This is a genomic window from Gilliamella sp. Bif1-4 (genome assembly GCF_001690535.1).
In the GTDB taxonomy this organism is placed as follows: domain Bacteria; phylum Pseudomonadota; class Gammaproteobacteria; order Enterobacterales; family Orbaceae; genus Gilliamella; species Gilliamella bombi.
This window is the reverse complement of the sequence record NZ_LZHC01000062.1, coordinates 230,686-288,356: the sequence shown is the minus strand read 5'-3', so window position 1 is coordinate 288,356 and position 57,671 is coordinate 230,686. Positions and strand designations below refer to the sequence as shown.

At 35.3% G+C, this 57,671-nt stretch carries 54 protein-coding genes, 2 tRNA genes, 1 pseudogene and 1 CRISPR repeat array (2 of these 58 only partly in view); of the genes and pseudogenes, 40 read left to right on the top strand and 17 right to left on the bottom strand.

From position 1 onward, the window contains the following. Together A9G25_RS10940 and mfd are read right to left on the bottom strand one after the other, a co-directional pair. Positions 1-279, bottom strand: the start of a protein-coding gene (locus tag A9G25_RS10940) for a DUF945 family protein (protein WP_065626942.1). 1,257 nt of this gene lie to the left of the window's left edge; 279 of the gene's 1,536 nt are visible here — the first part of the coding sequence; its start codon is at positions 277-279; its stop codon lies beyond the left edge, outside the window. A gap of 36 nt (positions 280-315) precedes the next feature. Beyond that, positions 316-3,774: a transcription-repair coupling factor gene (gene mfd / locus A9G25_RS10935; protein WP_065626941.1), complete on the bottom strand. Its 3,459-nt coding sequence runs from the start codon at positions 3,772-3,774 to the stop codon at positions 316-318. 158 nt (positions 3,775-3,932) lie between these two features. On the opposite strand from mfd, the gene lolC reads away from it, so the two are divergent. The 3 genes from lolC to lolE are packed head-to-tail and all read left to right on the top strand — an operon-like array spanning position 3,933 to position 7,083. After that, complete coding sequence (gene lolC, locus A9G25_RS10930) at positions 3,933-5,135, top strand: lipoprotein-releasing ABC transporter permease subunit LolC (RefSeq protein ID WP_065626966.1); 1,203 nt, start codon at positions 3,933-3,935, stop codon at positions 5,133-5,135. Continuing rightward, positions 5,128-5,832 (top strand): lipoprotein-releasing ABC transporter ATP-binding protein LolD, encoded by a 705-nt coding sequence (gene lolD / locus A9G25_RS10925; RefSeq protein ID WP_065626940.1) that lies wholly within the window; start codon positions 5,128-5,130, stop codon positions 5,830-5,832. The genes lolC and lolD overlap by 8 nt, the downstream gene beginning before the upstream one ends. 12 nt (positions 5,833-5,844) lie before the next feature. Further along, positions 5,845-7,083 (top strand): lipoprotein-releasing ABC transporter permease subunit LolE, encoded by a 1,239-nt coding sequence (gene lolE / locus A9G25_RS10920; protein WP_065626939.1) that lies wholly within the window; start codon positions 5,845-5,847, stop codon positions 7,081-7,083. 54 nt (positions 7,084-7,137) lie between these two features. Here lolE and A9G25_RS10915 read toward each other — a convergent pair whose 3' ends face one another. Both A9G25_RS10915 and A9G25_RS10910 read right to left on the bottom strand, forming a co-directional pair. Continuing rightward, positions 7,138-7,869 carry a rhomboid family intramembrane serine protease gene (locus A9G25_RS10915; RefSeq protein ID WP_065626938.1) on the bottom strand — a complete coding sequence of 244 codons (732 nt, stop codon included), beginning with the start codon at positions 7,867-7,869 and terminating at the stop codon, positions 7,138-7,140. A 43-nt stretch (positions 7,870-7,912) separates the two neighbouring features. Next, complete coding sequence (locus tag A9G25_RS10910) at positions 7,913-8,407, bottom strand: GNAT family N-acetyltransferase (protein WP_065626937.1); 495 nt, start codon at positions 8,405-8,407, stop codon at positions 7,913-7,915. 320 nt (positions 8,408-8,727) lie between these two features. Next, positions 8,728-8,996: a CRISPR direct-repeat array (repeat unit 29 nt; unit sequence TGTTTACCGCCGTGTAGGCGGTTTAGAAA). Positions 8,997-9,608: 612 nt separating this feature from the next. Between A9G25_RS10910 and A9G25_RS10905 the strand changes: the two genes are divergently transcribed. Together A9G25_RS10905 and A9G25_RS10895 are read left to right on the top strand one after the other, a co-directional pair. Beyond that, positions 9,609-10,583 carry a hypothetical protein gene (locus tag A9G25_RS10905; protein WP_141675088.1) on the top strand — a complete coding sequence of 325 codons (975 nt, stop codon included), beginning with the start codon at positions 9,609-9,611 and terminating at the stop codon, positions 10,581-10,583. A gap of 333 nt (positions 10,584-10,916) precedes the next feature. Beyond that, positions 10,917-11,845 (top strand): annotated as a pseudogene (locus tag A9G25_RS10895) (IS3 family transposase). 59 nt (positions 11,846-11,904) lie between these two features. On the opposite strand, the gene A9G25_RS10890 reads toward A9G25_RS10895, so the two are convergent. Then, positions 11,905-12,828 carry a LysR family transcriptional regulator gene (locus A9G25_RS10890; RefSeq protein ID WP_065626935.1) on the bottom strand — a complete coding sequence of 308 codons (924 nt, stop codon included), beginning with the start codon at positions 12,826-12,828 and terminating at the stop codon, positions 11,905-11,907. A 323-nt stretch (positions 12,829-13,151) separates the two neighbouring features. Between A9G25_RS10890 and A9G25_RS10885 the strand changes: the two genes are divergently transcribed. The 4 genes from A9G25_RS10885 (at position 13,152) to A9G25_RS10870 (ending at position 17,872) form a co-directional block, all read left to right on the top strand. Continuing rightward, on the top strand, positions 13,152-14,369 hold the full coding sequence (locus A9G25_RS10885; RefSeq protein ID WP_176701121.1) for an MFS transporter: 1,218 nt from the start codon (positions 13,152-13,154) through the stop codon (positions 14,367-14,369). A gap of 74 nt (positions 14,370-14,443) precedes the next feature. Beyond that, positions 14,444-15,235 carry a Vgb family protein gene (locus A9G25_RS10880; RefSeq protein WP_065626933.1) on the top strand — a complete coding sequence of 264 codons (792 nt, stop codon included), beginning with the start codon at positions 14,444-14,446 and terminating at the stop codon, positions 15,233-15,235. 326 nt (positions 15,236-15,561) lie between these two features. After that, positions 15,562-15,960: a hypothetical protein gene (locus A9G25_RS10875; protein ID WP_065626932.1), complete on the top strand. Its 399-nt coding sequence runs from the start codon at positions 15,562-15,564 to the stop codon at positions 15,958-15,960. 463 nt (positions 15,961-16,423) lie between these two features. Further along, complete coding sequence (locus A9G25_RS10870) at positions 16,424-17,872, top strand: hypothetical protein (protein WP_141675087.1); 1,449 nt, start codon at positions 16,424-16,426, stop codon at positions 17,870-17,872. 171 nt (positions 17,873-18,043) lie between these two features. Here the strand turns inward: A9G25_RS10870 and purM are convergent, their stop codons facing one another. The 6 genes from purM to rsmE form a co-directional block, all read right to left on the bottom strand. After that, positions 18,044-19,081, bottom strand: coding sequence for a phosphoribosylformylglycinamidine cyclo-ligase (gene purM, locus A9G25_RS10865; protein ID WP_065626930.1), 1,038 nt, complete (start codon positions 19,079-19,081; stop codon positions 18,044-18,046). 97 nt (positions 19,082-19,178) lie between these two features. After that, positions 19,179-19,589 (bottom strand): Holliday junction resolvase RuvX, encoded by a 411-nt coding sequence (ruvX, locus tag A9G25_RS10860; RefSeq protein ID WP_034910963.1) that lies wholly within the window; start codon positions 19,587-19,589, stop codon positions 19,179-19,181. Between the two features lie 3 nt (positions 19,590-19,592). Then, the gene (locus tag A9G25_RS10855) at positions 19,593-20,150 is read right to left on the bottom strand and encodes a YqgE/AlgH family protein (protein WP_065626929.1); all 558 of its coding nucleotides are present in this window, start codon (positions 20,148-20,150) and stop codon (positions 19,593-19,595) included. Between the two features lie 21 nt (positions 20,151-20,171). Then, positions 20,172-20,624 (bottom strand): GNAT family N-acetyltransferase, encoded by a 453-nt coding sequence (locus tag A9G25_RS10850; protein ID WP_065626928.1) that lies wholly within the window; start codon positions 20,622-20,624, stop codon positions 20,172-20,174. Positions 20,625-20,627: 3 nt separating this feature from the next. After that, positions 20,628-21,584: a glutathione synthase gene (gene gshB, locus A9G25_RS10845; protein ID WP_065626927.1), complete on the bottom strand. Its 957-nt coding sequence runs from the start codon at positions 21,582-21,584 to the stop codon at positions 20,628-20,630. Between the two features lie 182 nt (positions 21,585-21,766). Next, a complete protein-coding gene (gene rsmE, locus A9G25_RS10840; protein ID WP_065626926.1) occupies positions 21,767-22,492 on the bottom strand; it encodes a 16S rRNA (uracil(1498)-N(3))-methyltransferase in 726 nt (241 codons plus the stop codon). A gap of 97 nt (positions 22,493-22,589) precedes the next feature. On the opposite strand from rsmE, the gene folB reads away from it, so the two are divergent. From folB to A9G25_RS10820, 4 genes are all read left to right on the top strand, one after another. After that, complete coding sequence (gene folB / locus A9G25_RS10835) at positions 22,590-22,961, top strand: dihydroneopterin aldolase (protein ID WP_065626925.1); 372 nt, start codon at positions 22,590-22,592, stop codon at positions 22,959-22,961. After that, on the top strand, positions 22,939-23,994 hold the full coding sequence (locus tag A9G25_RS10830) for an MBL fold metallo-hydrolase (protein WP_218057611.1): 1,056 nt from the start codon (positions 22,939-22,941) through the stop codon (positions 23,992-23,994). Before folB ends, A9G25_RS10830 begins: the two co-directional genes overlap by 23 nt. 62 nt (positions 23,995-24,056) lie before the next feature. Next, positions 24,057-24,263: a hypothetical protein gene (locus tag A9G25_RS10825; RefSeq protein ID WP_065590490.1), complete on the top strand. Its 207-nt coding sequence runs from the start codon at positions 24,057-24,059 to the stop codon at positions 24,261-24,263. Between the two features lies 1 nt (position 24,264). Further along, positions 24,265-24,693, top strand: coding sequence for an EamA family transporter (locus tag A9G25_RS10820; protein WP_065626924.1), 429 nt, complete (start codon positions 24,265-24,267; stop codon positions 24,691-24,693). Between the two features lie 88 nt (positions 24,694-24,781). Here A9G25_RS10820 and moeA read toward each other — a convergent pair whose 3' ends face one another. From moeA to rsmI, 3 genes are all read right to left on the bottom strand, one after another. Further along, the gene (moeA, locus tag A9G25_RS10815; protein ID WP_065626923.1) at positions 24,782-26,008 is read right to left on the bottom strand and encodes a molybdopterin molybdotransferase MoeA; all 1,227 of its coding nucleotides are present in this window, start codon (positions 26,006-26,008) and stop codon (positions 24,782-24,784) included. Between the two features lie 165 nt (positions 26,009-26,173). After that, on the bottom strand, positions 26,174-27,265 hold the full coding sequence (ychF, locus tag A9G25_RS10810; protein ID WP_065626922.1) for a redox-regulated ATPase YchF: 1,092 nt from the start codon (positions 27,263-27,265) through the stop codon (positions 26,174-26,176). A gap of 205 nt (positions 27,266-27,470) precedes the next feature. Beyond that, a complete protein-coding gene (rsmI, locus tag A9G25_RS10805; RefSeq protein ID WP_065626921.1) occupies positions 27,471-28,298 on the bottom strand; it encodes a 16S rRNA (cytidine(1402)-2'-O)-methyltransferase in 828 nt (275 codons plus the stop codon). 419 nt (positions 28,299-28,717) lie between these two features. Here rsmI and nlpD point away from each other — a divergent pair, with 419 nt between their 5' ends. The 8 genes from nlpD to A9G25_RS13230 all read left to right on the top strand — a co-directional run bounded on the left by nlpD (position 28,718) and on the right by A9G25_RS13230 (position 36,105). Next, positions 28,718-29,788 carry a murein hydrolase activator NlpD gene (gene nlpD, locus A9G25_RS10800; RefSeq protein ID WP_065626920.1) on the top strand — a complete coding sequence of 357 codons (1,071 nt, stop codon included), beginning with the start codon at positions 28,718-28,720 and terminating at the stop codon, positions 29,786-29,788. Positions 29,789-29,906: 118 nt separating this feature from the next. Next, positions 29,907-30,659 carry a 2,3-diphosphoglycerate-dependent phosphoglycerate mutase gene (gene gpmA, locus A9G25_RS10795; RefSeq protein ID WP_034910929.1) on the top strand — a complete coding sequence of 251 codons (753 nt, stop codon included), beginning with the start codon at positions 29,907-29,909 and terminating at the stop codon, positions 30,657-30,659. Positions 30,660-30,772: 113 nt separating this feature from the next. Continuing rightward, the gene (locus A9G25_RS10790; RefSeq protein WP_065626919.1) at positions 30,773-31,351 is read left to right on the top strand and encodes a thymidine kinase; all 579 of its coding nucleotides are present in this window, start codon (positions 30,773-30,775) and stop codon (positions 31,349-31,351) included. Between the two features lie 180 nt (positions 31,352-31,531). After that, positions 31,532-32,740, top strand: a complete 1,209-nt coding sequence (locus A9G25_RS10785) for an aldose 1-epimerase family protein (protein WP_065626918.1) — start codon at positions 31,532-31,534, stop codon at positions 32,738-32,740. A 237-nt stretch (positions 32,741-32,977) separates the two neighbouring features. Beyond that, positions 32,978-33,571, top strand: coding sequence for a UbiX family flavin prenyltransferase (locus tag A9G25_RS10780; protein WP_034910921.1), 594 nt, complete (start codon positions 32,978-32,980; stop codon positions 33,569-33,571). An 18-nt stretch (positions 33,572-33,589) separates the two neighbouring features. Continuing rightward, on the top strand, positions 33,590-34,027 hold the full coding sequence (locus A9G25_RS10775; protein WP_065626917.1) for a hypothetical protein: 438 nt from the start codon (positions 33,590-33,592) through the stop codon (positions 34,025-34,027). A gap of 481 nt (positions 34,028-34,508) precedes the next feature. Continuing rightward, complete coding sequence (locus A9G25_RS10770) at positions 34,509-35,558, top strand: hypothetical protein (protein WP_065626916.1); 1,050 nt, start codon at positions 34,509-34,511, stop codon at positions 35,556-35,558. A gap of 421 nt (positions 35,559-35,979) precedes the next feature. Further along, positions 35,980-36,105 carry a hypothetical protein gene (locus A9G25_RS13230; RefSeq protein WP_255307114.1) on the top strand — a complete coding sequence of 42 codons (126 nt, stop codon included), beginning with the start codon at positions 35,980-35,982 and terminating at the stop codon, positions 36,103-36,105. A 114-nt stretch (positions 36,106-36,219) separates the two neighbouring features. Here the strand turns inward: A9G25_RS13230 and fabB are convergent, their stop codons facing one another. Continuing rightward, complete coding sequence (fabB, locus tag A9G25_RS10765) at positions 36,220-37,431, bottom strand: beta-ketoacyl-ACP synthase I (protein WP_034910913.1); 1,212 nt, start codon at positions 37,429-37,431, stop codon at positions 36,220-36,222. Positions 37,432-37,693: 262 nt separating this feature from the next. Here fabB and A9G25_RS10760 point away from each other — a divergent pair, with 262 nt between their 5' ends. Both A9G25_RS10760 and A9G25_RS10755 read left to right on the top strand, forming a co-directional pair. Further along, entirely contained in the window at positions 37,694-38,959 is a 1,266-nt protein-coding gene (locus tag A9G25_RS10760; RefSeq protein ID WP_065626915.1) for a putative DNA modification/repair radical SAM protein, read from the top strand. Positions 38,960-38,961: 2 nt separating this feature from the next. After that, entirely contained in the window at positions 38,962-39,777 is an 816-nt protein-coding gene (locus tag A9G25_RS10755) for a TIGR03915 family putative DNA repair protein (protein WP_065626914.1), read from the top strand. Positions 39,778-39,893: 116 nt separating this feature from the next. On the opposite strand, the gene A9G25_RS10750 is transcribed toward A9G25_RS10755, so the two are convergent. Next, entirely contained in the window at positions 39,894-40,652 is a 759-nt protein-coding gene (locus A9G25_RS10750; RefSeq protein WP_065626913.1) for an MlaA family lipoprotein, read from the bottom strand. Positions 40,653-40,778: 126 nt separating this feature from the next. On the opposite strand from A9G25_RS10750, the gene A9G25_RS10745 reads away from it, so the two are divergent. The 17 genes from A9G25_RS10745 to trhP all read left to right on the top strand — a co-directional run bounded on the left by A9G25_RS10745 (position 40,779) and on the right by trhP (position 56,877). Then, positions 40,779-40,850: transfer RNA gene (locus A9G25_RS10745), tRNA-Arg, on the top strand. 242 nt (positions 40,851-41,092) lie between these two features. Then, positions 41,093-41,626: a tyrosine-type recombinase/integrase gene (locus A9G25_RS10740; protein ID WP_141675086.1), complete on the top strand. Its 534-nt coding sequence runs from the start codon at positions 41,093-41,095 to the stop codon at positions 41,624-41,626. 230 nt (positions 41,627-41,856) lie between these two features. Beyond that, on the top strand, positions 41,857-42,819 hold the full coding sequence (gene dusA / locus A9G25_RS10735; RefSeq protein WP_065626911.1) for a tRNA dihydrouridine(20/20a) synthase DusA: 963 nt from the start codon (positions 41,857-41,859) through the stop codon (positions 42,817-42,819). A gap of 104 nt (positions 42,820-42,923) precedes the next feature. Then, the gene (gene rep, locus A9G25_RS10730) at positions 42,924-44,939 is read left to right on the top strand and encodes a DNA helicase Rep (protein WP_065626910.1); all 2,016 of its coding nucleotides are present in this window, start codon (positions 42,924-42,926) and stop codon (positions 44,937-44,939) included. A 498-nt stretch (positions 44,940-45,437) separates the two neighbouring features. Continuing rightward, positions 45,438-45,644, top strand: coding sequence for a hypothetical protein (locus A9G25_RS10725; RefSeq protein ID WP_065626909.1), 207 nt, complete (start codon positions 45,438-45,440; stop codon positions 45,642-45,644). Positions 45,645-45,838: 194 nt separating this feature from the next. Continuing rightward, complete coding sequence (locus A9G25_RS10720) at positions 45,839-46,309, top strand: YhcH/YjgK/YiaL family protein (RefSeq protein WP_065626908.1); 471 nt, start codon at positions 45,839-45,841, stop codon at positions 46,307-46,309. Positions 46,310-46,334: 25 nt separating this feature from the next. After that, a complete protein-coding gene (locus A9G25_RS10715; protein WP_065626907.1) occupies positions 46,335-47,270 on the top strand; it encodes a sugar kinase in 936 nt (311 codons plus the stop codon). 232 nt (positions 47,271-47,502) lie between these two features. Then, a complete protein-coding gene (gene uvrA / locus A9G25_RS10710) occupies positions 47,503-50,343 on the top strand; it encodes an excinuclease ABC subunit UvrA (protein ID WP_141675092.1) in 2,841 nt (946 codons plus the stop codon). Between the two features lie 182 nt (positions 50,344-50,525). Beyond that, a complete protein-coding gene (gene plsY, locus A9G25_RS10705; protein ID WP_065626905.1) occupies positions 50,526-51,128 on the top strand; it encodes a glycerol-3-phosphate 1-O-acyltransferase PlsY in 603 nt (200 codons plus the stop codon). 210 nt (positions 51,129-51,338) lie between these two features. Beyond that, positions 51,339-51,944 carry a recombination mediator RecR gene (recR, locus tag A9G25_RS10700; RefSeq protein ID WP_065560888.1) on the top strand — a complete coding sequence of 202 codons (606 nt, stop codon included), beginning with the start codon at positions 51,339-51,341 and terminating at the stop codon, positions 51,942-51,944. 66 nt (positions 51,945-52,010) lie between these two features. Further along, positions 52,011-52,829: a pyridoxal phosphatase gene (locus tag A9G25_RS10695; protein WP_065626904.1), complete on the top strand. Its 819-nt coding sequence runs from the start codon at positions 52,011-52,013 to the stop codon at positions 52,827-52,829. A 22-nt stretch (positions 52,830-52,851) separates the two neighbouring features. Further along, entirely contained in the window at positions 52,852-53,559 is a 708-nt protein-coding gene (gene truC / locus A9G25_RS10690; protein WP_065626903.1) for a tRNA pseudouridine(65) synthase TruC, read from the top strand. A 147-nt stretch (positions 53,560-53,706) separates the two neighbouring features. Then, a complete protein-coding gene (locus A9G25_RS10685) occupies positions 53,707-54,123 on the top strand; it encodes a DUF4878 domain-containing protein (RefSeq protein ID WP_065607199.1) in 417 nt (138 codons plus the stop codon). Positions 54,124-54,207: 84 nt separating this feature from the next. Continuing rightward, a complete protein-coding gene (locus A9G25_RS10680; protein WP_065626902.1) occupies positions 54,208-54,822 on the top strand; it encodes a YiiX/YebB-like N1pC/P60 family cysteine hydrolase in 615 nt (204 codons plus the stop codon). Positions 54,823-55,013: 191 nt separating this feature from the next. Next, positions 55,014-55,087 (top strand) — tRNA-Cys (locus A9G25_RS10675). An 80-nt stretch (positions 55,088-55,167) separates the two neighbouring features. Next, the gene (locus A9G25_RS10670) at positions 55,168-55,359 is read left to right on the top strand and encodes a thermostable hemolysin delta-VPH (protein ID WP_065626901.1); all 192 of its coding nucleotides are present in this window, start codon (positions 55,168-55,170) and stop codon (positions 55,357-55,359) included. A 174-nt stretch (positions 55,360-55,533) separates the two neighbouring features. Further along, entirely contained in the window at positions 55,534-56,877 is a 1,344-nt protein-coding gene (gene trhP / locus A9G25_RS10665; protein WP_065626900.1) for a prephenate-dependent tRNA uridine(34) hydroxylase TrhP, read from the top strand. Positions 56,878-56,938: 61 nt separating this feature from the next. Here trhP and proA read toward each other — a convergent pair whose 3' ends face one another. After that, a protein-coding gene (gene proA, locus A9G25_RS10660; RefSeq protein ID WP_065626899.1) for a glutamate-5-semialdehyde dehydrogenase crosses the window boundary here: on the bottom strand, positions 56,939-57,671 show its 3' portion. Its footprint extends 521 nt past the window's final position; only the last 733 of its 1,254 coding nucleotides appear in the window; its start codon lies off the right edge, out of view — the gene reads right to left on this strand; the stop codon is at positions 56,939-56,941.

The window sequence follows — 57,671 nt, the reverse complement described above, 5'->3', positions numbered from 1 at the left end:
GTCATCAAATAAGGTTTTTGGATAATTACCTTGAATAGTCGATTCACGTGGTGATACGGCCACTGTTAAATGTACTTTTGTTGAAAAAACACCCTTGTCATAATGGTTTTTAGTAACAGAAAATGTAAAAAGATCTTGGGACAGGTTAACTTTGTTTATGATTAGTGCTAATTGGTCATCAATATGATCTTCAATCATATTACCGCTGTACCATGATGTACCTGCATAAGCCATACCTAATACAGCAATTATTCCTATAGTAAGTGTGCTTTTTTTCATTGTGGCTCTCTTAGTCGTTTATTGTAATTTTAGTTATCATTCTTGATGACTTGCAAAATCAGACAACAAATTTTTAATATATTCAATGCGATCGATTCGTTGCAATTCTGATTTTTGTAATTTTAATCGATTTGAACTTTCTAAGCGATAATTTTTTGGTTCTTTTTGAATTATTTCAATTAAGTAATCGACTGACACCTTATTATTACTACCAAATTCAATATAACCGCCTTTTTCACCAAACTCGATCTTAGTAATGCCTAATTGGATTGCGTGATAACGGATTTTTGTGGTTTCTAGTAAAAAAAGCACTGCATCGGGCAATTTACCAAAACGATCTCGCATTTCAACTTGAATATCGGTGAGTTCGATAAGATCGGTGATACTCGCAATACGTTTATATAGTGATAAACGTGTATTAACATCGGGAATAAAATCATCAGGAATAAGTGTTGGTAAGCGTAACTCAATTTCTGTTTGTTGATTATTGAGTAATGATTCAAGTGTTGGCTCTTTACCTTCTTTTAGTGATTTGACGGCCTCATCAAGTAGCTCAATATAAAGGTTAAAGCCAATCGTCTCTATTTGACCGCTTTGATCGCTGCCTAATAACTCACCAGCACCTCGAATTTCAAGATCGTGTGTGGCTAGAGCAAAACCTGCTCCTAAATCTTCAAGTGAGGCAATTGCTTCTAGGCGTTTTTTGGCATCTTTAGTGAGTAATTTAGGATGTGGGGTTAATAGATAAGCGTAAGCCTGATGATAAGAACGTCCAACTCGTCCTCTGAGCTGATGTAACTGGGCTAAACCAAATTTATCGGCACGATCAATGATAATGGTATTGGCATTAGGAATGTCGATACCAGTTTCAACAATGGTTGTACAAACAAGTATGTTAAAACGTTGATGATGAAAGTCATTCATTACGCGCTCTAAGTCGCGTTCATGCATTTGCCCATGACCAATGGTAATTCGAGCTTCGGGCACCAGTTCCGCCAGCTTTTCGCTTACTTTTTCGATATCAGAAATATCATTGTGTAAATAATAAATCTGACCACCACGTAAAATTTCACGCAAAATAGCTTCTCTAATCACGAGATCATCATATTCTCGAACAAAGGTTTTCACTGCTAATCGGCGAGCTGGAGGGGTGGCAATAATAGAAAGATCGCGCATACCACTCATCGCCATGTTTAGGGTTCTTGGAATTGGCGTTGCGGTTAGTGTTAAAATATCAATGTTTGCTCGCATTGCTTTAATTCGTTCTTTTTGACGGACACCAAAACGATGTTCTTCATCAACAATCAACAAGCCTAAATCTTTCCATTTGATATCTTCTTGTAACAATTTATGTGTGCCAATTACAATATCAATTTTGCCTTCACCAAGAGCTTCTATAATACTTTTTTGTTGTTTGGCGGTTTTGAATCGAGACAGGCTTTCTATGCGAATTGGCCAGTTTGCAAAGCGATTACAAAAGCTTTCGTAATGTTGTTCTGCAAGCAAAGTTGTAGGAACTAAAACTGCTGTTTGTTTATGATTAATAACGGCTAAAAAAGCAGCGCGGATCGCTACTTCTGTTTTACCAAATCCAACATCACCACAGACTAATCTATCCATGGCATAAGGAGAGCACATATCGCCAATTACTGCCCCAATGGCATTTTGTTGATCATCAGTTTCTTGATAAGGAAACCCTTGGCAAAATAGTTCATACTGCTCTCGGTCTTGTTTAAATTCAAACCCAGGTTTACTTTCACGTTCAGCGTAAATATCGAGTAATTCAGCTGCAACATCTCGTACTTTTTCGGCCGCTTTTTGCCGTGCTTTGCTCCAAGCATCAGTACCTAATTTATTGAGTGGTGCGTTTTCTTCATCGCCACCAGAATAACGGCTAATTAGATTTAATGATGAAACAGGAACATAAAGCTTGGTGTCATTGGCATATAATAGAATAAGATATTCAGCCGTAATCCCCCCTGTTTCTAATGTGGTAAGTCCTGCATATCGACCAACGCCATGTTCTAAATGGACAACGGGTTTACCGGGTGTTAGCTCAGCTAAACTACGAATAAGTGAATCAGTATTGATAGCTTGTTTATTTTCTTTTTTGCGACGAACTACTCGCCGTCCTAATAGCTCATTTTCAGTAATAAAGGCAAAATTATCTTGCTGATTGATAAAGCCTTGTTCACTAGATCCAACAATTAAATAAAATCGGCTATCACTGTTTTTTCGTTCATCAAGTAAATCGATAGTAGTGGGATGAATACGAATTCGTCCAAGAATTTCTTGTAAAGCCTCTTTGCGTCCTTCTGATTCAACCGAAAAGATGATTGTTCCTGTAAAATTTTCAACAAATTTTTGAAATTGCAAATAAGGATCTTTTTGTTGGATCTCAATAGCAATATTAGGTAATACTACATAAGGCAAATTAACGTTTTTATTTGATTCTGTCGTTATTGCATGCGATAAAACCATTCTTGGGTAGTTTTTGAAATTGGCAAAAATCTCGTCAGTTTTAGACCAAATAACATTTGGTGCAAGTAATGGTCGCATAGGATCGACTTTACGGCTTTCATAACGTTGGGTAATATCTTGCCAATATTTGTTAGCATATTGCTCAATATTAACTGTATTGATAATTAAGCTATTTGCTAAAAAATAAGAAAATAGAGGTGTTAATGGTTCGTTAAAAAACAGTGCTTGCCAATATTCAATACCGGTTGGCAAAATATTTTTACTAACTTGTTGATAGATGCTTTCTGAGTCTAATCTAACCTCAAATTGTTCTCGCCATTGACTACGAAACAACTCAATAGCTGTTTTATCAAAAGGAAACTCATGGGCTGGTAGCAATTGTATTTCAGCAATTTCATCAAAGGTACGTTGAGTTTCGACATCAAAAGTACGGATGCTGTCGATTTCATCATCAAAGAAATCGATGCGATAAGGCTTATCACTGCCCATGGGGTAGATATCAAAAAGCGCTCCACGAGTAGCATATTCGCCATGCTCCATAACTTGGCTGACTGAACGATAGCCAGCATTTTCAAGTTGAAGACGTAAATGTTCTCGGCTAATTTGTAAGCCTTTTTTCATCATAAAAACATGTCCACCCAAATAACTTTGTGGGCAGACTTTTTGCATTAAGGTATTAATGGGTAAAATTAACGCCCCTTTGGTTAAATGTCCAAGATGATAAAGGCAAGATAAGCGTTCTGATACGATATCTTGATGAGGAGAAAAGCTGTCATAAGGCAATGTTTCCCAATCTGGAAAGATAATAGAAGGGAAGGAGGTAAACTGCTTTAGTTCTTCATGAATGCGCGAGGTTTGTTGCATATCATCAGTGACAATCACAACTATACCTTCATGTGCATCTATAGCTTGAGCGCAAAATTGTGATAAGGAAGAGCCAACTAGCTGCCCAATTTGCTTTACTTCACCTGATTTTTGAGGGATTAAGTTTGAAATATTAACTGTTTTAGACATGATAAGTTCGTTGATGTCGCTGAAAATTTATTGTCAGATTATAACGTAAGTATGAGGTTGTTTTCTATAACTGTTTAATCCTGTATGATAAGCACCTTGCATTTAACTAGCAAAACTTTGTAAAAAAGTTTCAGGTAATATATACGTTTATGTCAAAAATATTTCGTCCATTAGTATTTTTTATTGGTTTGCGCTATGTATACGGGCAAAAAACGGATGGGTTTGGTCGCTTTGTGTCATGGTTGTCGATGATTGGGATTATGTTAGGTTCAATTGGCCTAATTGTGGTCTTATCAGTCATGAACGGGCTTGAAGATCAGATGCAAAGTAGTATTTTAAAGTTTTTACCTCAAGCTCAGATCACAACACCTCAAGGTAGGATAGATCCTAAGGTCATTACTCGTGAGCAATTTAATCAGATTCAAGGTGTTAATCGTATTAGTCCTTTAGTGTCGAGTGATGTGGTTTTGCAAAGTGAGCAAAGTATCACTGTAAGCACACTAATGGGCATTAACCCAGAAGATGATGATCCTATTAATGATTATATCTATAGTGGATCGCTCTTAGATCTTCAAGCAGGGCAGTACAATGTTATCATAGGGCAAACGTTAGCCAATCAATTAGGTGTAACCGTTGGCGATAAAATACGTTTAATGGTAACAGATGCAAGTCAAATTACCCCAGTTGGGCGTATACCTTCCCAGCGTTTATTTAATATTGTAGGACTGTTTACGGTTAACCACGATATCAATCAAACGCTTATTTATGTCAATCAATCTGACGCTAAAAACTTATTACGTTATCCTCCTAATATGATTAGCAGTTGGCGTCTATTTTTAGATAAACCACTGGATATTGCCTCGATAACCAACACCCCATTACCTGAAGGATTAGTCTTTAAAGATTGGCGAGCTAAACGAGGTGAATTATTTCAAGCCATTAAAATGGAAAAAAATGTCATGGGATTACTCATTAGCCTGATTGTGATTGTTGCGGCTTTTAACATTATTACTTCATTAAGCTTGCTGGTTATGGAAAAGCAAGGCGAAGTCGCTATTTTAAAAACACAAGGTCTGTCTCGCTTTAAAATTATGTTAATTTTTATTATTCAAGGTGCAAGTTCAGGAATAATTGGCACGTTATTAGGTAGCGCCTTAGGACTGCTACTTGCTATTAACTTAAACGAAATCATGCAATTGTTAGGTTTATCTTTAGCAGGTATTTTGCTACCTTCATTGGTTGAACCATCGCAAATTATTTTAATTATTATTGGATTGCTTATGTTATCGCTAATTTCAACTCTTTATCCTGCATATCGTGCAGCCAATATTCAACCTGCCGAGGCTTTACGTTATGAATAATTCACAAATATTACTAAGTGCCAAAAATCTTTATAAAACTTATAACGAAGGCAAAATGGTGACCGAGGTTTTAAAAAATGTTTCGTTTGATATTTATTCACAATCATTACTCGCCATTATAGGTAGTTCAGGATCAGGTAAAAGCACTTTACTGCATTTGCTTGGTGGCTTAGATAATCCCACATCTGGCGAAATAATTTTTAAATCACATCAGTTAAATCAATTATCTGAACAAGAAAAGGCACGTCTACGCAATCAAGAAATTGGCTTTGTTTACCAATTTCACCACCTATTGCCTGACTTTACAGCACTTGAAAATGTAGCAATGCCACTATTAATTGGCGGAGTTTTACCCAACGAAGCTAAAAAACGGGCTATGGCAATGCTAGAGTCGGTTAATTTAGTCAAACGAGCAAATCATCGTCCTTCCGAGCTGTCTGGCGGAGAACGCCAACGAGTGGCAATAGGGCGTGCATTAATTAATAACCCCGCTTTAGTAATGGCTGATGAGCCAACAGGTAACCTTGATAAATCAACAGCCGATTCTATTTTTGAGCTACTGATTAAATTAAATCGTGAACACGGAACTGCGTTTTTGGTTGTTACACATGATCTTGAGCTTGCCAATAAACTTGATAAGCAATGGGTGATGAGAGATGGTCAACTTTCTGATAGCGCACCATCAGATAACAATTAATGGATAATTAATATGAATTTATCTTTAATTACCGCCATAAAATTTCGAAAAGGGCGTCGCAAAAGTGGTATGGTGTCGTTAATTTCGATTATCTCAACACTCAGCATTGCTATTGGTATTGCGGCATTAATTATTGGCTTAAGTGCCATGAATGGCTTTGAGCGTGAATTACACAATCGAGTGTTATCGGTAGTGCCACATGGACAATTCTATCCAGAGTACGGCAATTTAGATAATTGGCAACACGTTCAACAAGAACTTAAAAACAATAATAATATTGTATCAGCCTTGCCATTTGTTAATTTTACTGGATTAATTGAAAACGGTAGCAAACTTGGTGCTGTGCAAGTACAAGGTCTTGACCCTGAACAAGAAATGCAATTCAGTTCACTACCGAATTATGTACTGAATAATAAATGGCAAGATTTTAAGCCCGATAGCCAACAAATTATTATTGGAGCAGGGCTTGCTAAAAATTTATCAATGAGTGAAGGAGGATGGGTTTCTTTATTAATTCCTGTTTCGAGCAGTCCAAATCAACTCAAACCACCTAAAAGAGTCCGTTTGCAAGTAGTGGGGATTTTAGAATTAAGTGGCAGCTTGAGTAATAACATGGCCTTAATTCCGTTGACCGATGCACAGAAATTACTAAATATGGGCGATAGCGTTACAGGCGTTATGGTAAATGTAAAAGACGTTTATCAATCCAATAACCTTATTGGTCAAGCAGCATTAGGGCTTGACGAAGATCTGTTATTTAATAGCTGGGAACAGACGTTTGGCTTTATGTATCGTGATATTCAAATGATTAGGCAAATCATGTATCTGGCCATGATTGTGGTCATTGGCGTGGCTTGTTTTAATATTGTATCCACTTTAGTCATTGCCGTAAAAGATAAACAGCGTGATATTGCCATATTAAAGACCCTAGGCGCAACTAATCGTTTAATCAAACATATTTTTATATGGTATGGAGTGATTTCAGGGTTAATTGGCAGTCTAATTGGAGTTATTTTAGGCGTAATACTGTCATGGCAACTTTCTAACATCATGGGCTTTATTGAGTCATTAATGGGGCATAAAATCTTAAATAGCAATATCTATTTTATCGATTTTTTACCATCCGAAATTCATCTGTTTGATGTGGTGATAGTGTTTATAACCGCCATGTTACTTAGCTTAATTGCTAGCTATTATCCAGCTAAACGTGCTTGTAAGATTGAGCCTGCACGGATTTTAAATAGCTTTTAAATAGCTTTTGTATAAATAAGGCGCTGTTTAATGATAATCAGCGCCTTTTTATTATTAATAATAGACATAATAACCACTAGGCAAAGCATAGTGCATATATTGCACATAGATCCCCAATGCAGTCACAATAAATACAAAACTAATAATAAGCAGACTTAGCTTACTTGGGTATTTGAATGTTTTAATACATAACGAAACAGCGCCACCAAGCACAAAACCAGCGCAAGCACCACCGATATGCGCCATATTATCGATAGATGGCAATAACCCTAGCCCAGCAGTTAATACTAAACTCACCAGCATTGCTTTGACTGGCATTTCTTGTATATTGGTTTTAAACACCAAACAATAAGCCAACAATGCGGTAATAATACCCAAAATAGCACCCGAGGCACCACAGCTAATCACATTTTGATTGATGGTGGCAATATCACTTGATAAGCTTCCTACTAGCCCTGAAAAAAAGTAAATGCCAACAAAAGCAAGGCAAGGAATGCGCTGTTCTAAAATAGGACCAATGCTCCATAATGCCAGCATATTCATAGCTAAATGAGTAAAACTGATATGCATAAATAAATTAGTAAACATGCGCCAATATTGGCCAGAAAAAGTTAACTCCGCAACATCGGCACCCCAATCAATCAAAAAATGATTTTCATATAATGGCGAAAACCCACGGCTATCAACAAGCCGAAATGCAAAAAAACACAGAATATTGATTACTACTAGCGTTGTTGTGATTTTAGATTGACTGGCGTAATATTTAATATCATTAAAAGTGCTCATTAAAAATCCTTTTGAATAGGTAAATTTTATTGATAGAGTCCAGTTAATCAAACCGTTTACCCAATATCACTAAATCACGCTGAACATTATCTAATTCAGCAATTTTGGGAAGAAGCCCCCATTGTTGATACTGCATTTTTTTAAATAAATTAACACTAGGTAAGTTATGTCGAAACACATAGCTAAAAATTGCCTCAATTCCTGCTTGTTTAGCAAATTGTTCGATTTTATCCACCATAAATTGACCAATTTTTTTACCACGAAAATCTTGATGAAGATATAAGCTAATCTCAACGGTTTTATAAAAAGCGGGGCGACCATAAAACGAAGATAAACTAATCCAACCACAAGGTCTATCTTGATATTTAATTAACCAAAGTGGACGATTTTTAGGGTTATGCTGGTAAAACCATTCCAATCGACTTTCAACAGAAACAGGTACTGTATCGGCAGTAACTTGGCGACCAGCAATTGTTGAATTATAAACATCAACAATAAATGGTAAATCTTCTAATGTAGCATCGTGGTAAGTAATCATGTTTTTTTGCTTTAAGTGGTTTAAAGTGAAATTATTGTAATTTTATTATTGTTTATTGGCAATAAAGCATATTTTTTATAGTGAGAAAAATAATGTATAGTAATATTTCACAGTTAAAATAAAATCAACTCACTAGATGTATTTTTTGAAAATACATTTTAAAAATTGCCTCAAAATATAAAATCTAGCTAACCCTTTTTTTTAGCAATAAATTAAAATCAATAAAAACAAAAGGTTAATAATGTCTTGTAAAAAATGGTTTTTGACAGAAAAAATCCTGTTTGCCTTTTGCTAAATGGAATTATAGTATATTGGCTTTTAGTTTACCGCCGTGTAGGCGGTTTAGAAATTCTTTAAAATATAAAACGGAAATTTATTTTTGTTTACCGCCGTGTAGGCGGTTTAGAAATCTGCAAAACTTGTCTGATCAATTTGATCACTGTTTACCGCCGTGTAGGCGGTTTAGAAAGTGTTGGATTTAGTATGAGTAGAAATTCTATTGTTTACCGCCGTGTAGGCGGTTTAGAAAATTGCAAAAACTGCCAGTTAAAAGTAAGTTCAGTTTACCGCCGTGTAGGCGGTTTAGAAATGCGTTACGTTATAGTCGTTATTTTGACGAAAGTTTACCGCCGTGTAGGCGGTCTTTTGTATAAAAAATAGAAATTTCTGTATAACTGGTTGATTTTAATAAAAATAAAAATTAAATAAAATCAATGCTCTATGTGAACGATTTTATGGGCGTAATACATCTCATAACATGGTAAGGATTATATGTTCATTGGTTGTTAGGTACTCACTAATTCCTTGGTTTAGAAATTATCACCAATATTCATTATTTCCACAAAAGTTAAGACTTACAAAAACTAACACCGTATTCTAATTAAAAAATTGCATAAAAAACTAGCCAAGTTTTTTTAAAATGGCTATACTTTAACCTCTTTAAAGAAATAGTTTATTAAACAATCAAATAAATATAAAAATCAAAATAAATCATTAATTTACTTGACAGGTGAACCGTAATGCATTATCATTTTAGACACCAGACACCAGACACCAGCACTGGCAAACCTATGTCTTAAATTTATCAGATAAACACACTAGTTGGATTTTTAACCCCGCCACGTTTATATCTTCAAAGTTATTTTTCAAATTATTATCAAAATTATTCCGAAAATTTCTGTTAGTATTGGTATTGTTATTATTGTCTTCTTTATGGAGTTTACAGGCATTACCCGTTAAAAATGGTCGAAGGATTAATCGTAGTGATGCCGTAATACTACCATCGTCACAATGGGGTGAGGTTATGTATGCAATACCTCGTGATCTTGAAAATGGGCTTCCCATCCCCGGTATATGGGATTCTGATTATGGATTCTTAATCCAATCTACCAATCCGGAATCATATGCGCTTAATTTTCCAACTACGGGCGCAAATGGGTTATATTTTTATTTAGCCATAAGAGGAGATGCCGATGAATTGACATGGGAACCTGTTACACATGAAGGCATCAGCGCTACAATGAGCTATGCTTATGCTGGAGAAAATAATTTTACTCATGAAAGATGTAAAATATATGTTTGTGTTAAGGTTCGGTTAACAGGCCCTGAAGCAGTATCTCAATGGCGGAATCCATATCCAAATCGAATTGCTAAGCCAAGATTACCGCAGACCTTTGAGATAATAGGTAGAGATAGAGAGGGGAACGAGGTAATTAAATATGGATTTGTCTTGCAGAAGTGGTTTGCGTTCCGTGCTGATTATAGATTCCATCACCCGGAAGGAGAGAAGACCTTTCAAATACAAGAATCTTGGTGTTCTAGTTTGGGGTATCGTATGGCAAATATCAACGAAGTGACCAACGCAGTCTGTATTGATCGGGCTAATGGTGGGGCGTCTTATAACGGATGCCCAGGCGATGTAGTTAGCGCTATACCATCTTCACTATGGTGGGTAAGAGATAGGAGGATTAATAGGCACGATCGTCGAATAGGTGCTGGACTCCTTACTGAGTGGGGATACTTGGCTTATTATGATGCTTCGATTCCCCCAGACTGGTATTGGGCAAGAGGCCCAGCGGAGAACAGCGTCTATGCGTACCATGTGAGCTTGGCTGGTGGGCAGATCCGTATAATTTGGAAAGGCAACGATAGAGGGGCTATGTGTGTCACTCCTTAATTCTTAGTTGTGGTCAATTTTATGTTATAAATAAAGCTCAAGTAATCCAAAAATAAAGCTTTAGTGCAAGACTACCCACTATATAGTTTGTACCTTTGTGATTAAGTAAGCATCAATAAGCCTCTACGCAACTTGACCGACGACGCCAATTTTGTGGTTGGCGTCTTAATAAGCAGAATAATAAAAATCCAATTTATCTTTTAAGAGGGGCTTTTAAGTTGCTATTTGTAAAGCCCTATCTTGAGGATGGTTGTAACTATCCCCTAAAATAGTACAGCAAAAAAGTAGAAAATTCTCTATGATAAAAGTAAAAGGGGATTTGATTATGAAAAAATGACTGAACATCAAATCGTAGCTATTTTAAAAGAAGCTGAAGCAGGTATTCCTGTCAAGGAACTGTGCCGTAAATATGGCATGGGCAATTCAACTTTCTATAAATGGCGAGAAAAATACGGCGGAATGGAAACTTCGATATCAAACGTTTATCATTCTGTTACTATTGCTATGAGTTGTGCCATTGTTCGCTTAAGCCGTTGTGCTTACGATTATCAACCTAAGTTACAGGATGATTCGGTGATTGTTTCGGTGTTGAATGCTATCACAGACCGGCATTTACGCTGGGGCTTTCCTAAATGCTTTAATCGTATCAGAAAGCTCGGCTATCAATGGAACCATAAGCGTGTTTATCGGGTGTATTGTGAATTAAAGCTTAATCTCAGAGTAAAACGAAAAAACGCATTCCTCCACGATGCCCAAAAAAGCTATTGGTGCCTAATAAACAAGGTGAATGTTGGTCAATGGATTTTATGAGTGACAGTAGCCGTAATCAACGTCGCTTTAGGACATTCAATGTCATCGATGACTTTAATCGTGAGGCGTTAGGTATTGATATTGCAGTCAACTTACCAGCAGGAAGGATTACCCGTTACTTAGATAAACTGGCCGAATATCATGGATATCTATTAAAAATACGAGTCGATAATGGGCCAGAATTTACAGGAAAAACCTTTATAAACTGGGCTAAATCACATGATATAGTCATTGATTATATCCAGCCCGGTAGCCCTTATCAAAATGGCTATATTGAACGATTTAATCGTACCTATCGTACTGAAGTACTCGATTTATATCTTTTTAACAACTTAGCACAAGCAAGGAGAATAACCGAAGAATGGTTAACGATTTATAACACCGAAAGACCGCATGAGGCATTAAATAACATGGCACCGCTTGAATATAAAACATTAAAACAGGCAGCTTAATTTTCTACGTAAGTTGTGTACTAAGTTTGGGGTATTTACATATTCAAAAATAATTGCCTTTATGTCTCAGGGCGATTTATCCATTGTTGAAAATAATTGATAATGGCCTCGTGTGTTGAAGTTTTCTTGAGATCTTTGCGCCAGATCAGGTAGATATTAATCATTAATTTGCTATCTTGGCTTTTAATTAATTTTTTATATACCACGCCATTGACTTTAGCTTGTGCCATTGATTTTGGTAAAAGCATCATACCTTTACCTAACGATACTTCAAGTAACATGGACAAATTGTCGGGCAATTCAGCACGGCGACTAAGCGGAAAGTTTAGTCTTTTAAATACCTGCTCACATTGGTCATAAAAAAATGGGTTTAATTGTTGTTTGAACCAAAATAAGGATAAATCAGAGACATCATTGAGATCCACTGTTTCATTCTTGCTGCTTGGATGATTGGCTGGTAAAACTAAGATCATCGGTTCTTGGTAGATTAAGCACGAATTTTCATTTATATTTCGTGTTTTATAATCTGACACGAGTGCAAAATTGATGTTGCCTTTATGTAGTTCAAGTAGTAGTTCTTTTGAAGTGTAGTTAAGCTGGTAAATTTCTGTTTCGTTACTAAATTCTGAAAAAAATTTTTTAAAATAAGGAATAAAGTCAAAGCTCAACGTTTTGGTTGTACCAATAGTGATTTTTTCGATATTAATTAATTTCGTTGTTTTTGTTATTGAACAAAGGTTATTTAATAATTGGGTGACTTCTGATTTAAGTGATTCCCCTTTTTTTGTCAAAACGATGTTGTGCGAGTTTCGTAAAAATAGAGTTGTTTGTAGTTTTTCTTCTAAATTTTTGATTTGCATTGAAAGCGGGGGTTGGCTAATTCCTAGTTTTTCGGCAGCCCCTCGAAAACTTAGCTCTTCACAAACAGCAACAAAATATTGTAGCTGTTTAACGGTTGGTAGTCTTTTGCTATACATGTCCATAAATTTCACTAGTTCCTAACTATTGGTATTACACATTTTTTAATCATCAAATATTTATTATGGTCGATTTTTTTGTTTTTTGCATTGGTTAATGTTATTGGCGATATAAATTTTATATTACAAAATAAGTATTTCTATATTACTTGTTTTGGGGTTAGGCTTTTTATCGCAAAAGTGACAACGCCAATATTATTAATCCTAAGAATAACCAAGTCATGGCTTTACAGGCATTGGGGATATTGGTATTCGGTCATAGTTACAAAAGACGTGGAGATAGGTTTATCTGCGGTAAATTAGGGATTGAGTTTATGGAATTAAATAATATGTCTATACAAAAATCAGAATATATAAAGCCAAGTCTTATTCTTTCTGCTTTGCTTATTATGCTTTTAGTTGGTTCGGTTTATATAAGCCAACTTATTTTTCAAGAAATTTCACAAAGTTTTGATATCGATATTTTAGATGCACGGAGTGTTTTTAGTTTATCTTGTTTTTTTTATGCTATTTCATTTTTTATTTATGGTCCTTTATCCGATAAGGTATCAACAAAATTATTAGTATTGGTAGGATGTATAGGTACTGTTGTTTGCCTGGCTATATCGGTGGTGGTTACTTCATTTAATATGTATTTGTTGATTATGTCGCTTATTGGATTTTTTGCATCATCTGTTCCTGCTGCATTGTTTGCTTATACGGCAAAAAATACCGCTAATGAAAAATTATCCCAAGCAATGGGGATTATGATTTCATCATCCATTATTGGAATTATTTTTAGTCGTAGTGTGGTTGCTATGATGACAGATATTTGTTCTTGGCAAGTTGCTTTTATTAGTTATGCTTGTTTAATTATTGGTACATGTTTATTTGTGCCTTTTGGCATAACAAGTAAGCCTAATAATACGTCTAATATGAGTATTACTGGAACTTATCTTTCAGCGGCTAAATTGTTGCTTAATAAAACGGTTGTTATCTTTTTAATGGTCGGTTTTTTGTTGTTTTTTGTTTACCTTGGATTATCTTCGCTATTAACTTTTTATTTAAAAGGTACACCGTTTTATCTTTCATCTACCGTTTTAGGGTGGCTCAATTTTGCAGGCATGAGCGCCATAATTGGTACAATATTCACTGGCAAGTTGTCACAAACTGTGAGCGAAAGAAAGCTATTGATCATCAGTTTATTGTGTGTAAGTGCTTCAGTTATTATTATTGGTTGCAGTTCTACATTAGTTTTTATTGTATTAGGAATTTTTGGTTTATTTCTTTTTGTTTTTGCTATCCAGCCTATTATTATTGCTATTTTGAATAAAATTATGCCAATTAATTCACGGGGTGCGATTTCGTCTTTATACCTATTATCTTGTTTAGCTGGCGGGAGTATTGGTACCTATTTGCTAGGTATAGTTTATGAAACCACAAACTGGAGTGGGGTAATTCTTACCTGCATTATTTTGACAATTATAAATATTACGTTGGCGTTGATTGGTATTGGGTTTATAAAAAATAGTAATCAAACCGCATTTAAAACAAATTACAAACCTTAAAATGGCATTACAGAGTCAATAAATTGTTATTGTTGACCAACACTAATGTTAGTTAATGTAAAGGAAAAATTATTATGAAAAAAATTTTGTTATATATTATTGTTTTTATATTTTCTACTTTTTATGGGAACATAAGTGTGGCTGATTTGGCTGGTATTGCTTTGCGCTTTAATGCTCCAACTGGCATTGCTTTTGACAGTGCTGGGGCGATGTATGTTACTAATTGGTCAGATGATTCGGTGGTTAAAGTTAAAGTAAATGGTGAGCGCGAAACAGTTTATTCAAATATTTCTTCGCCTGCAGGCATTGTAATTGATGTAGATGATAATATTTATGTTTCATCATATAGTGATAATTATATTCTAAAAATTGCGAAGAATGGGCAATCGCAAAAGATATCTCAAGGGTATCATACGCCTACAGGCATGGCTTTGTCTAACTCTGGAAAATTATTAATTACCAATCGCTCAACAGGTGAAATTGTATCGCTTGATTTTGAAAATGGTCAAAAAACAACTATTGCGCGTGGATTAGTTACACCCGTTGGGGTGACTCAATTGCCCGATAATAGTTTGGTAGTTTCTCAATATAGTGGTCATCTTACACTTATTCAACCTAATGGCGATAAAACAGAAATAGGCGAAGGTTTTAATCGTCCTGGCGTTGGTATTGTAACCATTTCGCCTAGTGAGGTCGCGGTGATTGATAATGGCGCTAATATGTTGCGTAAAATTGATGTAAAAACCAAAGTATTGACTACGTTGTTTACATCGCTCCCCAGCGCTGTGGCATTAGCCTATCATAATAACCGTTTTTATATTGGAACTTGGGGGGATAATTCTGTTTATATATTTAATGATAACTAATTATCACAACAATAACTCAAATTTATAGCCAATAACTAAACTAGATAGATTTAGTTATTATTTGTCTGATTTTTGGTAATTGTACCTTTTTTAATGGCTTTATTCATTTGAAATTTTAGTGGCATTTCTATTAATACTTGGATAGATAATATCTTTATCTATTTGTTTTGTAATAATAAATTGAATGATTTTCTTTCATAGTTTAAATGTCAAATTATTTTATAGCTCAATAACCATTCGTCCACGCGTAGTGTCACTAACGGATTTTTGTAGGAGTTGCGATTTGTCTTCTGTAATGGCGATGTTTAAGCTATTAAAATAGAGCGTTGGTATATAGCACAGGAGGCTATGTTAATGCTCAATCTTTTTGTCAAAATTTAGGCAATGATTATCGAGTTCCAAATATTAATGATTACACCAATGCGAATGGAAATGATTGGACAGGTGGTATACCAGCAAGAAACTCAGAGTGGTATCAAAGGAGTTTAAGTTATCAAGACGCTAGCGGTAATTGGATTGGCGGATTATTTAATGAGTGGGGGTGGACTAGTAACGGTACAAATAACTCGATCAACGCTTATCCTGAAAGCGATTGGGATTTTTACAACGTTTGGGCTTATCAGCCACACAATGATATGCAATATTATGTTAGTGCGCTTGGTGGTGGCGTATACTTCAATTACCCGTCTGTTTTTGATATTAGGGCTGCCTGTGTAACGCCTTAAACCTAATAGAACTAAACTATTTGAGTCCGTCACAAGCCAATAAACTGACTGTGACGGAGTATTACATTAAACGCCGTTTTACCTGAGCGTTATCAGATATTTAAAAATCATTTATTTATATTCCTTAACGCAAGTTTTAGCTCTAAATCTTAACAAATCTTTACAAAACAGTAACAAAAAAACTAGCGAAGTCATTTTAAGTAGTCTATAATTCAGACACTTTTGCAGTATCAATCGCTCATTAAATAAGCGATTGATTATTAAAAATTCAAATAAAATAAAAACTTACTTGACAGGTAAAATGTTATGAGCTATCATATTAGGCACAAGGCATTGGCAATCTTATTCCCTAAATCTTTCTAATTATCACAGTAGTCAAAAACAGACGCTATTCTTATTTTTGTCATTGAAGCTGGCAAAATCGCTCAAGTTGTCGCTAAAGCGCAAATTTTTATCAAAATCGTTGTTTTTTTTTTCTCCATTGTTATTATTACCGTATTCGCTAAGTTTACAGGCATTATCAGCGCAAACTTCAAGCTTTATTCAAGGTACAGCACCGTATTTAACGTTTGATGGTGGAGCGAACAAGGTAAAAAGTGTTGAAGGGTTGTTAGGCATAAAACTGCCGAATAGTAATTATATACCGCCAGGTATAAATAGCGTTCTTTACCCAAATGCAACGGTAGATACCTCAAGTATAGACAATCCAATAGAGATGCCAAATATAACCAACACTTTTGCTGATATTCAAACCATAGTGCCTGTTTCAAATTATCCTGAAGTTTCGTTAACTAATTTGGTTAATGCGCCGTATAATTATGGTCGAGATGATGACGGGGATGAAGGCATTAATGCAACTGGCAAATTAACGATTAAATGGCAAGATAGCAGTGGTAAAGATATTACTGAGGATGTTAAAGCTAACCCAAATATGGAATTAGATTTTTGCAATGCTCCTTATCAGCTCACATTAAGTGCAACGGATGGCTACTTATCAACTGAATACGGTATACCTAAAACTACTTACTTTAATAATGCGAACCATAGTTACTATATTAATCCGAATCGAATAAATGCAAAAGTCTGTTTTGCACAGCCAAGTTTACATGCACAACAAGGTGATGAACAAAGGGAATATTGGGTTAGAAAAAAAGGTTTTAAAGTGCAACCATTTAACAACCCAACTAATAATTTTCCAACGACAGGCTCAAACAAAATGTTTTTCTACCTGCTGTTGGCAGGTATTACACCAGAACAAATTATTGCAGTCAATGGCTCAACAGTACAGGGAACTGAAGGGAACGTAACATTGCAATTAAGTGCGGCAACTACGCATGGTTGGGGAAGTATTAGCTATCCAGAGAGGGTGCGGGCTCTAAAAGTTGAACTAATTGGACCAACTCGAAGCTGGGAAAATAAAAAATTCTTACCAACAGAATTTAAATTATATTCTGATAATATTGGTGGTCACTTAATTTATAATTTTAAAATAGAGCGTTGGTTTATCCCTCTCCCTGGAGAAGCAAACGGGTATTGGAATGCACATAATTTTTGTAACAGTTTAGGATATGGTTATCGGATTCCTGGTGTTGAAGATTATACTAATGCGAATCGTCCAGATATTGGTTGGAATAGTGGTATACCAGGTAGAAATATCAATATGTACCGAAGAGCTTTAAGTTACCGAGACGGTAACCACTGGGTTGGAGGATTCTTTAATGAGTGGGGCGTTATGGGCGACGCAAGTAGTGGTTATCCTGGTACTGACTGGGATTTATACGACTATTGGGCTTATCAAACGCGAAGTAGGAATGAATGGTATAGCGTTGGTTCGGGTGGTGGTAACATTAATACTATTGCTATTTCTAGTCATTTATATAATACAAATAGAGTAGCATGTGTAAGTCCTTAATGTGATAAAGTAACTCGATCGTTTGTCACAAAATAATAGCTAAAAAAGATTTATTAAATGGTACAGTTAGACGTTTGCAAATTGTTACGAGCTGGCAATAACGATCTGAAAAAGTAGCATATTATCCATCTAATTCATTATATTAATGGATGGATAATATGAAAATACAATTTATTTTATTACAACACGCTCGCTTGATGTAGCGTGTTTAATTTCGCCTAATAGCCAAGCCTTTTCACCATGATTATTTAGTAAAGTAATTGCTTTATCGGCTAACGGTTTTGGTAAAGCAATAATTAAGCCAACACCACAGTTAAAAGTTCGATACATTTCGTGACGGCTAACATTTCCCGCTTGTTGTAACCAATTAAATATTGCTGGCCATTGCCAACTAGCTTCATTAATGACTGCTTGAGTATTTTCAGGTAAAACACGAGGAATGTTTTCCCAAAATCCACCACCTGTAATATGGGCGATAGCGTGCACCTCAACTTGAGTGATAAGATCAAGAACAGACTTAACATAGATCTTAGTTGGTGCAAGTAAGTGATCGGCAAGAGTTTTGCCATCTAACTGTTCAGTGGCAGGATTTACACCGCTGACTTCAATTATTTTACGCACTAATGAATAACCATTAGAATGAGCACCGCTTGATGCTAATGCAATTAATGCATCACCATCTTGTACTTTGCTACCGTCAATCATAGCCGACTTTTCAACAACACCAACGCAAAATCCTGCTAAATCATAGTCATTACCATGATACATACCCGGCATTTCGGCTGTTTCACCGCCAACTAAAGCACAACCCGATTGTTTACAACCCTCGGCAATGCCAGTCACTACAGTAGCGGCTACATCGACATCAAGTTTGCTGGTGGCATAATAATCAAGGAAAAATAAAGGTTCGGCGCCTTGCACAATGAGATCGTTAACGCACATTGCTACTAAATCAATACCAATTGATTTGTGGCGATTTAAATCCATTGCAAGGCGTAATTTAGTACCCACACCATCAGTGCCAGATACTAAAATCGGTTCTTTGTATTTTTGCGGAATAGCACATAGTGCACCAAATCCGCCCAGTCCTCCCATAACCTCAGGACGCTTGGTTTCTTTTACTACAGATTTAATGCGATTAACTAGTTCATTGCCAGCATCAATATCGACACCAGCATCTTTATAACTAAGAGAATTATTATTTGACACGGCAAGTAGTCCTTACAATAAAAAGTTGTTGCTATTTTAGCAAGGATGAAATTTAATGGCGATTAATTATTGACAAAATAACCAATTAAATTAATTACTAATTATTTTCAAACCAACTTTCTAAAATAATGATTGCCGATGTAGCATCAACATGACCTTTTTTCAGTGCACGAAAACCACGAGATGCAAAAATATGAGATTTAGCCTCAACAGTTGATAAGCGCTCATCTTGTAGATGGACTTGATAGCCAAACATGCCGTGTAATCGGTTAGCAAATTTGCGTGCTCTAGCCGTAAGAGGTTGTTCTGTACCATCCATATTTAAGGGTAACCCAACTATTAAAAAGTCGGGTTTCCACTCATTTAAGACCTTTTCGATAGTTTGCCAGTTAGGAATACCATCTCGGGCTTTAAATGAGCATAAAGGATTGGCTGTTTTAGTTATATCTTGGCCAATAGCCGCTCCAATACTGGCTGTGCCAAAATCAAATGCGATAATGGTTGCCATGGATCATGCATTTCCCACTTGGTGTGAAATAGTACTCATATTGATTCCAAGTGATTGAGCGGCTTTTTGCCAACGCTCATCAATGGCAACTTCATAAATAATTTGAGGATCGGCATTAGCCACTAACCAATCATTACGAGCAATTTCATTTTCGAGTTGTAGAGACTGCCAACTGGAATAACCTAAAGCCAAAAAGATATTTTGGGGCTGTTCAGGGGAGCCGATTGATTTAAGTGCATCAAGCGAAGTGCTAATCATCACATCATCTGAAATCTGAATACTAGAAGCAAACCCATCTAAAGGTGTGTGTAAAATAAAACCCTGTTCATCAGCAATGGGGCCACCACAAAATACAGGTTGTTCTAGTTCTGCGCAACTTGTTGGTGATGTAATTTCTAAACGTGCAAGAATGGTTGCCACATTAAGTTCAATAATTGGTTTATTAATCATAATCCCCATAGCGCCATCACGATTATGTTCACAAATATAAATAACTGAATGACTAAACATAGAATCATCAAGTGTTGGCATTGCGATAATAAAATGGTTTTTTAAATTCATAGTTTCACATTCAAGTTAATTTTATAATGCACATTTGCCAATTTTAACGTTGTGTTCAACATTACAGTGCATTAATAATTCTGGTTCATTTGTTTCTTCATTGATCGATTCTGAAACAATTTCAAAATTTTGAGAAAGATAAAAGTTGATCGCATTAGTATTTTTTTTATAAACATGTACCAACAGTTCGTTATGGCGTTGTTTTGCTTTTTCAACAAGAGCTTTACCTGTTCCTTGTCGGCGAAAAGCTTCATCTACAAACAGACCTGAAATATAATTTTCAGTTATACCAATAAACCCTTTAACTCCATCAAGGTCTTGAACGTATAAAGTAGACATTGGAATTAACATTTTTACTAAATCACAATTTTGTTTAAAAAACTCAGGATTGATAAAGCTATGAGCTTGCAAATTACCTTGCAACCATATTGTCATTACACTGTTTAAATCTGTGGATTTATATTCTCTAATCATTGTTTAACTCTTTTTATTTAATCGATGTTCTATTGCGTCCATTAACATACCAGTAATTGAAAGGCCAGGGTTGGCAGCTTCAATTTCACGAACGCAAGTTGGGCTGGTAACGTTAATTTCAGTTAACTTATCACCAATGATATCAAGTCCTACAAATAGTAGACCTTTTTCTTTTAAAACTGGGGCAATACTTTTAGCTATGTGCCAATCGCTTGCGCTTAATGATCTAACTTCACCATGCCCACCAGCAGCAAGGTTGCCACGGGTTTCACCTTTTTGAGGGATTCGAGCTAAACAATAAGGAACAGGTTCACCATCAACCACTAATACACGTTTGTCACCGTCTTTAATTGCAGGAATAAAGTTTTGAGCCATGCAATAACGTGTGTTATGTTCGGTTAACGTTTCAATAATCACTGAAACATTGGGATCGTCTTGTTTGATTCGAAAAATGGATGATCCCCCCATGCCATCAAGTGGTTTTAAAATGATATCATGGTGCTGAGCATGAAAAGCTTTGATATGCTGCGTTTGACGTGTAACCAAGGTTTTTGGTGTAAATTCGGCAAACCAAGCGGTAAAAAGTTTTTCGTTACAATCGCGTAGACTTTGTGGTTTATTGACAACCAACACACCTTTAGCTTCGGCACGCTCTAGAATATATGTAGCATAGATATATTCAGTATCAAAAGGAGGATCTTTACGCATTAAAATTGTGTCAAGGTCACTTAGTGGAATCGTCTGTTCTTGCCCAAGTTCAAACCAATGATCTTTATCGTTATAAATCGTTAAAGAGCGAGTTGTGGCATAAGCTTCGCCAGAGTCTAGAAAAAGGTCATTCATTTCAATATAAAAAAGTTCATAACCCCTTTTTTGCGCCTCAAGTAACATGGCAAAACTGGTATCTTTTTTTATTTTGATGTGACTAATTGGATCCATTACAATGCCCAGCTTTATCATGATGACTCCTTACCTATTTTGTCTTTATAAAATTGTTTTATACTGAAACATGGGTATTCCTGAAACTTTTTAACAGGTTTTTAATCATAATACCCAAATTAAAATTTAATATTTGTTGTTATCATACTCGTTACAAGTTCAGTTGCAAAGCAATCATTACTTATCATTTGTATAAGATGTATTTATCCAAGATCGCCTAAATGTACTTGTAAGGCGGTGAGAGCCGTTAATGCTGCTGTTTCTGTTCGTAACACTCTAGGGCCGAGTAAAATGTCTGAAAAATGATAGCTATGTGTCATGCTAATTTCATTATCAGATAAACCACCCTCAGGTCCAATTAGTAAGTAAATTTGTTTATGCGTATTAGTTAACTGTTTAATACCATATTCAGCTTTGGGGTGTAAATTGAGTTTTAAGCCATCGGTTAAACTAGCACACCAGTTTTCTAACTTCATTACTGGATGAATAACTGGAATCACGTTTCGACCGCACTGTTCACAAGCAGAAATAACAATTTTTTGCCATTGTTGAATTTTCTTTTCGAGCCTTTCTTCATGGAGTTTGACGCCACAACGTTCAGAAAGGAGTGGGGTAATACTTGCTACGCCTAATTCGACTGATTTTTGAATTGTAAACTCCATTTTTTCACCGCGTGAAATCACTTGTCCTAAGTGAATATCTAATGGTGATTCACGATTATCTAAAACGGGCAAAGAGGTTTTTACTGTAACTATTTTTTTATTGATTTCATGTATAACTGCAGGAGTAATATGGTTTGAACCATCAAATAAAATAATATTTTCACCTACTTTCATGCGTAACACGCGAATAAGATGGTTAAATGCATTATCATCTAGGGTAACAAGACTATTTGGCTCAATGGTAAATGGTTGAAAAATTCGAGTCATAATTTTGTATATCTTATATTATTTGCAATAAATTATAGCGTAATTTAACAAGATTCGGTAATCTCTATTTAATGTAACTTATGTTTTGGAATCAGGTATGAATACATATAGCAAAGATAGGGTATTAATCGAAGGATTAACTGTTTTAACCACCATCGGCGTGTATGAGTGGGAAAAGACCATCAAACAAAAATTAATTATTGATCTTGAAATGGCGTGGGATAATAAACCTGCTGGAGAAAGTGATAACGTATCACTTTGCTTAGATTATTTTGTGGTTAGTCAAACTATCACAAAGTTGGTTGAATGTTCGAATTTTGAATTGATTGAATGTGTTGCTGAGCGTGTTGCTGAGCGTATTATTCAACAATTTTCGGTTAATTGGCTTAAAGTTAAAGTGTCCAAACCAAATGCAATAGCTAATGCTCGAAATGTTGCTGTAATAATTGAACGTATGGCAAATAAATAAACTAACTAGTGGTAAAGATACTGTAACAATGATAGATAATAAAAAGCAAGATTTAATTACTACCAAAAAACATCATACAGCTAAAGGGTTTAGGCACGACGAATCTTTTAAAATAAAAATAAGTGAGTTTTTGCGTTGGCGTTTTGAACGTAAAGTTTTACCTCCTAAAGAAGGTTATCACAACTTTAATCAGACGTGGTTTGAGCAAATAAATCTTAACTTGCCCAATGATAGAGTTTGGTGGATTGGTCACTCAACAACATTGATTCGTTTAGGCGGTAAAATGATTCTGACAGATCCTATCTTTTCTAAACGAGCTTCGCCATTACAATTGATCGGACCGAAACGTCGCACACCTCCAGCTTTAGAAATCGAACAACTACCTCAGATTGATTTTATCGTAATTTCACATAACCATTATGATCATCTTGATTATCATAGCATTCGGAAATTAATTGCGCGCTTTCCTAATATTGTAATAATGGCTCCTCTTGGTTTAAAAAAAGCATTATTAAAATTGGGAGCAAAACAGATTACTGAATTAGATTGGTGGGATAGTGTAACTGTTGATGGGCTTACTTTTTCGGCAACATCGGCTATACACTGGAGCAATCGTGGGTTATTTGATGTAAACAAAGCATTATGGTGTGGTTGGATGATTCAATCTAATATTGATAATCAAGATCAATTGAAGACGGTCTATTTTATGGGGGATACATGCTACTCTGTTGAATTAAAAGAGATCGCTAAGCGTTTTCCTTCAATTGACTTGGCATTAATCCCAATTGGGGCTTATGCACCACGTTGGTATATGCAATCACAGCATATCGATCCTAAACAAGCTGTGCAGTTATATGACGAACTCAATTGTCATTGCGCAATAGCCATTCATTGGGGGGCATTTGAATTAGCTGATGAACCATTAGATGAACCACCTCAATTATTAATTGAACACAAAGCCGAGCGCACTTTTCATCTATTAAAAATAGGTGGTAATTTAGCTATTAAACGTATCAATTATGAATTAAAATAACTTCAATAGAAACAAATGTAATACCTATAATTATTTAATGTATTTGCTAAAAGGAGAAAGAAATGAAAGTAGCAGTTATTGGGCTATCTTGTTTAATGTTTAGCCTAGCATTAGTTGGATGTGGAGGGAAAAACGACGAAGGCAAAACTTATCATTGGTCAAAAGCGCACGGTGTGTTAGAAGATTGTCGTGGTGTAATGAATAAATCGCAACAATGTAGCAATAATTCGAATAATCAACAATATTTATTCAAAGTAGATAAATATTAATATGAGTGCATGGCTGATTTACGCATTACTTTCTGCCATTACTGCGGCCAGTGTTGCTATTTTAGGGAAAATTGGTTTACAACATCTTGATGCTAACACCGCTACTGCAATTCGTGCCATTGTAATGGCTATTTTTTTAGTTGGTGTAGTTGTTGTTCAAGGTAAATTAAATCTTATCAACACCTTTTTTAATGATAAAAAAGCGTTACTTATTATTGCGCTAAGCGGTATTGCAGGTGCGCTATCTTGGCTATTTTACTTTATGGCAATTAAAGAAGGTAAAGTATCGCAAGTTGCACCAATTGATAAATTAAGCGTAGTTTTTGCTGTAGTATTTGCTGCTGTTCTATTCGGTGAAAAGATTTCGCTATTAGCGGGTATTGGTGTTGCTATGATTGCGGTTGGTGCGATATTAGTGGCACTATTTTAATTGCGCACCAACGCTATTGTCCTCGGTTTATTGATATGCGTGGCTTTATTGGACGCAGAATTCACAAACCATGGCTAAAACTATAACATCACTTAAGTAATGTATTAAACAGTTCAACGTTCACCATTTCGCCTTCGCTAACATTACCACGATCTTGCTCAAGCACAATAAAACAGTTAGCGCCATTAAATGATTGAGTAATATGTGAGCCTTGTTGCGCAGTTGTTGTCACTACTAACTCACCATATTCATTACTTTGTAATATACCTCGTTGAAAATCTAATCGACCAATGCTTTTCTTTAGATTGTTAGTGGTTTTGACTTTAAAAGATAAATTGGTAGGAGTTGGTTGTTGTCCTGAAAGTGTTAAGATCAATGGTTGAACTAATTGATAAAAGGTTACCAAAGCCGAAACAGGATTACCGGGCAAGCCACAAAATAGTGCGTCCCCAATTTTGCCAAAAGCGAAAGGTTTACCAGGCTTCATTGCAATTTTCCAAAAATTGATTTTACCCAATTCTTCTAAAGCAATTTTTGTATAATCAGCGTCACCGACAGATACGCCACCACTTGTTATCACCAAGTCGGCTTGATTTGATGCAGCTATTAACGCTTTTTTTATTTCGGTAAGATCATCAGCAATAATGCCGAGATCAATAACCTCACAGTTCAGTTTGGTTAATAATAATTTTAGGGTAAAACGATTGCTGTCATAAATAGCACCATTACCAGATAATGGCTGACCAATGGGGGTTAATTCATCACCCGTTGATAAGATAGCGACTTTTAATTTTTTAAAGACGACAAGTTCACTCAAGCCAAGTGTTGCAAGAGTCGATAGTATTGGTATCGTTAATTTAGTCCCTTTGTTGACTGTGATTGCACCTTTTTTAACATCTTCACCTATACGACGAATATTATCGCCAGCTTTTATATTACCTAAAAAGGCAATCCCCAAATCAGATTTTTCAGTCTGCTCTTGCATAACAACGGCATCGGCATCATTTGGCACAGGCGCACCTGTCATAATACGCAAACAAGTACCTTGTGGCCAATTAAGATTGTTTATATCATCACCAGCAAAAATAGCACCAGCCAGCGGCAGCAATTTTGATTGTTTAAGATCTGCTAACCGAACCACATAACCATCCATAGCTGAATTATCAAAACTAGGTACATTAATAGGGGAAATTACAGGTTCAGCGGTAATCCTTTCTAATGCATCAAATAACGTAACTTTCTCACTATGCAAAGATTTTATGGTTGAGGCGCTTTGATGTATTTGTTGCTTGGCTTGTTGAAAAGTGAGTAACATAAAAGTGGGCTGTCCTTATATTTACCAATCTATTATTGGTTCAATTGACAAAAAGTTTCAGGTAACACTACGTTTAAGTAAAAAAATAAATTTTATATCAATATTAATTAGTTATTATGAACATCAATATAACAACGTCGCCAAAAGGCGACGTAAAATAATCAACTATACATTAAATAAGAAGTTCATAATATCGCCATCTTGCACGATATAATCTTTACCTTCAGCACGCATTTTGCCTGCCTCTTTAGCTCCTTGTTCACCACCGTATTTAATAAAATCATCAAAAGCAATGGTTTGCGCACGAATAAAGCCTTTTTCAAAATCGGTATGAATTTTCCCTGCTGCTTGTGGAGCGGTATCGCCAACCGAAATTGTCCATGCACGAACTTCTTTAACACCTGCGGTAAAATAAGTTTGAAGATTAAGTAAACTATAGCCAGCACGAATCACACGATTTAAGCCAGGTTCGGTTAAACCTAAATCTTGCATAAACTCATCACGATCGGCATCATCAAGTTCGGCTAGTTCTGCTTCAATTGCAGCACAAACAGGTACGACAACAGCTTTTTCTTGTTCTGCTATTGCTTTTACTTTATCTAAATAAGGATTATTTTCAAAACCATCTTCATTCACATTAGCGATATACATTGTTGGTTTTAATGTTAAAAAACTTAAATATTTAATTGCTTCAAGTTCTTCTTTGCTAAAGTCTAATAGTAGTAATTTTTTACCTTGCTCTAGGTGAGGTAAACATTTTTCGAGGATCTCAAGCTCAAATTTTGCGTCTTTATCGCCACCTTTAGCGCGTTTTTGTAAACGAGTCATTGCCCGTTCACAAGCTTCAAGATCAGATAAAGCGAGCTCAGTATTAATAATCTCGATATCTTCAGCTGGATCAATTTTTCCTGCTACGTGAATAATGTTGTCGTTTTCAAAGCAACGCACTACATGACCAATGGCTTCTGTTTCACGAATATTAGCTAAAAATTGATTTCCTAAACCTTCGCCCTTTGATGCTCCTTTAACAAGTCCAGCAATATCAACAAATTCCATGGTAGTAGGTAATGTGCGTTGTGGTTTAACAATTTTAGCTAACTCATCTAAACGGGGATCGGGCATTGGTACAACCCCAGTATTTGGCTCGATAGTACAAAACGGAAAGTTAGCCGCTTCAATGCCAGCTTTAGTTAGTGCGTTAAAAAGCGTTGACTTACCTACATTCGGTAATCCGACAATCCCACATTTAAATCCCATACTGTTTGTTACCTTTTTTGTTTTAAAATATCTTAAAAATAAGGGGCGATTATATACTAAATTGCGCTATTTGTGCTAATCTTCTTATCAATAAATCAACCGATAATTAAGCAAATTAGTAATAATAATTTAGTTTATTATCCAATCAACGCTTTCTAAAAACCGTTTTATAAGCCATACCAAGTAATGTAACTTAACGACCCAATTATTGTTCGGAATCTAAACCAATTTGATAAAGTTGATTTTTTTTAAGTCCATATATTTCAGCAGTAATGGCTGCTGCCTTTTTTAGCGGTAATTCTTTTTGCAATAGTTTAAGAGTACTAATTGCCTGAGGATTGATATCATCATCACATTTGATATGACCTTGAACAATCAATACAAATTCACCTTTTTGGCGAGAAATATCCTCGTTTAGCCAATTAATCAACTCATTAACCTTAAAACTGACAATGGTCTCCCATGTTTTGGTTAGTTCCTTAGCTAAAATGATCTGCTTATTAGCTCCCCAAATAGTTTGCATATCGTTAAGCGTGTCTAATAAACGATGCGTTGATTCATAAAAAATCATTGTTCGTGGTTCGTCTAACAATTTTACAAGACAATCTTGGCGTGCTTTAGTTTTAGCTGGTAAAAAGCCTTCATAAATAAACTTATCCGACGGCAAACCTGATGCACATAAAGCAGCAATTGCGGCACAAGCACCGGGAACGGGAACTACTTTAATGTTATTTTCGCGACAAGCCTTAACTAAATGATACCCAGGATCATTAATTAAAGGAGTGCCAGCATCAGAAATCAAAGCAATTGATAACCCAGATTTAAGTTTTTCAATCAAAACATTGGACTTTTCTTGTTCATTATGATCATGTAAAGCGAACAATTTTGCTTTTATTCCAAGATGTTGTAAAAGTAGACCACTATGGCGAGTATCTTCAGCCGCAATAAGATCGACACTTTTCAGTGTATTGATGGCTCTGAGTGTAATATCATCTAAGTTTCCGATGGGAGTGGCAACAATATATAAAGTCATTATTTTAAATCACATTAAATTTTTATAGAAATACGATAAAGGTACTGTACGAGAACCTATTTTATTGTATATACTCATTACATTCAAAATAAATCTAACAAAGCCCGAATAAATTGTTAATCAAAACTAGAAAAATAGCTTGTTTATAGCAAAATTAAGCATAAGCTGATTGGAATTATATCGTTGGATAATAAAGGAATTATATTAGCTAAGTTTGAATTTTAGTGGTTATAGATCGAAAAAATAATCAAATAACAAATTTATAGGCTGTAATCATCAAATTCTAGATGAATTTATTGGTTTGCCCAATAACTAATTAATATAATAGCATTTTTATTATAAAAACGCTAAAATGTGCTAATAAAACAAGATGTATAAATGCTATTGAACACAAAAATAGTCAAAAACAAAATTTACGAATGAAAGGTGTTGCTTTGAAAAAAATACTTACATTAAGTTGCTTAAGTTTGTTGATTGTTGCTTGTACTCAAACTGAGCAGGCCGAAATTGAAGATATTTCTGCCGCAGGTGGGTTATCAACTTCTTCTGTCTATACCAAACCACCTGCCAATATATCAACAGGCGGTAGAACAGTTTCTACTCCTACTAATCACAACCTTCCATCATCAAGACGGGCGACGGTTTCAAATTCCAACACGGCTAACAATACTAGCACGGTGATTAGTAATGAGCGTATTGTCTATAATCGTAATTACGACGAAATTCCAAAAGGCGGATATCAAGGCGATACTTACACAGTTAAACGAGGCGATACTTTATTTTATATTGCATGGGTAACTGGTAATGATTACCGTTCACTAGCAGCTAAAAATAATATCAAAGAACCATTTGCCGTTAACGTTGGGCAAGTATTAGACGTTAGTGGTGGAACTGTTGTAGTAACAGAAAAAACCACAACCAATAAGGCAACGACAAATAAATCAAACAACAATAATTCATCTGTAGTGATTGGACAAGCTAAAACTAAACCAACAATAACCAAAACAACCACGACCTCAATTACCACAATAGATAAAAATAAACGTCCAACAACAACTGAAACAACTGAAACAATCACTGAATCGCTAGATGATTCTACTAGAAGTGCAACTATAAATTCAAAGGTAGTCAATATTTCATGGCGATGGCCTGCACGAGGCAAGATTATTGAGAAATTCTCAAAGGCAAGTAAAGGTATTGATATTTCGGGTTCAATTGGCGATAAGGTTTTGGCAGCGGCTGATGGTCGCGTTGTGTATTCAGGTAATGCGTTACCAGGTTATGGTAATTTAATCATTATTAAACATAATGATGACTATTTAACAGCATATGCACATAACCAATCTATATTAGTAAAAGAACAACAAGCCGTTCGCGCAGGTGAGCAAATTGCCACAATGGGTGCAACTGGCACTTCGTCAGTTAGATTACACTTTGAAATTCGTTACAAAGCGCAATCAGTTGACCCGTTAAAATACTTACCCAAATAATAAACGTTTTGAGTCAGTCTGGTTGGCTCAAAACAAATGGACATGCACGGTAATAACCTAGCATGTCTATGACAGAATATACCAAAAATTTAATCTACGTAACAAAGGAGTTATATTCATGGCAGTTAAAAAATTAGTGCTAATTCGACATGGAGAAAGTGTTTGGAACCAAGAAAACCGTTTTTGTGGTTGGACTGATGTTGATTTATCTGATAAAGGTAACAAAGAAGCGGCTGAAGCAGGTAAATTACTTAAACAAGAAGGTTTCACATTTGATTATGCCTACACATCAGTATTAAAACGTGCAATTCACACATTATGGCATGTTTTAGACGAAGTAGATCAAGCATGGTTACCTGTTGAAAAAAGCTGGAAGTTAAACGAACGTCATTATGGTGCATTACAAGGTTTGAATAAAGCTGAAACAGCAGCAAAATATGGTGATGAACAAGTAAAATTATGGCGTCGTGGCTTTGCAATCACACCTCCTGCACTTGAAAAATCAGATGAACGTTTTCCTGGTCACGATTCACGTTACAGCAAATTACCTGAATCAGAATTACCATTAACCGAAAGCTTAGCATTAACTATTAAACGTGTACTACCTTACTGGGAATCAACAATTGCCCCACGTGTAGCTAAAGGTGAACGTGTTATTATTGCCGCTCATGGTAACTCACTTCGTGCATTGGTAAAACATTTAGACAACATCAGCGATGATGATATTATCGAACTAAACATCCCAACTGGTGTGCCATTAGTGTATGAATTTGATGACAATATGAAAGTTATCAAACACTACTACCTAGGCAATGCTGACGAAATCGCTGCAAAACAAGCTGCTGTTGCCAACCAAGGTAAAGCAAAATAATTATTCAATAAGCTATTAAAGAGGTAGGTTATTTAACTTACCTTTTTTATTATCCAAATTATCATTTTATTTAACCACTTTTATTGATTTAATCTAATTTCGAGAACTTAATTTTGTCTAAAATCTATTATATATATGGCGTAATGAATGCCGGAAAATCCACAGAGCTTTTACAAATTGACCATAATTATTTAAGTAATAATATGCAGACTTTATTACTTAAATCATCAGTCGACACTCGTGACTCGGCAGTTGAAATTGTTTCTCGCTTAGGATTACGCAAAAAAGCGTTACAGCTTGATGACACAACGGTTGATGAAATTATTGAGCATATCAAACAAAGCAATTATGCCTGTATACTAATCGATGAAAGCCAGTTTTTATCGCGTAATACTATTTGGAAGTTATCTGATGTATGTGACGAATATGGCGTACCAATCATGTTTTTTGGTATCAAAACCGATTATATGGGACACCTGTTTGAAGGATCTAAAACGCTACTTGAAATTGCTGACAATTTTAGAGAGCTCAAAACCGTATGCTGGTGTGGCAAAAAAGCAACCATGATCTTATTGGAAGGACAAGACGGTGAAATTGTTAAATTTGGAAATTCTATTCATCTAGGTGATAGCGAATACCACTCAGTATGCCGAAAACACTGGAAAGCAGGACAAATAAGACCTAAAAACTGAACCTCTTAATATTTCACACTTATTTCACTTTATAAATCACTTGTATATATACATATATGATTTTGGGAAAAGTGTGAATAAACTCTCATTTTTACGATTTTCTTTTTGTTGATTCTTTTTATTATATGTCATATTAACTGACACGATTCAGTATTATCTTGTTAACTATGAGGAATCACCATGAAAATCAAAATTATTTCACTAGCTGTTGTGATTAGTTTAGTTAGTTATAATGCCAATGCTAAAGAATTTGTATTAACTGATAACGAAAAAGGTATTGCCAAAGGTAATTGGTCAGTTTCAAATCAAGATTTAGGAATAAAAGGTTCAAAATTCGCTATTCAAAATACGATCCTTAAAGGTGGTAAACAAGACGGAACTGAACTACTAACAATTTCTAGTGATAATTTCACTATTAAATTAATTCCAACTCGTGGATTAGGTATTTTGTCTGTTGTTGGTGATGGTGTTCGCATGGGATGGGATTCACCAGTAGATGAAGTAGTTCATCCTAAATATATTAACTTAGAAAGTCGAGCTGGGCTTGGTTGGCTAGACGGTTTTAACGAAATGATGGTTCGTTGTGGTTTTGAATGGACAGGCCATGCTGTGCAAGATAGTGGCATCATGTATACGCTTCATGGTCGTGCGCAAAATACACCTGTTTCTAAATTAATTGTTGATGTATCGGACAAAGCACCGTACACCATTACAGTTAAAGGGTTAATTAAAGAAAATACTTTCAAAAAAAGCAATTTAGAAACTTGGGCATCGCTGATCTATGTGCCAGGAAGTAGAGAATTTACGGTCCACGACGTTCTCACCAATAAGAGTGATTATATCCGTGATTATCAAATCATCTACCATAGTAATTTTGGTACACCTATTCTTGAAGATGGTGCTAAATTTGTTGCACCAGTTAAAGAAATATCTCCATTTAACGATTATGCAAAAGGTGGCCTTAATACGTGGCAAACTTATCTAGGTCCAACTAAAGATTTTGATGAAATGGTATTTAATGTTTATCCTTTTTCTGAGGAGAATGGCGAAACACAAGTTATGGTGACCAATAAAACTGGCGATAAAGCAGCAGGTATTAGTTTTAATACTAAACAGTTACCCGTACTATCATTATGGAAAAACACCGATACCCTCAAGCAAGGCTATGTTACAGGCTTAGAGCCAGGCACCAGTTTCGCTTATCCAGTGACTATCGAACGTGAGCAAAAACGTGTACGTCAACTTAAACCAGGACAAAGCACTGAATTTACTTTAACTTATAGTTTATTATCTAGCAAAGATGCTGTAACAAAATATGAACAAAAAATAAAAGCTATTCAAGGTAAGCAAGAAACAAAAATTGTAAATGAACCAATAGCTAAAGAGTAAATTATTAAAAATGGCTACCAACCTTATATGGTAGCCATAAAACAACTTAATAATCTCAACACTTTTCCCTTATTTTAATATTCATGATAGTAGCCTTAGCTACTTGATTCACTATCAATAGATAGGTATAGTCACTAAATTAATAACTAGCTTTAATATCACTTATTTTTGAATGTACAATATAATTTGTAGGCTAAATAAAATAATGATTAACAATTTTATTAATATAGGATAAACATGACTCTCCAGCGGATAGTGATTGGCATTAGTGGTGCAACAGGGTTTGCTTATGGAATAAAAGCGTTAGAGCTTTTAAAATCACTTGATATTCAGACTCATTTAGTAATATCAAAAGCAGCACAAATAACGCGCGCTTACGAATTTCCTAACACCAGCATAGCACAAATAGAATCACTAGCTGATAAAGTATATTCTGTCAACAATATTGGTGCGGCCATTGCAAGCGGATCGTTTAAAACTATGGGTATGCTAATTGCACCTTGCTCAATGAGGACTCTGGCTGCCATAGCACATGGCTTATCAGATAACTTACTTACTCGTGCTGCTGATGTTGCATTAAAAGAGCGTCGTCGCTTGGTATTAATGGTTCGTGAATCACCCTTAAATTTAACTCACCTAAAAAACATGGAAACCGTGACACTTATGGGGGGTGTAATATGCCCGCCAGTACCAGCTTTATATCAGCATATTGAATGTTTGGATGATATCATCACCCATAGCGTAGCAAGAGCACTTGACCTATTTGATATTAACATCCCATCGCTACCACGATGGGGCGAAGATCTGCACCTAAACACTAAAACTGAATAACACCAATAAATAAAAAATATGCAAGCCGACTCTAAAATCATAAAATTTATTAAAAATAATCATGTATTATCGCTAAACGTAATCTTACCTGACAACAAACCATGGGCATGTAACACCTTTTATGTTTTTGATGAATCGGTAATGTGTTTGTATCTTCTTTCCGAATTAAAAACCGAACACGCTAAAGCCATGTTAACAAACCCACTAATAGCGGGCACCATCAGTATTACGCCTAAGACGGTTGCACAGATCCAAGGGATCCAATTTCAAGCTCAAGCAACACGATTACAAAAACAACAAGCTGAGCATGCCTATGCGTTATATTATCGGGCATTTCCCTTTGCAAGAGTACTCAAAGCGCCAATCTGGGCATTACAGTTACATTATGTGAAAATGACGAATAATTTACTGGGATTTGGGCGTAAAATTTATTGGAAAAAAGAAAAAGATTTTTAGATTTCTCTAAAAACTATAATCTTACTCCCCCTTCCTGTAATTAACTGATCTTCAATGGAAAATTCAATAAAATCAATGAACCACCTGAACGATTTTAGAGTAAAAACACGCCTATAGCATCACAATATTAATATGCTTGCCTTATCACAGCATCAAAATATACCGATAACGAAATAAAGCTAGCACGTCAAACTGGGCTGTTGGGCGTGTTTGTGTTTTAGATGTTATCAGCAATATTAATCATTCCGTAAAAATCAAAAAGTCCTAAAGCTAACACCCTATTTTAATTATAAAATTCACCTATCTCTAAAGCTAATCGTTTTCATCTTTACATTTCTTTACAAAAAAGTCCGCCAAAAAACTAGCCAACTATTTTTTAAATGGTTATACTTTTATCGCTGTAGGAAAACAAGCTTATTAAATAAGCAAATAATTATAAAAATTCAAATAAAACAAAATATTACTTGACAGGTGAAACGAAATGCAGTACCATTTTAGGCACAAGGCACAAGGCACAAGGCACTGGCAAACCTATGTCTTAAATTTATCAAATAATCCTATTCGACAAGTTTTTACTCGAAACTTATTTATATCTTCGAAATTATCGCTCAAATCACCTAAAACAGCTTTGCTAGTATTAGCATTGTTATTATTGTCATCTTCATCGAATTTACAGGCATTGAATGGTAAAAAAGCTCGAGCAGGTAATCGTAGTGATGCAATAATGCTACAACCGTCGCCAGTTATCAATTATGTAAGGCCGCATTTATCTAACCTATGTGCAGGCTCAGCTGACATATGGAATCCTAATAAGGGCTTTTTAGTTCAATCTACCAATCCTGAATCATACAGCCTAAATTTTCCGACTACAGGTGGGCATAATTTATATTTTGATTTACTCATAACAGGAATAGAACCAGAAGAATTAACATGGGAACCCGTTACTTTGGGGGGAATTACTGCAACAGTGACAAATGTTGTAGCTAATGATTGGTGGATTCCTTATGAAGATAGGGGACAAGTTGTCGCCCGTGTTAAGTTAACAGGTCCAGAGGCAAGAAATCAATGGCTTAATCCGAATCCTAACCCAATTGCTAAGCCAAGGTTACCACAGACGTTTGAGTTAGTGGGTAGAGATATATATGGCGGTGAGGTAGTAAAATATGGATTTGTATTAAGGCAGTGGTTCGTCAATCGGGGGTCCGAACGGAAAGATTATAGAGACCAGTTAGCATGGTGTAATAGTTTGGGTTATCGAATGCCACGGGTAAGAGATTTAACCAATTCAAACTATAATAATTTAGGCGCCACGCCGTCGTCTGGGAGGAATCGTTACCAGCGTCACATAGGCGCTGGCTTTTTCACGGAGTGGGGCGACGTGGTCGACTACACTGATGCGGGCTTCGTCTACATCGGCTACTGGACGAGCGACGCTACAGGTAGCAACCAGTTCGCTGTCTACTCGGTCGACGGCCACGTCAGCAGCTACAGTGCCAGCTTCTCCCTCTATGGCCTTTGCACCGCACCTTAGCTTTTAGCGTTTAATTCTTAATCCTTAGGGAGCGGAAGGGGGTTACGGTGCTTGAGAGGATAATATAACAAAGAATAAAGCCCCCGCGTAAGTTGGGGCGCTGAGCAGGCAAAGCCTGCGAGCCTAGCGCTTTAATGACAGAAAATCAAAATAGCACCCCAACCGATACGACTTAAAAGCTTGCGCTTTTGTTATTAACTGGCTGTTATTAACAAGTTGCCATTAATAGCTATTATCAAATAACAAAAGCGCTTTTATTAAAAAGCCAAATTCAATGTAATAAAAAAATAACTAGCCTATAAATGTTTGATTTTATTTAGAAACGTAAATAAAAACTTCAATAAAATCAATAGCCTATCTGAACGATTTTAGAGCAAAAAACACACTTATAGCACCACAATGTTAATGAGTTTGCCTTATCATGGCGTCAAAGCCGAATGCAGGTAATTGTGTGGATGTCAAAAAGATAAATAAAATTGAAGCTATTGTTAAAACCGAAACTTTGTTTGTTACTATTGGTTTTATTGATAAGATTGCTGCTGAATAAACACGGCTATTTTTAAGTAACGTTTTATAAATATTTAATTTTTATTATCAATCCTACAAAAAACCGTTCAATCTAGAACGGTTTTTATTGATTGATATTAATTAAATTTACTTATTAAGCTTTATATTTTTTCATTACAATTGAGGCATTAGTGCCACCAAAACCAAAGCTATTTGACATGACTGTTGTTAGCTCACGCTCGGTTGGTTCAGTAATAATGTTCATGCCGATTGCTGCTTCATCAAGTTCATCAATATTGATACTTGGTGTAATAAAGCCATGTTCTAACATTAATAATGAATAGATAAGCTCTTGCGCACCTGTTGCACTTAATGAGTGACCAGTCATTGATTTGGTTGAAGAAATAGCAGGGATGTTATCGCCAAATACTTGTTTGATTGCCCATAATTCTTTGACATCACCAACTGGGGTTGATGTGCCGTGGGTGTTGATGTAATCAACTGGTACATCTAAATCTTGAATGGCAAGTTGCATACAGCGCATTGCGCCTTCACCTGATGGGGCAACCATGTCATGACCGTCTGATGTTGCGCCATATCCAACCAGTTCGCCATAAATATGAGCACCACGAGCAAGCGCATGTTCTAATTCTTCAACCACAACCATACCTGCACCGCCAGCAATAACAAAACCATCACGGTTTTTATCATAAGCACGTGATGCCTTTTCTGGGTTATCGTTATATTTTGTTGATAAAGCGCCCATGGCATCAAATTCGCAAGACATTTCCCAGCAAAGTTCTTCACCACCACCCGCAAAGACGATGTCTTGTTTGCCAAGTTGAATAAGTTCAGCAGCGTGACCAATACAGTGAACTGATGTCGCACAAGCAGATGTCATTGAGTAGCTAATTCCTTTAATTTTAAATGGAGTTGCTAAGCAAGCCGAAATCGCCGATGACATTGATTTGGTTACAGCATAAGGACCTACACCTCGTAATCCCTTTTCTTTCATTCCAGCTACTACATTGTATTGTGTTTTAGTTGAGCCACCATAACCAGCAATTAAGCCAGTACGAGGGTTAGAGACTTGTTCAGGGGTTAATTTTGCGTCTTCAATAGCCTGTTGTAAAGCAAGATAACCGTAAATAGAAGCATCATTCATAAAACGAACAACTTTGCGATCAATGAGCCCAGTAGTGTCAAGTTTTACATTTCCGCATACATGGCTACGCATTCCGCTGTCTTTCATTTCTTGAGAAAAGGTAATACCGCTACGACCTACTTTTAGTGATTCTAAGACTTCTTTAGTATTATTTCCAATACTTGAAAGAATTCCTAACCCTGTAATTACAACTCGTTTCATTTACTATTTAGCTCCTAAGTTATCTGGCTTCATATAAAAAAGTCTGTTGATTATAGCGTACAGTTGTAAGCTGAACAATACCTTGCCATGTTTTTATTTATATCTTTTGATATTGCCTTAATTCTTTATATAAAAGTAATCAAATCAATAGAATTGCTTAAGTAGCGTAGGTAATAGTAATTTTGTCAACAATATTTACTTGCTAAGCTTTATATGATTATTGTACACTGTATAAATGAACAGTTATTTTGGTGAGCACAATATGAACGAAAAAATGATAACTAAACTTGAGATATTAGCTGAATCGGCAAAATATGATATTTCTTGTTCATCAAGTGGCGCTTCAAGAGGTAATAAAGGTAAAGGCATTGGTAGTGCACATAAGTCTGGTATTTGTCATACATTTACTGCCGATGGGCGATGTGTTTCGTTACTTAAAATTATGCTAACTAATTATTGTATGTTTGATTGTGCTTATTGTATTAATCGTCAAAGTAATGATATTCCAAGAGCAGGTTTTACACCCCGTGAGTTGGCTGATTTGACCATTGAATTTTATCGTCGTAATTATATTGAAGGTTTATTTATTAGTTCAGGCATTGTAAGAAGTCCTGATCATACCATGGAAAGAATGATTCGAGTAGTAAAGATTTTGCGGAATGAATATGGTTTTAATGGCTATATCCATATGAAAGCGATTCCTGGTGCTAGTAATGAGTTAATTAATCAAGCAGGTTTATTGGTTGATAGAATGAGTGTTAATTTAGAAATTCCAACTGAAGAAAATCTTAAATTATTAGCACCAGATAAAGATCATCAAAGTATCTATCAACCTATGCGACAAATACATCAGAATGTGTTAGAAAATATCGAAGATCGCAAAAAATTTCGCACTGCCCCCAAATTTGTACCAGCTGGGCAAAGTACTCAAGTTATTATTGGCGCAACCGATGAATCCGATAAACAGATTTTGCAATTAACCGCCAAGCTTTACAAACGCCCAAGTATGAAACGAGTTTATTATTCGGGGTTTATTCCTGTGAATGGTTACGACAAGCGGTTGCCTGTTGTACAAGATGTACCAAGAGTGCGAGAAAATCGTTTATATCAAGCCGATTGGTTATTGCGTTTTTATGATTTTAATGTTGATGAAATTGTTAATGATCAATATCCTGATCTTGATTTAAGCGTTGATCCTAAACTGGCTTGGGCTATCCGTAATCCGCAGTTTTTTCCCGTTGATGTTAACCGTGATAGCTATCAAAAAATTTTGCGAGTGCCAGGGATCGGTGTTAAATCGGCCAAGCTAATTGTGATGGCAAGACGTCATCGTAAGCTTACTTTTGATGCGCTTAAACGTATTGGTGTTGTTTTAAAGCGAGCAAAATTTTTTGTTGTTTGTCATGAAATGAGAAAATTTAAATTGCTTGATTCTTCGGCCGAATATATCCGACTATCGTTGCAAGATCCGCCTTTGTTAGAAGATAAACAAGATAATATTTCACAGCAATTAGTCATGGAGTGGTAGACATGTTGGCGTTTTATTATGATAAAAGCTTTGAAGGATTGCTATGTGCGGTATTTGATGCTTTTAAACTCAAAAAGATGCCTGAATGCCTGTTGGCTATTGAACAGGTTGAACCGCTATTAGTGTCTAATAGGCATAATGTTGAATTTTGTGATCTTAAATATGAGCGTGTACGTGTGGCGTTAATTAATAAGATTAGTAAAGTGGCGCTTCGTCATTTAATGTATGTTTGGTTATCAGAATTGCCTGAAAGTGATTTAATTGTTTTTCGTTATATTTGCAAGGTATTCAAATCATCTAAATCAATCGAAACGGATTTTGCCGATAAAGATGTGTTATCTGTACATGATATTGCCAAAAAAGTTAGTCGGGAGCGACATCGTATAATGCAATTTGTACGTTTTAGTGCAATTGACAATCCTCTTAAAGATACGACAGTGCCTAATGAAAGGGAAGATAAGATCTATTTTTCGAATATCGCTCCTATTTATAACGTATTGCCTTTGGTTCTTAAATTTTTTAAAGATCGTTTTGCCGATCAAAAGTGGGTTATATATGATGAAAAGCGCAAATATGGTTATATCTATAATTTACACAGTATTGAACCGATCTCGCTCGTTGATAAAGATGATCTGATTATTAATAGTCAGGTGAATCAACATTATCTATCTAAGGACGAAGTACTATTTCAGAATATGTGGTTACGCTATTGTAATGCATTAACTATAAAAGAACGAATCAATCCTAAATTACAACGTCAGCAAATGCCAAGCCGATTTTGGCAATATTTGCCAGAAATGAAATCAATCTCAAAATAAATATGTAAATAAAAAATGATTAAATTAGTATCATCATAAATAAAAGAACATAAAAAACCGCCAATTAACGGCGGTTTTTTAACATGATTTAATAAAAGCGTATAATTTAACAAAAGTTATTGTGAATCGATATCATTAATAACATCATTAATCGATTCTTCACGTTGTTTTTGCTTGCTTTCGTCCACTTTACCACCCGATGCCACAAAGTCATTACGTTGGAAGTAAGCATTACGCATAAAGTTATAAGGATCATCGCTATTTTTAATTAAATCTTCATACTCGATCGCCACTGCACGTGCTTCAATACCGTCAAACGCACCACGCACTAAAGCCCATTGCCAATCTAACCAAACAAGTGGTGGATAAAGAGAGTCAACTACGCTACCACCTTCGTTTCTTAACGTTGCTGATCCATAAAACGGTAACACAACATAAGGACCATAAGGCACATCGTAATGGCCTAGTACATCACCAAAACTCCGTTTGCCACCTTTTTGTAATTGTGGATCAGACATGCTAGCAACATCCATCAAACCCGCAAAACCGAAAACGGTATTTAAAAAGAATCGTGCTAAATGTGTACCAGCTTTATGAACGTCACCTTGTAATAAGTTGTTCACCATTGAAGCGGGTTCAGAAAGGTTAGATGAAAAGTTAACTACACCTGTACGAACTGGAGACGGAACATAATCTTTCCAAGCTACTGCGGCAGGACGCAAAACATAGGGATCAAGCGCATAGTAGTTAACATCAAACATGGTTTTGTTAAAACCTGATAACGGATCACTATAGGAATTAGTTTCGGCTTGATAAGTAGCACAACTTGTGAGTGCCATTACAGAAAACATCATACCAACAATTCGTTTTTTCATAGTATCTTCGATTAAAAGTAATGAGGTTAATGATGATGCGATTGTATCATGATTACTTAAAATAGAAAATTTTTCGTTATTTAAATGGCATTATCTAATAAAATTTATTACAATGTCCAACCCTATGACCTCATAGTTAAATGGATATAACAAGCCCCTCCTAAGGGCTAGTTGCAGGTTCGATTCCTGCTGGGGTCGAAATTGCAAGCAAGATTAAAAACGATATTCTCCGATTTAAATCTTATTTCAACATATTTTTATAGTGTTTTGATACGACCCAATACGACCTTAAACGATTGACAACGCAAACTATCTAACGGTATATTTTAATTCCGTGACCAAAAATACCGTCATTATTCTAACCATAAAAGCCATTGAAATCAGCCAAACCCAAATAAAAACCGTACAAGTTACCAGACTTTGAGAGCCTATATCTATACATCACACCCACAGGTACTAAATCTTGGCGTTACGATTATCAGTTTAACGGTAAAAGAAAAACTTTACTTGCCAATATCGCTCAAGGAAATACTTTTAAGAAAATAACCTTTGAATGGTTTGATACAAAAAAACGAAATTGGTCTATTAATACCAGAGAGATGATTGTTCGGTATTTTGAAAAAGATATATTCCCGTTTGTGGGTGATATGGATATCGCGCAAATTAAGCCCCTTGAAATGCTAAACTGTTTAAAACAGATAGAAAATAGAGGTGCATTGGAGATCGCAAAAAAGATGCGACAACGATGTACTGAGGTTTTTCAATATGCAATTATTACCGAAAGGGCTAAAAGCAATCCAGTGCGTGAATTTATGAAAGCGTTGCAATCGTATTCGGGTAATATTTTTGTTAGCTATGCGACGGAATTATTAATATTGACTGCTGTTAGTGTAAATAGCCCAAACTTCGATACATGGTTTGTTCCCCATGTTTTTGCTATTTGTTGTTTGCTAAACGTCTTGGATTCAAGATAAATAATCTTGGTTCTTTCTCTGATTACAGCGGTACAACGATATAGAGGTGTTCCGTCTGCACGAATACGTTTCTCTATGATATAATAAGCCATAAATTGTTTACCCTAAATTATTTTGTCCTATCAACGTGGGTGCCTGATAATGAAAAAATATCTCGAAATAGGTAAAAATAAGCAAAAATAATATTTCTGAAATAATCAGTAAAAACAGCTATAAACATTGGTATATCAATGAATTCAACAAAAAATAAATTTTCTATCGCTCCTATGTTAGATTGGACAGATAAACATTGTCGTTATTTTCATCGAATTTTAACAAAGAAAACATTGCTATATACCGAAATGGTGACTACTGGCGCAATTTTATTTGGAAAAGGTGATTATTTAGTTTTCAACAATGAAGAGCATCCAGTTAGCTTTCAACTAGGCGGTAGCGAGCCTAACGCATTAGCGCAATGTGCAAAATTAGCGCAAGAGCGTGGTTATGACGAAATCAACTTAAATGTGGGATGTCCATCAGATCGCGTACAAAATGGTATGTTTGGTGCTTGTTTAATGGGAAATCCAAATTTGGTTGCCGATTGTATCGCTCAGATGCAAGATCAGGTTGATATTCCCGTTACGGTAAAAACAAGAATTGGTATTGATGATTGTGATAGTTATACTTTTTTGTGTCAATTTATTGAAAAGGTGATGCCTTACACCAAAACATTTATTGTACATGCGCGCAAAGCATGGTTATCAGGATTAAGCCCAAAGGAAAATCGTGAAGTTCCACCGCTTAACTATGAACGTGTTTATAAATTGAAACAAGATTATCCCAATTTAACTATAGCCATTAATGGTGGCATAAAAACGATTGATGAAATAAAATGCCATTTACAGCATGTTGATGGTGTGATGGTTGGGCGAGAGGCATATCAAAATCCACTGTTACTTACTGAAATTGATACGCAAATTTTTGGCACCGATACCCCTGTCATCGATCCGCTATCTGCTATTCAATCACTTTATCCTTATATCGAACAACAGCTAATGCAAGGTGCACAACTTAACCATATTATGCGGCATACTTTAGGTATATTTAATGGACGTAAAGGAGCAAGACAATGGCGGCGTTATCTTAGCGAAAATGCGCATAAAAAAGGGGCTGGGGTCGAGGTTGTTGAACAGGCTTTAACATTCATCAAATAATATTTAACAAAATAGCAATTAAATTCGCTTAATAATGACGCTAATTGTACACTGCTAGTATATCGTTATATACTAGCTCACATTTTTACTAATGGTTTTATTCTGTGCGTTTAAATTCAAGTCAACAAAAAGCCGTTGAATATGTTTCAGGGCCGTGCCTTGTTTTAGCTGGGGCAGGTTCTGGCAAAACTCGGGTTATCATTAACAAAATTTCCTATTTAATTCGTGTTAAAGAATATTTACCACGCCATATTGTTGCGGTTACCTTTACGAATAAAGCTGCACGCGAAATGAAAGAACGTATAGCTCAAGCACTTAGTAAACAAGAAGCAAGGGGGCTTAAAATATCAACATTCCATACGCTAGGGTTGGATATTATTCGCCGAGAGTATACACATCTGGGAATTAAATCTAACTTCTCACTATTTGATGATCATGATCAAACAGCGTTACTCAAGGAACTAACTCATCAATGGTTAGAAGATGATAAGGATCTGATTAATCAATTACGCTCAACAATCTCAAATTGGAAAAATGATCTTGTTGATTCAACGATTGCGATGGCAAGAGCGCAGACGAATAAAGAGAAACTATTTGCTCACTGTTATCAATTGTATGAAAAACAATTAAAAGCTTGCAGTATATTGGATTTTGATGATCTTATATTATTACCCACACTCTTATTAAAAACCAACGAAGAAGTCCGCGAAAAATGGCAAAACAAAGTTCGTTATTTATTGGTTGATGAATATCAAGACACCAACACAAGTCAGTATGAATTTATCAAATTATTGGTTGGTAACCGAGCTAAATTTACTGTTGTTGGCGATGATGATCAGTCTATTTACTCTTGGCGTGGTGCACGACCACAAAATTTAGTATTACTTAAACAAGATTTTCCCAATTTAGAAGTGATCAAGTTAGAACAAAATTACCGATCATCGGGTCGGATTTTAAAAGTGGCGAATATCTTAATTGAAAATAATCCACATATCTTTGAAAAAAAACTTTTCTCAGAACTGGGTTATGGTGAAACATTAAAAGTTATTTCAGCCGATAGCGAAGAGCATGAAGCCGAAAAAGTTATCAATCACCTTATTGGTCATCGCTTTGCGCATAACAGTCAATATGGTCAATATGCTATCTTATATCGTGGCAATCATCAGGCACGACTAATTGAAAAGATACTCATGCAATATCGGATACCGTATCGAATCTCTGGCGGTACATCATTTTTTGCTCGAATTGAAATTAAAGACCTAATGGCATATTTGCGATTATTAACTAATCCAGATGATGATAATGCGTTTATTCGCATTATTAACACACCAAAACGAGAAATTGGTCCAGCAACTATTCAAAAACTTGGCGAATGGGCAAATCATCGAGGTGTTAGTTTATATCAAGCAAGCCATGATATGGGCTTGACCCAATTGCTTTCAGGCAAACGTATGGAATCATTACAAGAATTCATACATTGGTTTGATTCCCTTATTCAAAAATCTCATACTGAACCCATGGAAGCTATTTATGAACTTTTACACGGGATTCATTATGAGAGCTGGGTTTATGAAACCTCATCATCTCCAACATCTGGACAAATGCGCATGCGTAATGTAGAACAATTGGTCAGTTGGTTAAATGATATGTTGCAAGGTGATGATATTGATGACGCAATGACGCTTGAACAAGCTGTCGCGAGATTTACTTTGCGTGATATGTTAGAACGTAACGAGTCCGAAGAAGAACTAGACCAAGTACAACTTATGACATTACATGCATCTAAAGGATTAGAGTTTCCTTATGTCTACTTGATAGGCATGTCTGAAGGTTTATTACCTCATCAAACCAGCATTGATGAAGATAATATTGAAGAAGAGCGCCGTTTAGCTTATGTTGGTATTACTCGGGCGCAACGAGAACTGACTTTTTCATTTAGCCGGCAACGTAAACAATTTGGCGAAACGCTTCAAGTTGAACCGAGTCGATTTTTATTAGAACTACCGCAAGACGACTTAGAATGGCAAGATCAACGTAACGAATTATCACCCGAAAAAAAAATGCAACAAGGGCAAAGTAGACTAGCCATGCTAAAAGCGCAAATTGCCAAGGCTAAGTAACCAAATTTTGACTATTATAAAATAAGAAAAAAAACGATGAAGTTAATAATAAGTGTAATATTAATTTTAACTAGTTGCTTTGTGAATGCTACAGTTTAGATTATAACTCCGAACGCACGCGGCTTTATCAATTAACAAAAAAATTTGAAACGAAAAAATATTACCTAGGTTATATACAAAAGAAGGTAAAGAAATTTTTAGCCAATTTATTGTTTGCAAACTTCTTAAGAATTTTTCAAAAGATAAAATAGATGAAAATTAGATATAACCAATTATATCAACCATATAGTTGAGATCTATTTAACCTTTTCATCAAATAAATCAAACGAAATAACCAGTTAAGATCTAACAAATAACCTAAAACGATTTCAACAAGAAATTATTTTATTAAGCGCTTTTAATATAAAATATTTTGGAGCAATATCTCCCCATATTAATCAGTTTTATAAAGAACCTCCCGATAATGAAAGAGGTGGTGTCATACAGTATAGTGTGAAAATGACGCAATTAGAAATGTTAAAATATTACTACGATGGGTTTAAGAGAATTGCTTTACCAGACTGTTTAACTGAACAATCTAAATTGGATATTATCACCACATTAGAACAATTAGCGGAAAATTACGCAAAATTTATTCCAAAATCGAAAAAAGACAGCAATCATAGAAAAGGCCGAATAATTAATAACTCAACAACCTATATTTAAATCACAGTTATCACATATCATCGAAGTGATGAAAACAAACGAATGTGAAGAAATATGTCAAATAATCTACAAAAACAAGTGACTTATGTATATACTCTTTATCAATTTAATTAGTTTTATCACAGTGTAAGTTAGTTGTAACTAATTTGGTTATCAGTATTAATTTTCATCAATATTTTTAAGGATCATTTGGTATGATTTTAGGCAATATTAATCATTTAGGGTTAATCCCTTATTTACCCGAAAAAATTAAGCAGTCAATTGAATATATTAAAGATAATGTCAATAATAACACGCCTGTGGGACGTTACGATATTGATGGTGATAATATGTTTTTTATGGTGTCAGATAGTACATCGCGATATATTCACGACACTAATCCTGAATATCATGAAAAATATATTGACGTTCAGATTGTTTTAGTTGGGCAAGAGGGTATGGCAGTGAGTACGTTACCGCCATATACCAAAGTGTTAGATAATAAATTAGTAGAAAATGATATTGCTTTTATTGAAACACCAAAAGAAGAAACCTTGTTGATATTACACCCAAATGATTTTATCGTGTTTTTACCTAATGAAGTGCATAAACCGCTTTGTGCAATTGATAATAAGATCGAAACAGTTCGCAAAGTTGTGGTAAAAATCGCGTTAGATTATTTATAAAAAGATTAAGGATGATAGGTATATTATGACTACAAAAATAGCTGTTATTGGCGAATGTATGATTGAATTGTCGATGAAACAAGATTCGACTACACGTGGTTTTGGTGGTGATACGCTTAATACATCGGTTTATTTATCTCGTTTACTAAAAGATAATGATTTTTCAATACATTATGTAACAGGGCTTGGTACCGATCCTTTCAGTCAAGAAATGTTAGATTGTTGGCAAACAGAAAACATTCAAACTGATTTAGTACAAAGAATGTCTGATAAAATACCAGGGCTTTATTCTATTGTTACTGATGAACATGGTGAACGATCTTTTTATTATTGGCGTAATGATGCTGCTGCTAAATTTTGGTTGAAAGCAACTGAAACAGATAGAATAATTCAACAAATTGAACATTATGATTATGTATATTTGAGCGGGATTAGCATTGCTATTTTAGATGCTGAAAGTATCCTTAAATTATTAGATCTTTTAAAACGTGTTAAAGCTAATGGCGGTAAAGTTATTTTTGATAATAATTTTCGTCCACGTTTATGGAGTAGTCTTGATTTGGCTCGTAGTGTTTATGCTGATATTCTTAGCTTTACAGATATTGCATTTTTAACATTAGATGACGAAGATTTATTATGGGGTAAGCTACCTTATGAGCAAGTTATTGAGCGCACAAAACAATTTGGTGTAACTGAAATTGTTATTAAACGTGGCAGTAATAGCTGTATTATCGATTCTGTTGATGGTCGTTTTGAAGTTCCTGCTAATAAAATCGCTAAAGATAAAGTGATTGATACTACAGCCGCTGGTGATTCATTTAGTGCAGGTTATCTTGGAGCTCGTTTAAGTGGAAGAAATCCTTCTCAGTCAGCGTTACAAGGGCACTTGGTGGCTGGCACGGTTATACAATATCGCGGCGCAATTATTCCTTTTGATGCGACTCCAAAATTGATATACTAAGTTGAATCAACAAATGACGGTCATCAATGGCCGTTTTTTCTGCTGTAAAAATAAATATTTTTAGTTTATTTTTGTCAAAAAGTTTCAGGTAACACTGTGTTTTAGTATAAAATTAGCCAAGTAGTATATTCAGCTATATAGTTGTATATTTAATCAAATGTTACTGGTATAATATACAGTTAATTTTCTATCCATTTTGTTTAAAAACACAAAAAAGAAGAGATCTATGTCAATCAAAGATATCGATATTCGTGGTGCGAGAACGCACAATCTAAAAAACATTAATGTAACCATTCCAAGAGATAAATTAGTTGTTATTACAGGTCTTTCTGGATCAGGTAAATCTTCGTTAGCATTTGATACTTTATATGCTGAAGGGCAACGTCGTTATGTTGAATCGTTGTCGGCGTATGCTCGTCAGTTTTTATCATTGATGGAAAAACCTGATGTAGATCATATTGAAGGATTATCACCTGCAATTTCGATCGAGCAAAAATCAACTTCGCATAACCCTCGTTCGACAGTAGGAACTATCACTGAAATTTATGATTACTTACGTTTGCTTTTTGCTCGAATTGGAGAACCTCGTTGTCCAAATCATCATTTACCGTTAGCTGCACAAACGATATCGCAGATGGTCGATAGTATCATGGCATTACCGACTGATAATCGTTATATGCTACTTGCCCCTGTGGTTACCGAGCGTAAAGGAGAGTTTATTAAACTGTTCGAGCAACTTGCGGCTAGTGGTTATATTCGGGTACGAGTGGATGGCGATGTATATGATCTTTCTGATCCCCCAATTCTTGAATTGCAAAAAAAGCATACCATTGAGGTTGTTGTTGATCGTTTTCGTATTCGTGACGACTTAAAACTTCGTTTAGCAGAGTCGATTGAAACGGTTCTTTCGATCACTAATGGTATTGTTAAAGTGGCCAATTTGGATGATCCACAAGCTGAAGAATATTTATTTTCGGCTAATTTTGCCTGTCCTATTTGTGGTTACAGTATTTCTGAGTTAGAGCCGAGATTATTCTCGTTCAATAATCCCGCTGGCGCTTGTCCTGAGTGTGATGGTCTGGGGGTTCAACAATATTTTGACCAAAAACGTATTATACAAATGCCAGAAGTTTCATTAGCTGCTGGTGCGATTAAAGGTTGGGACCGTCGCAATTTTTACTATTTCCAGATGCTAAAATCATTAGCGGATCATTATAAGTTTGACATTGATAAACCGTATGAAAAATTACCTGAGAAGATAAAAGATATTTTATTAAATGGATCAGGTAATACCGAAATTCAGTTTGTTTATTCAAACGATCGTGGTGATGTGGTTAAGCGTAAACATCCGTTTGAAGGGATTATTAATAATTTAGCTCGTCGGTATAAAGAAACTGAATCACAAACCATCCGTGAAGAGCTAGCAAAATATATTAGCCATCGACCTTGTCCTTGTTGTGGTGGTTCTAGGTTATGTACGGCAGCAAGAAATGTGTTTATTAATGATACAAATTTACCAACAATTAGTGATTTAAGTACGCAACAAGCCAAGGATTTTTTTGATAAATTGACATTGACAGGGCAACGAGCTCAAATTGCAGAAAAAATCTTGAAAGAGATCAACGATCGTTTACAATTTTTGATTAACGTTGGACTTAACTATTTAACGCTTTCAAGATCCGCTGAAACATTGTCAGGTGGTGAAGCACAACGTATTCGATTAGCAAGCCAAATTGGTGCAGGTCTTGTTGGCGTGATGTATGTGCTAGATGAACCTTCTATTGGATTACATCAGCGAGATAATACTCGTCTGATTGGCACTTTAACGCATTTACGTGACTTAGGTAATACTGTTATAGTCGTTGAACATGATGAAGAAGCTATTATGGCTGCTGATTATGTGATTGATATTGGTCCTGGGGCAGGGGTTCATGGTGGTGAAGTTGTTGCTCAGGGAACACCCAAACAAATAATGGCATGTAAAACATCTTTAACAGGAAAATATTTATCCGGTAAAGAAAAAATTGAAATACCAACTATTCGCACCAAAGTCGATAAGAAGAAAATGTTATCTCTTATTGGTGCAACCGGCAATAATCTTAAAGATGTGACATTAAATATTCCAATTGGCTTATTTACATGTATCACTGGTGTATCGGGTTCGGGAAAATCAACCTTAATTAATGATACTTTATATCCCCTTGCCCAAAACGAACTCAATGGTGCAGAAAAAACTGAAATAGCACCCTATAAAGCAATCAAAGGACTTAACCATTTTGACAAAGTAATTGCAATTGACCAAAGCCCAATTGGACGTACGCCACGTTCTAATCCAGCAACTTATACGGGATTTTTTACTTCTATCCGTGAACTTTATGCTGGTGTACCAGAATCTCGCTCTCGAGGTTACAATCCAGGGCGCTTTAGTTTTAATGTTAAGGGAGGACGCTGTGAAGCTTGTCAAGGTGATGGTTTAATCAAAGTTGAAATGCACTTTTTGCCTGATATTTATGTTCCTTGTGATCAGTGTCATGGTGCCCGTTATAACCGTGAGACCTTAGAGATCAAATATAAAGGAAAGTCTATTAACGAAATTTTAAATATGACAGTTGAAGAGGGGCGTGAGTTTTTTGATGCTGTGCCAATGATAGCGCGCAAACTGCAAACATTGATTGATGTTGGGCTTTCTTATATCACAATTGGACAGTCAGCAACAACATTATCGGGTGGTGAAGCGCAACGAGTAAAACTGGCAAAAGAATTATCTAAGCGAGATACTGGTCGCACTTTGTATATCTTAGATGAACCAACAACAGGTCTACATTTTGCAGATGTGAAACAATTACTAACGCAATTACATTCATTACGAGATAAAGGCAATACTATCGTTGTTATCGAGCATAATTTGGATGTAGTTAAAACAGCAGACTGGATTGTGGACTTAGGACCAGAAGGTGGTAATGGTGGTGGAGAAATTATTGCCGAAGGGACGCCAGAAGAGGTTGCGAAATCTAAACATTCCTTCACTGGAAAATATTTAAAACCGTTGTTGGAAAAACAAAAAATAGTTTAGGATTATTATTAATTAGCATATAAAGAACAGGCGAAGAGTAACGCCCAGTCTTTTTATATACTCTAATTTATATTATAGTTAGATAAGTACGGAAAATAGACAGAAACTGGATTTATACCGAGTTTGGTAAGATTCTTAAGCGCAACTATTAGCATGGTGTGGTTGATGAAAGGGGTTGTATTTTGACATTGCTAATTGTATTGATGATCGTAGTCGCCTATATTTTTGGATCGCTTTCTGGTGCAATGATCATTAGTTACATCATGCATTTACCTAATCCTTCGGAACATGGTTCTCACAATCCTGGAGCAACCAATATTTTACGACTCAATGGCAAATTACCAGCCATTTTTGTTTTAATCTTTGATATGTTGAAAGGCACAATTCCTGTTTATATTTCATATCGGCTTGGTATTACACCTTTCTTTTTAGGTATTATTGGTATTTTTGCTTGTTTAGGACATATTTTCCCCTGCTTTTTTCATTTTCGTGGAGGAAAAGGTGTTGCAACTGCGTTAGGTATGATGGTTCCAATTGGGTTTGATTTTACGAGTTGCTTTATTTTAACTTGGTTACTTACTTTACTAATAACAGGATATTCTTCGGTATCTGCAATTGTTGGTTTTCTTATGGCACCATTTTATGTTTGGTTATTCAAACCTGAGCTTACTTTACCTGTAGCAATGCTTTCGTGTTTAATTATTGTTCGCCATAATAATAACATTATGCGTCTTTTTAAAGGTGAAGAACCAAAAAGTTATCATCGTAGCAAGAACAAAAGATAGCTTAAAAATTTATACATAATAATGTTATATATTTGAATAGTGCTTTTATAACATAGATTGTACGTTATGTAACATCCTACCTACTTATTTTCTGCAATCTTTTTGATTTTATCGTTAGTTAATTAAACAATAGAATAATTCTTGTTTGATAGATTTTTTAAAAAAGGTATTATTATCTTAAAACTCAAATATGTGGAAACCAAATAATTCATGCAAATAAGCCCATTATTAGAATCACTTATGGAAGCATTGCGTTGTTTACCTGGCGTTGGTCCAAAATCGGCGCAACGAATGGCCTTTCATTTATTACAACGAAATCGACAAGGTGGCATTAAATTAGCTCACGAGCTACATGAAGCAATGATAAATATCGGCCATTGCAAGGAATGCCGAACTTTTACCGAACAAGAAACCTGTACTATTTGTGCAAATGCTCGTCGTCAAAGTAGTGAACAGCTTTGTGTGGTTGAAACTCCAGCAGATATAGTAGCCATTGAACAAACTGGGCAGTATAGTGGTCGCTATTTTGTATTATTAGGGCATTTATCACCTTTAGATGGTATTGGCCCTAGTGATATAGGTCTTGATTTATTGAAAAAAAAACTATCTTCAGAGTCGATTAGCGAAGTTATTTTAGCCACTAATCCCACCGTCGAAGGTGATGCAACAGCTAATTATATTGCGCAAATGTGTGCAGAGTTTAATGTAACAGCAACAAGAATAGCTCATGGTGTTCCAGTTGGTGGTGAACTCGAAATGGTAGATGGTACCACCTTATCGCATTCGTTTGTTGGTCGTCAAAAAATAGAATTATAATTTTATTGAACTTTTAGTACTTAGTCAGTCTTTATAACTAAGATCAGAAATGAAAAGAGGTATTATATGAAGTATAAAGCCGTAGCCTTTGATATGGATGGTACGTTGTTAGCCGGCAATCGTTTAATTTTACCAGAAACAATAGCGGCCATTGAAAAAATTACAGCTAAAGGTGTGAAAGTTATTTTAGTTTCAGGGCGGCATCATTCTGTAATTTATCCTTATTACTATCAGCTCAAATTATCAACCCCGGCAATTTGTTGTAATGGATCTTATATCTATGATTTTGAGAAACAAAACGCTTTTGCCGCTAAACCAATGACGAAAGATCAGGCTAGAATGCTACTAAATCTTGTCAATCAATATGGTATTCATACATTAATTTATACTGATAAAATGATGACTTATGAATTGTTAGATGATCATCTAGAAAACTTTTTTAAGTGGGTTAAATCATTGCCTGAGTTTTTACAACCTGAAATTAAAAAAGTAGACGATTTTGAAAAAGTTATTGAGCAATCTGGCGCTATTTTTAAATTTGCAACAAGTAGTCATAATATACCTGCTTTACAACAATTTTCAAATGCAGTTAATTCCTTAGGTGTGTTTTCGTGCGAATGGTCTTGGTCAAATCGAGCAGATGTTGCAGTTAAAGGAAATACCAAAGGAAATGGGTTAACTCACTGGGCAGAGCACGAAAATATTGATTTAGGCGAAATAGTCGCTTTTGGTGACAGTTATAATGACATAACTATGTTATCTATTGCTGGATTAGGGATTGCGATGGGTAATGCTGATGATGAAGTGAAAGCCAAAGCAAATTATGCCATTGGTGATAATAACGGTCCTAGTATAGCTAAAGAGCTTGAAGAACTCTTTTTATAATTGATATTTTAATAAATATTCTATGTTTGAAATTCTTTATCAAGATGATGACTTAATTGCCATTAACAAACCATCTGGTTGGCTTGTGCATCGCAGTTGGTTAGACAAAACTGAAACAGTTTTTGTGATGCAAACATTGCGTGATCAAATCGGTCAACATGTCTTTCCTATACATAGGCTAGATAGACCAACCTCTGGTGTTTTGTTGTTTGCTCTTTCTAGTGATGTAGCAAGAATTATGTCAGAAGAATTTGCAAAAAAACAAATTGAAAAAACGTATCATGCGATTGTGCGCGGTTATGTTGAGGGGGAAGCGGTGATTAATTACCCTTTAGTTGAAGAATTAGATAAAATTGCAGATAAATTTACTAATAAGAATAAACCAGCACAAGATGCCGTCACATTTTACAAATCTATAAGCAAAATTGAAGTTCCGATTAAGGTCGGCAAATTTGAAACAGCAAGGTATAGTTTTGTTGAATTAAAACCACAAACCGGTCGTAAACATCAACTACGTCGCCATATGAAACATATTTTCCATCCGATATTGGGAGATAGCAAACATGGTGATTTACATCAGAATCGTGCATTTGCAACTTACTTTAATATCAAACGATTGATGTTACATGCAAGCAAACTTGAAATCAAACATCCAATCCAACATAAACCAATGATTATTGAAGCTAAATTAGATCAAAGTTGGCAAGATATCCTTTTAAATTTTAAATAGTAGTTATTATTCCATATTACTTTGCAATTATTTGATTATATAGTATTATTTTGTCGCTTTCTGTGATTCTTTCTGTGGATTTAATTTAGGATCATAATTCTAACATATTAATATTAAACATAAATAATACTAGGAACGGAAATAAAAATGAAATTAGTAATAAAGTTTTTAAGCATTTTCTTATTAGCACTTATGGTAACAGCATGCTCGAATGATGATTCTCCTGAAAAAGTATCAGAAAAATTTATCACAGCAATCTATAAAGGTGATACAGATACAGTTATGAGTCTAATTAATTTTCCTAAAGATAGTGATAACACAGATATGGATATGAGAATGTTTGTTAAGAGTAAAATGCAAGAAGCGTTAGTGCGTGGGAAAAAATTCACCGATGATCATGGCGGACTTGATAAAGTTGAATCTGCACCAGCAGAATATACCAATGATGAAAAAACTATGGCTAAAGTGAAAACTACTGTATTTTTTAAAGATAATACTAAAAAAGAGGAAAAAAATATATCAGTAATCAAAGCTGATGGTAAATGGTTAATTAACCTTAAATAAAGTAGTTATATTATAACTATTTTGTTCTCAAAAATTATAAAAGGGTAAATATTATTTGCCCTTTTTAATTAAGAATGAATTTTGATGAAGTATTGCAGATTTTTTCTTATTATTTTTATTATGCTAGTAAATTTAGTTTTTGCTAGCGAGCCTGTTTATTTTTCAAATTCAACAGCTAAATTGCCTTATTTAATTAAAGTAGGGGATTGGATCTTTAGAAAAGGCGTTCAAACCGATAGCCTTATTGTCAATCAATTAGGTGGTGGAGATTTTTCACATATTGGTATGATTATATCAATCAATCCAGAAATTAGAATTATTCATGCTACGACTAGCGATGATGAGGACCATCCTAACCAAGTTATTGTATCAACTTTAGCAGAGTTTATAACGCCTGAACTAGCCGAAACATATGCTATAGCAAGACCTAATTTTTTATCTGAAATGCAAAAGCAAAATATAGTCGATGATCTTTTAACAAAGAAAGGACAAGCTTTTGTATTAGCACCCCGTGAAGAGACACATCTTTATTGTACAACGTTACTTTTTGATTCGATTATTAAATTCCAACCTGATTTTAATATTGAATGGAAACACACTCATTTTCCTTCATTAAGTGGTTATTATTTATTTCCAAGTGCATTTGCTAATTATCCAGATATTACCTGGATCTATAAATATCCCGAAACATCAGGATAATATTGTACAATTTGTTCTAGCATAAAATAAAATTTAAACACATATTTTGTGTGATCTTTTTGAGGAATATGCTGTTTACTCATACTATGGTTAGTTAAAAATAAAGTGACTGCTGTAATTATAATCTATTTAATCTTGACGATTAGTCAAGCCAGTGATACTATTTGCAACCTATTCAGATAGACCTCCAAGGCGCGTTGGCAGAGTGGCCATGCTGCGGATTGCAAATCCGTCTACCTCGGTTCGACTCCGGGACGCGCCTCCATTTTTTAGAATTAATCAATTTTTATTTTTTTCAGTTATATTTATTTTTCAATTTTATAAGCTAATTTATTAACATTATTTATGGGCTACTTTAATTATCATGCAAAAGCAAAGAAGTTAATCAAAAATGGTAAACTTGTTAGACATGAGTTTGTGGATAATTGGAATGGTATTAAACCTGCATTAGTTTTATATTTTAAAGAGGCCAATCCCATGCCAATTAGAGAATACCGATGGGATGAATATTTACCATTATTGAATAATAAAAGTTAACTAATCATACATAAACAAAGAGAGAAGTGTTGGGAAAAGCAATAACTGAAAGTTTTTCATAGCTTGGAGTATAATAAATTTGCCAACAGATAGGCTAAAGCGTAAAATGCCCATCCTATTTTGCTTAACCTATTACTTATAAGTAATACTGACCTGAAATCAGAGGCATTTTTAATGACAAATTTATATGCAAAACCAGAATTACTTTCTCCTGCCGGTTCTTTAAAAAATATGCGTTATGCTTTCGCATATGGTGCAGATGCTGTTTATGCTGGCCAACCGCGATATAGTTTACGAGTTCGTAATAATGAATTTAATCATGAAAATCTAGCAATTGGTATTAACGAAGCCCATGCTCAAGGTAAGAAGTTTTATGTAGTCGTAAATATAGCACCACATAACTCGAAGTTAAAAACTATTATTCGTGATTTAGAACCCATTGTAAATATGAAACCTGATGCTTTTATTATGTCAGATCCAGGTTTAATCATGTTAGTTCGCGAACATTTTCCTGATATGGAAATTCACTTATCTGTACAATCGAATGCTGTTAACTGGGCAACAGTAAAATTTTGGCATCAAATGGGATTAACTCGAGTTGTTTTATCGCGTGAATTATCACTAGATGAAATTGCTGAAATCCGAGAAAAAGTTCCTGAAATGGAGTTAGAAGTGTTTATCCATGGTGCATTGTGTATGGCATATTCTGGGCGCTGCTTGCTTTCGGGCTATATTAATAAGCGTGATTCAAATCAAGGGACATGTACTAATGCCTGCCGTTGGGAATATAAAGTTGCTGAGGGTAAAGAAGACGAAGTGGGGCAAATTGTACATAAATGTGAACCGATCTCGGTAAAACAAGTTGAACCAACATTAGGAATTGGTCAAACTACTAGTAAAGTATTTATGCTTGAAGAATCAGGTCGCCCAGGTGAATATATGCAAGCTTACGAAGATGAGCATGGTACATATATTATGAACTCAAAGGATTTAAGAGCAGTGGAACTAGTAGATGATTTAACAAAAATTGGTGTACATTCGCTCAAAATTGAAGGAAGAACTAAATCTTTTTATTATTGTGCAAGAACAGCACAAGTGTATCGCCAAGCTATTGATGCTGCTAGTGAAGGTAAGCCTTTTGATCCTCGCTTATTACAAGAACTTAATGCACTTGCTCATCGAGGGTATACAGAAGGATTTCTACGTCGCCATAAGCATGAAGAAATGCAAAACTACGAACATAGCCATTCTGTTTCGGAAAGACAACAATTTGTTGGTGAGTTTAGTGGTGAGCAATTAAATGGGTTGGCTGAAGTTATTGTAAAAAATAAATTTTCTGTTGGGGATAGCGTTGAAATAATGACACCGAAGGGTAATAAGACTTTCAAGATTGAGCGAATGGAAAACAAAAAAGGACAACTTGTTCCTGCCGGTTTAGGCGATGGTCATATTGTTTATATTCCAATTCCTGAAGAAATCGATTTAAATTATGCATTATTAATGCGTAATTTTGATTAGTTTGGTTAAGCATAAAAAAACTGTTCGGGACGTCCGAACAGTTATATTAAACAGAATTTTATTATTGACGAATTAAATTGTCTCCAAAACCTATCCATTTATAGGTAGTTAAAGCTTCGAGTCCCATTGGTCCGCGTGCATGTAGTTTTTGTGTACTAACTGCTACTTCTGCACCTAATCCAAATTGTCCACCATCAGTAAAACGTGTTGATGCATTGACATAAACTGCAGCTGCATCAACCTGATTTACGAACCGTTCTGCATTAAGCAAGTTACGCGTGAGAATGGATTCAGAATGACCCGTACCATATTCGCGGATATGCTCTACAGCCAGTTCAAGTGAATCAACAATGATTACGTTTAAATCTTTTGATAACCATTCTTGCTGTAATTCCTCATCTTTAATGGGGAGGACAGTTGCTGTCCCCATTTTTAATATGTCATAACAGCTTGGATCTGCATGTAAAATCACGTTATTATCTGCCATGATCTGGCTGAATTTAGGTAAAAACTGCTCCGCAATATTTCGATGAACTAGTAGCGTTTCAAGCGTATTACAAGTGCTTGGGCGCTGAGTTTTGGCATTGACAATAATTGGTAGGGCTTTATCAAAATCAGCAGTTTCATCAACAAAAATGTGACAGACTCCAATACCACCTGTAATGACGGGTATTGTTGAATGTTCACGGCATAATTTATGTAAAGATGCACCACCTCGGGGGATAATCATATCGATATACTTATCGAGTTTAAGTAACTCATGAATATATTTACGATCTGGATTATTAATACAT

Coding starts and splice junctions, on each gene's coding strand:
- mfd (WP_065626941.1), bottom strand. CDS start 3,774: ATGTCTAAAACAGTTAATATTTCAAACTTAATCCCTCAAAAATCAGGT.
- lolD (WP_065626940.1), top strand. CDS start 5,128: ATGAATAATTCACAAATATTACTAAGTGCCAAAAATCTTTATAAAACT.
- lolE (WP_065626939.1), top strand. CDS start 5,845: ATGAATTTATCTTTAATTACCGCCATAAAATTTCGAAAAGGGCGTCGC.
- A9G25_RS10915 (WP_065626938.1), bottom strand. CDS start 7,869: ATGAGCACTTTTAATGATATTAAATATTACGCCAGTCAATCTAAAATC.
- A9G25_RS10910 (WP_065626937.1), bottom strand. CDS start 8,407: ATGATTACTTACCACGATGCTACATTAGAAGATTTACCATTTATTGTT.
- A9G25_RS10890 (WP_065626935.1), bottom strand. CDS start 12,828: ATGGACATGTATAGCAAAAGACTACCAACCGTTAAACAGCTACAATAT.
- A9G25_RS10885 (WP_176701121.1), top strand. CDS start 13,152: ATGTCTATACAAAAATCAGAATATATAAAGCCAAGTCTTATTCTTTCT.
- A9G25_RS10880 (WP_065626933.1), top strand. CDS start 14,444: ATGAAAAAAATTTTGTTATATATTATTGTTTTTATATTTTCTACTTTT.
- ruvX (WP_034910963.1), bottom strand. CDS start 19,589: ATGGCAACCATTATCGCATTTGATTTTGGCACAGCCAGTATTGGAGCG.
- A9G25_RS10855 (WP_065626929.1), bottom strand. CDS start 20,150: ATGAATTTAAAAAACCATTTTATTATCGCAATGCCAACACTTGATGAT.
- A9G25_RS10850 (WP_065626928.1), bottom strand. CDS start 20,624: ATGATTAGAGAATATAAATCCACAGATTTAAACAGTGTAATGACAATA.
- gshB (WP_065626927.1), bottom strand. CDS start 21,584: ATGATAAAGCTGGGCATTGTAATGGATCCAATTAGTCACATCAAAATA.
- rsmE (WP_065626926.1), bottom strand. CDS start 22,492: ATGACTCGAATTTTTCAACCATTTACCATTGAGCCAAATAGTCTTGTT.
- folB (WP_065626925.1), top strand. CDS start 22,590: ATGAATACATATAGCAAAGATAGGGTATTAATCGAAGGATTAACTGTT.
- A9G25_RS10825 (WP_065590490.1), top strand. CDS start 24,057: ATGAAAGTAGCAGTTATTGGGCTATCTTGTTTAATGTTTAGCCTAGCA.
- A9G25_RS10820 (WP_065626924.1), top strand. CDS start 24,265: ATGAGTGCATGGCTGATTTACGCATTACTTTCTGCCATTACTGCGGCC.
- moeA (WP_065626923.1), bottom strand. CDS start 26,008: ATGTTACTCACTTTTCAACAAGCCAAGCAACAAATACATCAAAGCGCC.
- ychF (WP_065626922.1), bottom strand. CDS start 27,265: ATGGGATTTAAATGTGGGATTGTCGGATTACCGAATGTAGGTAAGTCA.
- rsmI (WP_065626921.1), bottom strand. CDS start 28,298: ATGACTTTATATATTGTTGCCACTCCCATCGGAAACTTAGATGATATT.
- nlpD (WP_065626920.1), top strand. CDS start 28,718: ATGAAAGGTGTTGCTTTGAAAAAAATACTTACATTAAGTTGCTTAAGT.
- gpmA (WP_034910929.1), top strand. CDS start 29,907: ATGGCAGTTAAAAAATTAGTGCTAATTCGACATGGAGAAAGTGTTTGG.
- A9G25_RS10785 (WP_065626918.1), top strand. CDS start 31,532: ATGAAAATCAAAATTATTTCACTAGCTGTTGTGATTAGTTTAGTTAGT.
- A9G25_RS10780 (WP_034910921.1), top strand. CDS start 32,978: ATGACTCTCCAGCGGATAGTGATTGGCATTAGTGGTGCAACAGGGTTT.
- A9G25_RS10775 (WP_065626917.1), top strand. CDS start 33,590: ATGCAAGCCGACTCTAAAATCATAAAATTTATTAAAAATAATCATGTA.
- A9G25_RS10770 (WP_065626916.1), top strand. CDS start 34,509: ATGCAGTACCATTTTAGGCACAAGGCACAAGGCACAAGGCACTGGCAA.
- A9G25_RS13230 (WP_255307114.1), top strand. CDS start 35,980: ATGGCGTCAAAGCCGAATGCAGGTAATTGTGTGGATGTCAAAAAGATA.
- fabB (WP_034910913.1), bottom strand. CDS start 37,431: ATGAAACGAGTTGTAATTACAGGGTTAGGAATTCTTTCAAGTATTGGA.
- A9G25_RS10760 (WP_065626915.1), top strand. CDS start 37,694: ATGAACGAAAAAATGATAACTAAACTTGAGATATTAGCTGAATCGGCA.
- A9G25_RS10755 (WP_065626914.1), top strand. CDS start 38,962: ATGTTGGCGTTTTATTATGATAAAAGCTTTGAAGGATTGCTATGTGCG.
- A9G25_RS10750 (WP_065626913.1), bottom strand. CDS start 40,652: ATGAAAAAACGAATTGTTGGTATGATGTTTTCTGTAATGGCACTCACA.
- dusA (WP_065626911.1), top strand. CDS start 41,857: ATGAATTCAACAAAAAATAAATTTTCTATCGCTCCTATGTTAGATTGG.
- A9G25_RS10725 (WP_065626909.1), top strand. CDS start 45,438: ATGACGCAATTAGAAATGTTAAAATATTACTACGATGGGTTTAAGAGA.
- A9G25_RS10720 (WP_065626908.1), top strand. CDS start 45,839: ATGATTTTAGGCAATATTAATCATTTAGGGTTAATCCCTTATTTACCC.
- A9G25_RS10715 (WP_065626907.1), top strand. CDS start 46,335: ATGACTACAAAAATAGCTGTTATTGGCGAATGTATGATTGAATTGTCG.
- recR (WP_065560888.1), top strand. CDS start 51,339: ATGCAAATAAGCCCATTATTAGAATCACTTATGGAAGCATTGCGTTGT.
- A9G25_RS10695 (WP_065626904.1), top strand. CDS start 52,011: ATGAAGTATAAAGCCGTAGCCTTTGATATGGATGGTACGTTGTTAGCC.
- truC (WP_065626903.1), top strand. CDS start 52,852: ATGTTTGAAATTCTTTATCAAGATGATGACTTAATTGCCATTAACAAA.
- A9G25_RS10685 (WP_065607199.1), top strand. CDS start 53,707: ATGAAATTAGTAATAAAGTTTTTAAGCATTTTCTTATTAGCACTTATG.
- A9G25_RS10680 (WP_065626902.1), top strand. CDS start 54,208: ATGAAGTATTGCAGATTTTTTCTTATTATTTTTATTATGCTAGTAAAT.
- A9G25_RS10670 (WP_065626901.1), top strand. CDS start 55,168: ATGGGCTACTTTAATTATCATGCAAAAGCAAAGAAGTTAATCAAAAAT.
- trhP (WP_065626900.1), top strand. CDS start 55,534: ATGACAAATTTATATGCAAAACCAGAATTACTTTCTCCTGCCGGTTCT.